Below are 57,671 nucleotides of genomic sequence, written 5' to 3' on the forward strand. Positions count from 1 at the left end.
CGTCCATGCGATGTTTTTCAACACGGTCGAAATGTCATATCCCGCCGCGCTAAAAATATCCTCCGCGTAATTGAATATGACATTGATGCCGCACCATTGCTGAAAGACGGCGAGCGTGATGCCCAGGATGAGCACGCCCCGCAAACGCGGGTCGAGCAGTTCGCGGAAGTTTATTTTTTCCCGCGTGGTGGTGATGGTTTGGTTGATCTCGCCAATCGCCGTTTGCGCGTAAGCCGCGCCGCCGATTTTGCCGAGGATTTTTGCGGCGTCATCCACGCGGCCTTTTGTCACGAGCCAGCGCGGACTTTCGGGAACAAAAAACATGCCGATGATAAACAGCACCGATGGCACCGCGGTGAGGCCGAACATCCAGCGCCAGCCTTGCTGGCCGAACCACGAGTTCACGATCCACTCGTTCGTCGCGCCCTCGGGCAGGTTGCGCACGAGAAACCAGTTTATGAATTGCGCCAGCAAAATGCCGATCACGATGGTGAGCTGGTTCACTGAAACGAGACGTCCGCGCAAATGCGCCGGCGCGACCTCGGCGATATACAGCGGCGAGAGATTCGACGCCAGGCCAATGGCCACGCCGCCAAGCATCCGCCAGATGATGAACAGCGTGAAGTTTGGCGCGAGGGCGTTGCCGATCGAGGTGATCGCAAATGTGAGCGCGGCCGTCATCAGCAGCCGTTTGCGTCCGAAGCGGTCGCTGAGCATGCCGGCCACCATGACGCCGACCAGGCAACCGATGAGCGCGCAACTGTTGGCCCAGCCGGAGAGCGCGGGATTATCGAGTTGGAAATAGCGCTCGAAAAAGGGCTTCGCGCCGCCGATCACGACCCAGTCGTATCCGAACAGCAAGCCGCCCAGCGCGACGACAATCGAAATGCACCAGACGTAGGCGAGGTTATAACCGGTTTTCGGCGCGGGGACTGCGGAGCCTGCGGGGACGTTGGCATTCATGGTTTTTTATATGAGGTTTGTGGTGCGATTATTTTTCCAGTTTGTTTTTCAAGTCGGCGGCCCATGCGTCGGCGTTTGTGAAAGCAAGCGTGCGCGCGAGGTGTTCGCTGGCCCGAGCCGCGTCGCCAAGGCCTTCGCAGGCGAGCGCAATCAAGAGATGGTTTTCCGCGTCGCGGCGGGCTTGCAGGTCTTCGTCAAACACAAGGATGTCGGGCAGTGACGTGGCGAAGTAGTCGATTTTCGCGCGCTCGCCCAAGCGGATTTTTGCGAAGCTTTTCATTTCCTCGAACAGCGTTTTCGCCTCTTGCTCGCGCCCGAGTTTTCGCAGCGAAAGTCCGCGATAATAACTGAGCGGGCTGTGGACGGTGACGGCCATCTCGCTGAAATCGCCCTGCTCGGCGGCGCTCATTTCGAAGTGTTTCGCGGCCTCGTCGTTTTGCCCGAGCGCCAGCAGCGCGCAACCGGTCCAGTAGTTCACATTGGCTTTGGCTTGCAGCAGGTGGTATGACTCGCCGAGCGAGTCGGGAGTGTCCATCGCCTGTTGAAATTGCTTCAGCGCCTCGTCCGCAGCCCCGCGTTCCAGCGCGTCGCAGCCAAGCAGCAGCCGCGCCCGCGTGTATTCGCGCAGCACTTTTCCCTCGCCGCCTTCCCACGGGTGAAACCGGCGCGAGAGCACGAGGTCGAGCGCCTTGGCGGGCCGGCCGGTCAGGTTATACAGCGTGGCGAGCTCGACCGATGTGTCGTCGCGCTCGTTGACCAATTCGCGCCGCGCCTCAAGCCAGGCGAGACGTTTTTCGAGCGGCTCGTTGCGCTTTTTGCAGAGCTGGTCGAATTCGTAAATCAGGCGCGGATCGTTCGGGTCGATTTCAAGAGCGCGCTCGTAGGCGGCCTTTGCATTGTCGCCGTCGTTGCGAATATTCCAATACGCGATGCCGAGGTTGCGGTGCGCGGTCGCGCATTTCGCGGAGGAGGCGGCGCAGCGCTCCCACACGGCAATCGCATCCTCGTGACGTTTTTTGTCGTAATAATAATTACCGAGCGCGTAGGCCGCGAGCGGATCGCCGCCGGGTTGCGAGAGCGCCCATTCGAGCACAACTTGCTCGTGCACGCGCGAGGGGAAGAAATATTCGAACGACGCATTGCGCGCCGCTGCGAGTTCGCGCTCGGCGGCGGCGACATCGCCGGCTTGCGCAAGCAGCCATGCGCGCGTGTAGCGGATCGACTGCGAGCGCTCCATCGGGTTCGGCGTGGCGCTGACGCCCACTGGTTGCGCCTCGTGCAAATCAAGCAGCGCGAGCGCTTCCGCAAACAGGCCGGCCTCGGCGTAATCAAACGCAATGTCCAGGATCGTCTGCGCGTCGTTGCGCGACAGCTTGAGAAACTCGGTGTTGTCGTTCATCGCGCGCGCCCGCTCGCAACGCGCCCAATGGTCGAGCGCATCGGTTTTCAGCAAGGCGTCCAGAGCGGCGCCAGCCTTTTGGTTCTCACCGAGACGGCGCAGCACGATGGATTTTAACACGAGGGCCTTGTTGTTTTCTGTGTTGGTTTTCAGGCCGCTCTCCAAGTGTTCGAGCGCGCGTTTCCATTGCCGGTCGCGGCACGATAGCGTGGCGAGTTCGTAGTGCGCGGGCGCGCGCCATTCGTAGTTCCATGCCGCCTTGCCGAAATGGCGCGCGGCCTCGGCATTGCGGCCTTGGAAGCGGCGGGCCAAGCCGAGGTAATAATGCGCCTCGCCCGTCGAGGGATTCGGATGCCGCTCCGTGAGCCGCGCGATGGCGCGTTCGAGATGCGCGGCGGCTTTATCAAAGAGCCCGCGCGAAAGCAGGCGGCGGCCGAGCGCGATATTGCACGCGACATTGTCCGGATCGCGCTTGAGCGCCTCCTCCCAATAGGGTTCGGGAGCGCGCGTGCAATGACGGTATTGCTCGAGATGCTCGGCGACGGAGCGCAGCTCATCAACCATCGTTATGTCGGCGGGGGAGGGCGGTTCGGTCGCGACGTTGCGCGATTGTTTCTGCGCGGCGCGGTCAACGGGACGGTAGTCGAGCACGCGTTCGCCGCGCGCGTCCTCAAGGATCAGCTCAAGCGCGGACGGATTGTCACCGCGCATGATATGCTCGCGGTTTTGCCAGGGCCGGCCCGGACGCAGCTCGACGTGCGTGTCGATGAGCGTGTGCCCGCCCTCGCGCAAAATGACGCGCCCGTCGAGCAACGCGGGCGCGAGCGCCGCCGCGTCGATGCGCCTGTCGTCGCCGACGACGAGGCGGAGCGCGGCGCGTTCGCTGGCGTTTTGCACGGGGCCGGTTTTCTGGATGGGCCACCAGTATTGCGAGAACGTCTTGGTCTCGTAGGGCGCGAGATACGCGAAGTCGGGCTGGTTGTCCGTGTAAACGCCCGCCATCAATTCGATGTAGGGGCCGCCCTCGTCGGTCAGCTCGCGATCCCACGAATAACCGAAAGGGTGGTTGCCCCAGGTCCATTGTTTTTTGCCGGGGGAAATCATGCGGTCGGCCACATGCACAAAACCGCCGTCCGCCTCGAAGTCGAAACCGCCGAAGAAATCGAACGCGGTCTGGCACACCATGTAGCTGGTCGGCACGGGAATGTTTTTATACCAAGTCAGGTCGTTGGCCCCGGGGCGGTCCTGATAACGGACACCGTAATACGGACTCGTCGCAATCGGAAACGATGTCATCGCGCGCACCGCGTGGTCGGCAACGCAGGTGACATCCTCCGGGAAAAAAGACTGGTAGCGATCATGCACCCGCGCCGCGACATTTGCCCACCACAGAAATGTCTGGATGAAGGGCGTGCGATTGAACAAACGCGCGCGCAGCTCCACCAGCGAACTGCCCGGGCGCAGGCGAATGCCGTGCATGCCTTTCATGCGCAACATCGGATCGTGATCCGACATCCAGACCGTGCGCGCGCCGTCCGACTCCTCCTCGATAAACATGTCCGTCGGCATGAAGGTGCCGGGGCGGTGGTGTTGCGGCCAGTTAAACTCCACGCCGCCGGAAATCCACGGCCCCGCAAGCCCGACAAGGGCGGGTTTGATGACGGTTTGCTTGTAGAAAAAATCGTAGTCGTTGTTGGTCTTGTCCTGTCCGAGAAAAATCCTGCCGCCGATTTCCGGCAGCATTTCGAGTCGCACAAATTCGTTCTCCAATTCCGCGACGCTGTATTTCGCGTCGACCGGATCGTCGAACACCTTGTCGATAAACGGAACCGGATAAACGCGTCCCGACGAACCTTGATAAACCCGCCGCTCGAAGAACATGGGGTTGCGCTCGGGTTTTCCGACAGGATACGTTTTTATTGTTTTCTGGATGATGTGTGCGTGGATTGACATGACTATTCGCAAGTGTGCCGAGGACTCGTTTGCCGTTGAATCGTGTGGTTGCGGGATTGAAGGGTGGGGAAGGGTGAAATATGGGAACCCGGTTTTGAAAACAGGATGCCGAAATCGTAACACGCCGCGCCCGTGTTTGAAATGGACATCCCTATGTTTGGTATGGAAGATATTATGGTATTGTGAAAACTCCAGCAACACCGCGCATCGCGGACGGCTTCCCCGGCGAACGGCTTGTCATCCTTCCGCAAAACGTGCTCCGGCAGGCCGGGCGCATTCCTGTGTGCGCCGATCTTTGCGTGACGCACATCGGACGCTTTGACCGCGTGCTCGGGCATTATGTGGACCGGCCGGACGGTTGCGCGCAGCACGTTCTTATCTTTTGCCTCGGAGGGCGCGGCATTGTCCACGCGGGCTCGTCGAAGTGGTTTTTGCACCGCGGGCACGGCATTGTGCTGCCTCCGAATGTCGCGCACCGATACGCAGCGGACGCGCGCGATCCATGGACGGTTTTCTGGTTTCACTTCACGGGCGCCCGCGCCGCCGCCTACGTGAAAATGCTCGGCCTCACCACGCGACAACCGCGGTTTTGGATTCAGAATGTCGATGTGATGATCGAGGCGTTTGAGGAATGTTATCATCACACAATCGGCGGCCACACCGACTCCGACCTCATCGGGCTCTCGACCACGTTCATGCGATTCATGGGATTGTGCCGCACGATGAAACGCTCGCCGAGCACGCGCCGGAGGCACACCGAGGAGCGCATCGTCCGCAGCGTGCGCTTCCTGCGCGAGAACTTGGACCGCACGCTCACGCTCGTTCAAATCGCGAAGGAGGCGGGCATTTCGGTGCCGCATTTCTGCGCCATGTTCAAACGCCAGATCAACTGCGGCCCGCTGGAATTTTTCGCGCGCCTGAAAATGCAGCGCGCCTGCGAACTGTTGATGCAAACCGATCAGGGCATTTCCGAAATCGCCTACGGCCTCGGATTCACCGACCCGTTGTATTTCTCAAAACGCTTCCGCCTGCACGTCGGCACAAGCCCGTCGGAGTATAGGGAACAGGCAGGGCGCTGAATTGGCCCTCAGGACTGACTGGTCAAACCGGAATGAGGAGCATTTCGATTTAATGTAATTAGACATAATGTACATTGTGCGAATTTGATTAATCTTTCCCCATAGCTCCAGTTTCCAGGGGTTTTACTCCTGGAAATCACCTCTCAAAACCCTCTGTTGTAACCGCCTGCTGAAATAAGCGTCCTCAGTCGCATCAAAGTCCCCAAACCCAAACAACACTGACTTTTTCCTCGAAAACCATGTCACTGCAAACTCCCGTTCCATCCGATTTGAAATCCTCGCAATCCCACACCAACAGCTTCGTTCATGAGAAATCACTTGGCGGAAGCATGGTCTCAATCAGCGCACATGCCGGGCCTGACGAATCCATCGTCGCGCTGATTGGCCGGTTGTCCGATGTGGCGCGCGCTCGCGGGCTCGTTCCGATTCAAGGCAATGCGTTTTGTGATCCCGCGCTTGGCAACGCGGGCGCGAACCTGCCCTTCCCGGTGGCATTTCTCGGGCGTCACGACACACCGGCGGGCTGCGTCTTGAGCGCGCGCATCACGGCGCTTCCCAAGGAAATCAAGATTGACCGCGTGCTGGACGAGCGCGGCGCGGTTTGCGGCGCGCAATGGGAAACGCCCGATGCGCGTTATCTGCTGCTCGGCGCGCTCACGCCGCCGGATGTTCGCGCGGCGCGTGATGCCCAGTCCGCGGATGTGTGGCAGTTGTTGAAGGCGCGGCTCGAACACGCGGGTTTCACGCTCGGCAACCTGGTTCGCACTTGGTTTTTCAACGACCATATTCTGGACTGGTATGCGGACTTCAATCGCGTGCGAAATACGTTTTTCACGGAGCACAATATCTTCGGCACGCTGGTGCCCGCGAGCACGGGCGTTGGCGCAAGCAATTCCGCGGGCGCGGCGCTTTCACTCGATGCGCTCGCGGTCGCGCCAAAATCCGCCGAGGCTCCTCGCGTGAGCGCGGTGACTTCGCCGCTCCAGTGCGCCGCCTACGATTACAAGAGCGCGTTTAGCCGCGCCGTGGAATGCGCGGACGCGGACGGTTCGCGCCATTTGCTCGTGTCGGGCACGGCGAGCATCGAGCCCGGTGGCAAGACCATCCATCTCGGTGATCTCGACGCGCAAATCGACCTGAGTCTGCGCGTGGTCGAGGCAATTCTCAAATCGCGCGACATGGACTGGCGCGACACTTCGCGCGCGATTTTGTATTTCCCGCACATCGAATGGATGCCCCGTTGGGAGGCGCGCCGAACGGCGCTCGGGATTCCGCCATTGCCCGCGATTTTTGCGCACTGCGACATCTGCCGCGACGATTTGCTTTTTGAAATCGAACTGGACGCGTGGAAAAAGGAAAGCGAGGCGCGTGCATGAAAACGCAACACACCCGGGCACTGCGAACGGCTCTTTGTGCATTTGTGTTTTGCCTGATCTGTCCGGTTTTTGCGCAGGCCGCGGCGCTGAAGATTCGTCCCGAGTCTGTGGTCATTGAACCGGGCAAAACGAAGCGCATCAAAATCCCGTCCGGCACGAGCGTTCACTCAAACGATTCGAGCGTCGCCCGAATCAAAAGCGACGGCACGCTGGAGGCGGTTTCGCCGGGGCGCGCCGTGCTCAGTTTTCGCTCCAAAAATGATTACGCGACGGTTTTTGTGACGGTGAAACAAACACCGCCTTCCGGCGCGAAATTCTTCACGACTGCCGATGCCGTCGACGCGCATCCGATTGACATGCTGGTTAACAAAAATCTGCGCCAGCTCGGCGTTCTCCCCTCCCCTCTTTGCTCGGATTCGGAATTCCTGCGGCGCGCCTGTCTCGACCTGACGGGTGCGCTTCCCCCGCTCGAAAAAACACGCGAGTTTCTTGCCGACGCTGATCCGCAAAAGCGCGAGAAATTGATCGACTGGATTTTTTCGCGTCCCGAATACGCGGATTATTGGGCGATGAAATGGAGCGACGTGCTGCGCGTGAAAAGCGAGTTCCCCAGCAACCTCTGGCCCAACGCCGTGCAGGCCTACCACAACTGGCTGCGCGGAGCGATGGCCGGCAACATGCGCTACAACGAGATGGCGCGGACGCTTCTCACCACGGCGGGCAGTAATTTCCGCGATCCGCCGTGCAATTTTTATCGCGCCACCCAGCGACGCACGCCCGCGGGGCTCGCGTCGACGTTTGCGCTTATTTTCATGGGCGCGCGTCTCGATTGCGCCGAGTGCAAGGAGCATCCGTATCAGACTTGGCAGTCCGGACAGGCCGCGGGTCTCGCCGCGTTTTTCACCAATGTGAAATACAAAAAAACAGGCGAGTGGAAGGAGGAGATTGTGTATTTCAACCCCTCTTGGTCCCAGCACAGGATCGGCGCGGAAAAAAACACCATCGCAGCCCCCGTTCTCCCCGATGGCACGCCGGTGAAATTCAACCGCGCGGACAATCCGCAAAAGCATCTCGTCAAGTGGCTGACCTCGCCGAAAAATCCCTACTTCGCGCGGCACGTGGCGAATCGTTATTGGTGCGCGCTGTTCGGGCGCGGCATCACAATGCCCGTCGATGACGTGCGCCCCGGCAATCCGCCGGCCAATCCCGAGCTGCTTGATTTGCTGGCGGAAAAGGTGGTCTCGAGCGGTTTCGATTTGCGCGCCCTGCTCCGCTTCATCGTGACATCGCAAACTTACCAGCGCTCGAGCACCACAAACGAAAGCAACGCCCGCGACTCGCAAAACTGGTCGCATTACATTCCGCGCCGCCTCGACGCCGAGGTTCTTGCGGACGCGATCGGCACGGCCACCGGCGCGTATGAATATTTCGAGAGCCGGATTCCCGAGCCGTTCGCAATGTGGCCGGACGATTTCCACAGCGTGGCGAATCCCGATGCGAGTGTGACGAGCGGATTTCTCGAAACCTTCGGGCGCCCCGGACGCGACACTTCCCATGAGGTCGAGCGCGACCGCAAACCCTCGATGGCGCAGGCGCTCTACCTGTTCGACTCGGAGGCGCTCACTAAAAAACTGCGAAAAAAAGACGGCGTCATTTCACAGCTCGCCAAAAAGCACGGAGCCAACACGGGCGCGTTTGCCGAGGAGTGCTACCTCACGTTTCTCACGCGCATGCCGACCAGCGGGGAAACTTCCCTCATCAACAGTTATTTCCAGGAGGCCTCCTCCAAAAACATCGCCGCGCAAGATGTCGTCTGGGCGCTGATCAACACAAAGGAATTTTTATACAATCACTGATACAAAATGCGGAATTCGGAATGCGCGCTGCCATGCAAATTTCGAAATCCCCAGTGGGGCGGAAGCACCACAATTCCTAAATCCGCGTTCTGAAATCCACATTCCCATGAACACTCACGATCCTCTCTTTTCTCCCGATTCCGCCTCGCCGCACGACCCGCTTTGCGCCCACGAAGACCACGCCTCGGACGCGCTTTACCGGCGCGCGTTTGACCTTGTTACGCGGCGCGATTTTTTGCGCATTGGCGCGCTCACCGTCGGCGGACTCGCCATGGCGCCGTATCTGCGCTCCGCACCCGCGTCAAACGCCCGCGCAAAGGCCGTCATTCAACTGTTCCTGTTTGGCGGCCCGTCGCACATCGACACCTTCGATCCCAAACCGCAGGCCTCGACCGACATCACCGGGCCGTGGCGCAAAACCGCCGCGACAAATGTGGACGGCATACAGATTGGCGAACTGCTGCCGCTCTCCGCAAAACACGCCGACAAATACACGCTCCTGCGCGGCCTCTCGCACAAAACCAACGCGCACGAAACCGCCACCTACATGATGCAAACCGGCACAGACCCCAGATCCGGCCTTGTGTATCCGTCGATGGGCGCGGTCATCGCCTACAAAATGGAGGAGGCCGGCCTGCTCAAGGGCCGCGCGCTTCCCGCCTACATGACGGTGCCGGTTGCGATCGGGCGTTTTTCCGAGACCGGGTTTCTCGGCCCCCGCTACCGTTCGTTCATCCCGGGCAACCTTGCCAATCCGATCAGCGGCGAGGAGCGCGCGCATCTCGAAAAACGAGCCGCGCTCTTGGACAACCTCGACACCTTCGGACATTCGCAAAAAGCCGTCTTCGAGGAGGCTGATTATTTCCGCGACCAGGCCCGCGAAATGGTGCTCGGCAAGGCGCGCGACGCCTTCGACATTTCCAAGGAAAGCGCCAAGACCCGCGAACTCTACGGCGACACTGAGTTTGGCCGCTCGTGCCTGCAAGCGCGCCGGCTCGTCGAAAACGGCGTCGCCTACGTCACCGTGAACATGCGCGGCTGGGACACGCACCGCGACCAGGCCGAGCGCTACAAAAAACTCATGCCCGAACTCGACCGCGGATTCTCCGCACTGCTCACCGATCTCACCGAGCGCGGAATGCTCGACTCAACGATTGTCACCTGCGGCGGTGAGTTTGGCCGCACGCCACGATTCATGACCGAGCCGCCGTGGAACGGCGGACGCAACCACTACGGCGCGGCATTTTCGTGGGCGATTGCCGGCGGCGGATTCCGGGGCGGACAGATCGTCGGCGAAACGGACAATCGCGGCGAACGCGTCACCAAGCGCGCCATCGCGCCGTGGGATTTGTCGGCGAGCATCTATAAGCTCCTTGGTATCGATCCCGACGGCACCCTCCCCCACCCCCTCGGTTGCGCCGCCTACGTGACGCCGCGCCAGGACGAAACCGCCCAGCCCGCAAAAAAATCCACCCAATTCACGCCCGGCGAGGGAATGTTAAAGGAGATCATGCCAACATGACCGCTCGCTGCGCTCTCGGTAAATCCCAAATTCCAATGAACAAATTCCAACGAAATTCCAAATTCCGGCATCCAAATTCCAAAACTGAAAAAGCATTCCTCCAGCCAACATTCCGCTGGCTGGTTGGAATCTGGATTTTGATCGTTGGAATTTGCGGCCACGCGGTGGCCGCGCCTTACATCGAATACCTTTACCCCGCGGGCGCGCAGCAAAACCGCACGATGGAAATCACGCTCGGCGGCAGATCGCTTGAGGGCGCGAGCGAGGTTTGGGTCAGCGGCAGCGGAGTCACCGGCAAGGTGCTCGAGGTCAACATGCCCACCGAGGCGCAAATCAGGGAGGCCCGAAAACGCGACGAGGTTGCCGCGCAAACCGCGCGCGTGCGCCTCACGATCTCGCCCGACGCCGAGCCCGGCATTCGCGATTTGCGCGTCATGGCAACGGCGGGATTGTCGAACCGCTTTCGTTTTGAAATCGGCAAGCTGCCCGAGGTTTCCGAAAAGGAGCCGAACGGCCACCTGGCCGACGCGCAGCAACTGCCCGCGCTCCCCGTCGTCGTCAACGGCCAGATAACAAACGCCGACCGCGACTTTTTCCGTTTTAGCGCGCGCGCCGGGCAGCAGATTCTCATCGAGGTCAAGGCCCGCGCCATCAAGTCCTATCTCGCCGATGCCGTGCCCGGATGGTTTCAACCGCGCATCGTGCTCTACAACAGCGAGGGCGACCGGCTGGCCGAGGCGGATGATTTTCGATTCGATCCCGATCCGGTCATGTTCTTCAAGGCGCCCGCCGACGGCGACTACATCGTCGAGATATGGGACGCCGTTTCCCGCGGACGCGACGACCTTGTTTATCGCATGAAAATTGGTGAGCTGCCCTACGTGACGGACATCTTTCCCCTCGGCGCCCCGCGGGGCGTGATGCACCATCGATTCGTCGCGCGAGGCATCAATCTGCCCGGCAAAAAGGCGGATTGGATATGCGATGTGAGCGACCGCCAGCCCGGGATTTCCGAGATCAGCTTCACGCTGGAAAACGGCGAAAAGACAAACGCGCGCCCGATCGAAATCAGCGAGCTGCCCGAGGTCCCGGAATACGAGCCGAACAACGCCCAGCGCCAGGCGCAGCGCGTGTTAACCCCTGTCATCATAAACGGTCGCATCGACAAACCCGGCGATATCGACGTGTTCACCTTTTCCGCCAAGGCCGGCGACAAACTCGTCATCGACGTGATGGCGCGCCGCCTCGGTTCGCCGCTCGACGCGCGGATCGTTCTCGGCCCGCAAAAACTGCTCGGCAAAACCCCGACGGCTGACGACGTGAAGGACGAGCGCTTCGGGCTCATCACCCACCATGCCGATCCGCGCCTCGCGCACACGTTCACGCAGGACGGCGACTACTTCGTCCACCTCAGCGACACCCAGGGCAAGGGCGGCGTCGAATACGCCTACCGCCTGAGCATCGCGCCGCAGCAACCCGACTTCGAACTGCGCGTCATGCCCGACAATCTTAGCGTGCCCGCGGGCGGAAATGTTGTTGTGCAACTCAAGTCCATTCGCATCGACGATTACAACGGCCCCATTCGCCTGAGCACTGAAGGGCTGCCCCCCGGCTTCGAGCTTGCGGGCGCCGAGGTGAAGGCCGGCAAAAACCAAACCATCCTCACCCTCTCCGCGCCTCTCGACGCGAAACCGGGCGTTTACAAACCGCTCTTCCGCGCCGAGGCGGAAATCGACGGCAAGACAGTGACGCACAAGGCCAATGTCGCCGAGGAGCTCATGCAGGCGTTTTTCTACTACCACACTGTGCCCGTCGAGCAGGGTTACCTCGTGGTCACGCCCGCCTCGCCCTTCCGCGTCGAAGTCATGCGCCCCGCAGACGCCGGCCCGCTCGAACTGACGCTTGGCAAGGAATGCGAAATCCCCGTGCGCATCATCCGCGACCCGAACTACCGCCCCCCTGTCGCCGCGCCGCAGCCGCCAAAGGCAAAAACCGGCGCCGGCACAAAGGGCAAGGCAACGGCAAAAAAGAAGACGACTTCAAAAAACAAATCTGCCGGAGCCGGGAAAAACGCCGGGAAAAAGAATGCGAAGAAACCCGCGAAAAAACAGCAGCCGCAATCCGCCGCCAAGGTTCCCATTCGCGTGATGGCCTCGCGCGGGGGCAAGGGCATGATTGTGGAAGTCGCAGTCATTGAAGCCGGCGCGACGGAAGGAGTGGTCAAGGTGCGCTGCACAAACGAAAAAATGGTTGGCGAGGAAGGCGTTTTTATCATCGAGGCCACGCAACGCTTCCGCGGCCAAAAGACCTCCTCGCTCGCGCCCGCCCTCCCCTTCAAGGTATTGCCCGCCGAGGACGGCGAGCCCGTCAATCTCGTGCGCGACCCATCCGAGAAAAAGAACCAGCCAAAGAAATAACCGCCGCAAGGGCGTCGATTACGATACACTTGAGGGACAGGTCGACCGCACCCCAGCTATTTGCTCGTGTGGCATGGGCGGTTTGCGCTTTTTTTTTCAAAAAGAGATGCGCGCGCTTTTTCTTTTTTAATTGCGGCGAGATCGTTACTTATTGCGGGATAACACAATTGAAATTGTGAAATAAATTAGACGCTTACATTGCGTTTTATTTGATGACAAAATTTTTGGTTGTCTGGAGTGCCACACAGCATATTCGTCTCTGTCTGCGATAGAAATATGGATCTAGCGGGTATTTAAACCACCCGATACCCCTCCCCTCCCAATGAAATTCAAGCTCAACGTCTCTGCTGCATTGACCCGCACGCTTTTTGTGTTTGCAGGAATCCTGTCAACTCACGCGTCAAATCCCACCCGTGGCTGCGTTCTGACGAATCATGCCCTCGTCATGACACGGTCGTTTTCTGGAACGCCCCCCCTTGGCGCGGAGCCGAGGCCAGCGGTTATTGGAGAATGGGCGAGATATCAATATGAATACGCTCAAGGATGGCGGAACACTTGGCCGTTGGCCAAACGACGATAAGAGGGGTGACGGCACAGTGAGATGAAAAAATAGGATACTACTATACTTATAGAAGTATTGATGAAATGATCACTCAAGGATCACTATAATGAAAAAATATATATTATTTACAGTTTGTTTCTTCGGGGGTATTGGCCTGGCATTTTGCACAAACTCACTGCCAATGGCAAACGTAAAGCTACGGGTGATTGATGATGCCGGCAGTCCAGTACAGGACGCTTTCGCTCATGTGGCATTCGAGGTGCCTGTCAATGCGCAGAATCGCGACTACCTGAAGCGTAAGGAAGCGAAAACGGATAAGAATGGATACTTTCAAACCTCGGAGATATGCACGGGGATAATCTATTATGGCGCAAGTAAAGAGGGATACTACGAATCGACGGGCAATAGATTCGATTACAAATTTGATGTAGCAAAAATGAGGTGGAATCCCAGTAGTCCAGAGCTAATTGTGCTCATGAAAAGAGTCATCAATCCTGTTCCTATGTATGTAAGGGAGATTGTCTTACGCATACCGGATACTGATAAAGATATCGGATACGATTTGGAAAAAGGCGATTGGGTAATGCCATATGGGCAAGGATTGAGAGCAGATTTTGTGTTTCATGCGAGATGTCGATGGACAAGTTACCAAGACTACTATTCTGTTGTGAAAATAAAATTCAGTAACTTTCGAGATGGAATTCAAGAAATCCCAAAAACAAATGCATCAAAAGGCCAACTTGCATCCCCCCAGCTTGCTCCGGAAGACGGCTATACAGAAGTGTGGATAAACGAACGCGGACAGGGACCGCAGACAAAGCGCACGGGATTAAATGTCATGAATTCGAATTACAAGGATTATATTTTTCGAGTGCGCTCAAATATAAATGATGAAGGTGAAATTACGGCGGCAAATTATGGGAAAATAATAGGTGAAATTCGCGTAGGTGGGGGCGAGGCCGAGGGTAAGCCTATTCTTAAGTTTCTTTATTACTACAACTCCGACCCTCAAAGCCGTAGCTTGGAATTCGACCCGAAGCAAAATCTGGCAAAGGAACAGAAATGCAATTTCCCGCCTTGAACCGCCGGGGACGGCGCAAGGGGGCAATCTGAGGATGCCCCCCGTCCACTCCCTCCTGTTTCTCATGTTACCCGCCCATTATCCCGCCCGTTTAAAAATAGAGGACTATGTTGGCATTGAAGGAGTATTAATATATGAAAACTATAAGCATATTGGCATTTTATTTTTCAGCGCTAGGCTTGGCGCATGGGCAGGCGCCATCTTATGGAAACCGCTCTCTTGGAGAAGTTGTCGATAGCGTTACTGGTTATATTTTGGCACACGAAGCTTATGGAGAAAAATTAGGCAAAGAACAGCAGGAATATTTAAAAGGAATGCGAGTATACCTGAAGGAAAACGCTCGGTATGCCCATGATTATTTATTAAAAGATTTAGATAATGAAGATAATTTCCGTGCTTACAACGAAGGCAGGGGCGACATGAATATCGTGCTTGATATAACAGGTGATGCTGATCCAAAGGGCGCCTACGCAGTGGCGGAAAAACTACATTTAAAACTCAAGGAGTTTGTAACAGCCACTAAAAAAGAATATCAGGACTATATGAATAGCAATGATATGAGCCTCAGCGCAGAGGATAGGGATATTAAGATAAGAAGTCTGATCGTGCCCATCCAATCCCGAACATATAGAATGGAGCGCTTGGAGGCATTCATGCAGAGGCTAAGAGAAAAATATGGAGTGGGAGGAGATAGTGCCGCGGAATTAACTTCTGATGACGGAAAAACAATAGCACCCTCCCTCTCCCCCGTTTCTCAGGAAGCCCCAAAAACAACATCGCAACAATCAGTCAAACCCAAACACCTGACATGGCTGCTGGGAGCCAGCGCGCTGGCGATACTCTTGCTGATCTACATGACCCACAGAAAACATCGAAACCAATAGAGGCCTTCAAAATTTATAAAATATGGCAACCAATAGCAACGAGTGTGCCAAGATTTTGGCCAGAAGCTATTTCATGAGGGCAAAAAAGGGGCGGATGAGTTTTGTTGATTATTGATAATCCCCAGTCTTGATATGGAGATTGTTGAGGATTGACGATTTCATTAATTCGAGCAATACCATTAGGCCTTCCTGAATCAGAACATCACCAACCGCAGTTATGAAACATAAAAAAATTATTTTTACGATTGCGGGTATCTTGCTAGGTGTTGCAATTTTCTTTTTATGTATCACTTTTCCACGTGATCAAGAATCAAAGATTGCGGGAGTGGGGACGCGTAGCAGGGAAACGGGCCTCGCATTGCCGCGTCCCGCAGTTTCATTGGAAGAGGCCAATACCTATAAATGCACCAAAATTGATGGTCGTCTTGTGGAATCAGGAGTTGCACGACATCCAATGAGACCTAACCGCATTCCTCCTGGATATAGAGAATTTGACCTGGATACCAATACATACAGATTGCTGATCGTTGAATCAGGTCTTGAGTATCTAGTTGCTTCGCGCACATTTGGTAAAGGCGGTGCAGCGGAAGGCATTGGCCCCACGTTTCGATTTTGCGATCACTATGTCATGGATAATTGCGTTTATTACATATACAGAACCCCCTTGAGGTATATATAGGAGCATCTGTTAAGAATAAGGACGGCTCCTACAAAATTATAAAGGATGATTTTCACATTAGCGATAATCTATATTGGGCATATCTGAGAGATATCGAATTTATAGAACCATCGGATTCGACACCGCTTCGCGTGCAAATTAAAAGCGCAGGGTATTATAAAATATATGAACTAAGGGAACCTGGAAAATTTGAATTGATCGAAAGCAAGCTGCCTAAGAACCCACTATACCCCGGCCTCGGTCTCGACGTAACCGATTTCGATTTTGATTGACGAACTCCGAATGAAGATAACCCAATCAGTTGGGAAAAAACGGGCAAGACGGAGAAAAGAGAAATGAAATGAAATGAAATACACTAAAATCATTCTAGCAATTGCGATTATTTCGTTGGCCCTCGTGGTCTTCTTTTTAATATCTATACCACAAAATGAGCATAAGTCGAATGGCGTTAAGGAGACGGCATCTACCGAGTTTTCAAATCCCGCGCTGCCACGCCCTGCAATTTCATTAAAAGAAGCCAACACTTACAAATGTGTAATAACCAATGGCCTTGCCATGGAATCAGGAGTCGTGCGACACGCAATGAAATTTGAACGTATTCCTCCAGGATACAGGGAGCTCGATATGGACACTTATACATATCGATTAATTATTGTCGAATCGGGCCTTGAGTATCTCGTTGCATCACGCACAGTTGGAAGAGGTGGTGTGGCTGAAGGCAGCTTTCGCTTTTGTGATTATTATGTCTTGGGTGATTATGTTTATTATATTCACAGAAATTCACATGATGTATACATAGGAGCATCCATGAAAACTACGGACGGTTTTTACAAAGTAGTAAGTGATAATTTTCTCATTAGCGAAGGCCTGTATTGGGAGTTTTTGAATGATATGATGTTTATCGAGCCATCAGGATCAACACCGCTTCGCGCACAGGTAAAATGCGCCGGGTATCATAGAATTTATGAATTAAAGGAACCCGGTAAGTTTGAACTAATCGAAACCAATTTGCCCAAAAACAAGAGGATAATCCCGGGGCTCGGCGTGGAGATTGTTGATGATTGACGATTTCATTAACTCGAACAATACTATCAGACCTTTCTGAATCACCGCATCACCAACCGCAGTTATGAAACATAAAAAAATCATTTTTACGATTGCGGGTATCTTGCTAGGTGTTGCAATTTTCTTATTATGTATCGCTTTTCCACGTGATCAAGAATCAAAGATTGCAGAGGCAGGGACGCTTAGCAGGGAAACAGGCCTCGCATTGCCGCGTCCCGCACTTTCATTGGAAGAGGCCAGCACTTATAAACGTGTCACAACTAATGGTATTATTACTGAGCACTCAGGTGAAGGGAGAAAGACCGCATCTCAGCACGATGTCAATCCACGCCCAAGGGAGCAAGGGGCATTAATAGCCAAGATTCATTGGCTGAGTAGTGATGAAGTCAAAGTCAAATCCCTTGATTTTGAAAAAATAAAGAAAAGTCTGAATTTTCTTTACGGGCCACCCAAGAAGATGAGGATAACCAATCGGGATCAGGCAACCGATCGTTATATGGGCACGGGGGCTTTTGCTGTGGAATATTTGCCTAGTTTAGGTTATGAAGATGCTGATTATTATTTTTTTTTGGTTGAACAAAAACACGGGAGAAATCAAGGCGGATGAAGGTGGCGCGATTAGCAAAAAAACATCAGAGACATTTTATTGGCTCCCTCACTAAGGGGGCGCGACGGCTGAAATAATGGAAAAGGTGAACAAGTTTCAACTTGCCCCCTCGGCCACACAGCTTATGTTTATATTATAATATAAAAATATGAAATGCAATAATTGCATTATAGGTTTGGGGGTTATTTTAATTATTATCCTTACGGTTTTCACGGTTTGCGCACGCAAACCGGAAGAGCAGGCTCCCGCCGCAGAGACACCTCCCGTGGAAGCGCTTCCTGCAGAACCACGCCCCGCAGAGATCGCCCCCGGAGAAGATGCCCTGACACTGATTCCACTATTTAGGCAAGAACGCAAGCCATTTGCCCCCAATAGTGTCACGGGGCCGGGGAAAAACGCCATTCGAACTTCAACGCTATTTGGTAAGTGGCCTGCTATACGCGTATATGACCCAGACACGGGATTATACAGCCTGATTATAATTGAATCTGACAAGGAATATATTGTGGACACATTCATATTGGGCCCCGAGGACGCTCTTTACGGAATGTATCCTCGATTTGCTTTTTATGATTGTTTTATATCGGGCGGCTCTGCGTATTACATTTACTCCCATGAAGCGAATACTTACCTTGGCGTATCGGTAAGGCAGGAAAATGGTTCATTTGCCCGTGATGGAGAGGGAGTGTTGATTAGTGAAGGGCTTAACCCTATGAGGATATTTGTAAGAGTATTTATACCGCCAACTGACAATGCACCACTTCAGCTTATGCTTGGAAATCAAGGGACATATAAAATTTATGAACTCAATTCCTCGGGGAAATTCGTGCTTAAAAAGGCAGAACTTGACTGACGCGAAGCATCAAAACGCAGTGGCCTCCCTGTCACGGGAGGGTCTTTCGCGTCACCCAAGCCGCCAGCGTTTTGTTGCTCGCGGTTTTGCCGCTTGCCCCGGTTTAATACACCACCTTGTTCAGCGGATACTCGATGATGCCCTCGGCGCCCATTGACTTGAGCTGGGGGATGATTTCGCGCGCGACTTTTTCGTCGATGATTGTTTCGAGCGCGACCCATTCGGTCGATGAAAGCGGCGAGATCGTCGGGTTGCGGAGCGAGGGGAGCGATTTGAGAAGCTCGTCGAGTTTTGCCTTCGGCGCGTTGAGCTTGAGTCCGACCTTGCTTCCGGCCTCGAGCGCGGCGGTGAGCATGAGCGCGATGGTTTCGATTTTTTTGCGCTTCTCGGGATTGGCCCAGCTGGCCTTGTTCGCGATGAGCTTGGTGTTCGTGGTGAGGAGCGTGTCGACGATGCGCAGCTTGTTCGCGCGGAGCGAGGAGCCGGTCTCGGTGATGTCCACGATCGCATCGACGAGGTCGGGCACTTTCACCTCGGTCGCGCCCCAGGAAAACTCCACGGTCACGGGAATGTTTCGTTTCTCAAAATAGCGTTTCACCGTGCCGACCATCTCGGTGGCGATGCGTTTGCCGGCGAGGTCCTCGGGCTTCTGAACGGGCGAATTTTCGGGCACACAGAGCACCCAGCGCGACTTTTGGGTGCTCGCGCGACTGTAAATTAAATCACAAACTTCAACTACGTCGGACTGGTTTTCCTGCACCCAATCATACCCCGTGAGGCCGCAATCAAAGAAGCCGTGCTCGACATACCGGCTCACCTCCTGGGCCCGGATAAAACGTCCGTCGAGTTCGGGATCGTTGATGCTTGGCTTGTATGATCTGGAACTGGTCGTAATTACCCAACCTGCTTTGGCAAAAAGACTTTTGGTGGATTCTTCGAGGCTGCCCTTGGGCAGGCCGATCATGAGCAATGGCGTTGGGTTTGACATAGTGGTAAGCAAGGCAAACGCATGTTTTACAGGCTTCAAGTTTTTTTCAAAAAACAGCAAAATCTTTGGCAACTTCACCGCGCCTTAATGCCGCCCGCTTGCAAAAGCGCCTTGTTTGCTCTTTACAATTTAGGCCATTTGTAAAAAATGCGGTTCACTCACTTAAATTCCCATGAGATCCGCACCAAAACCACTGATTGTCATCGTTGAAGACGAGGAAGAGCTCGCCAAGCTCATCGCAGCCCAGCTTGAGGAAGCGGGCATGCAGACGCAGGTTTACACACGTTGTGCGCATGCAATGCGTTTCTTGCAGCGCAACTTCGCCAACCTCCTTTTGCTCGACATCAACCTGCCCGACCAATCGGGTTTTCAACTCCTTGATGAGCTCAAGAAGAGCGACATTTCGGTCCCGACGATTTTCCTCACGGGCAACACGCTCGAGACGAGCAAGGTCCGCGGGCTCGACATGGGCGGCGACGATTACATCACCAAGCCCTTCAGCTATCCGGAATTGATCGCGCGCATTCGCGCCGTGCTTCGTCGCGCCGAATCGGTCAGCGACCTTAATGTCACCAAGAACGCGAAGGTCAGCGACGAGCCGTTCGAGTTTTGCGGCGCAAAAATTGTCCCGGTTCGCCTCGAAGTTGAGTTTCCGAACGGCACCACCGTCAAGCTCGGGCGCAAGGAGCTCGGCATTATTTCCTATCTCAATCAAAACCGCGGCATCGTCATCACCCGCAAGGCGCTCATCCATTCCGTGTGGGGCATCCACGCCGACGTGAAGAGCCGCTCGCTCGACCAATACATCGTGAAAGTCCGCGAGCTGTTTCGCGCAAACGGCCTGAGCCTGGACTCGTTCCGCACCGTGCACAGCATCGGCTACATCTTCGAGCCGGAAAATGCGCAATCGCAACCCGCTGAAAAGCCCGTGAAATAATCGGCGCGTTTAGATTTATCCAAAAAACGCAAACGGCGTCCCGCAAAAACCGGGGCGCCGTTTTTTTCTCCGCCCCGCCCTCCCCCGGCAGCCAATTTTCTTGAGAAGCTGGCCGGCGCGGTAAAACTAGACGCAACGTTTCCATGCCTCCCGCCAATCCCAACGCCAGCCCGCGGCGATCACGCCCCCCGTTTGTCCAGACCCTTTTGCAGCCGCGCAATCTCGCGTTTGGCGCGCTCGGCGTCGCAGTCATCACCCTCGTCGCAATCCTCGGGCATCGCATTCTTTTCTCACCCTCAAAAGCCCCCTCGCCCGCCGCCCTCGAGTCCGCCGCCGCCGCCGAGCTCGGGACGCGCCACGGCGGCCTTTACACGCTCGCACATTTCTCGCCCGGCCCCGCGCTCGACCGCGCGCCCGTATCCACTTCCCCAATACAACCCGCCGGCGGCAGTCCCGTTTCGCCCGTGTCGCCGGTTGCCGCCGCGCCCGCCCCGACGGACGGCTTCATTACAATGCGACGCTCACCACGAAACTTGCCGAGACGCTCTACGCCCCGGTCAACACCATCGACTACATCGAGCGCGAATTAAAACTCGACACCTCACCGGAGCGAAAAATCGATGAAATCCTCCGCGGCCCCGGCGGCCCGCGCATCCGCGAGCTCGCGGGCATCGGCAACGACACCGGCTCGCTCGCCTCCATGCGCCTGATTCGTGAAACCGCGCGCGCGGGAGCGCGCTTCGAGATGGGCGCGCACATCGAGGCCTCTCGCGCCAGCGACGACTGGCGGATACACATCGCATCCCTCGCGCCGAAAACTCCCCTTCCCCAAGGCGAGCCCCTCGGCAAATTCAGCGGGCGCCTCATCGACATCACCCGCGAATCCGACATCGCCGCGCTGCGCCGCGCCGTCGCGCAAACCGGCGAAACCCTCCGCCGCGTCGAGGCCGCCCGCGAACGCCATCGCGCCGAGCTCGCCGCCGGCGCCTCGCGCGTGATCGCCGCCAGACTCGCCCATCTCACCCCCGGCGCGCTCTATTCCGGCAAGGCCACCATTCCCGGACGGCAGGCGATGCCGAACATCTGCCTCGAAATCATTTCAATCGACCGCGACGCCTCCACCCTTCGAGCCAATCTCCGCGCCGACAGCTCGTGGATCGACGCCCGCCCCCTCGAGGGACGTTACGCCTACGACACCGGCAACGACCTCTTCACAATCACACTCTCCGCGCGCGCGGGCCTTCCCGTCGTCAGCGCCGCGGGCCTCGCGGTCGCCGGCGCAAAACCCTTTCGCATCACGCTCCAGTTTTCCGGCACCGAACTCTCCGGCGACGCGGGCGAATGGTCGTGCAAACTTGCGCGTGTTCCCGACGCCAACCGCGCCTCCATGATCGCCACCTTCAGCGCCACCGAGCAAAAACTCCTCGACGCCACGCGCCCCGGCCGCGCCTATCGCGTCCACACCGAGACGGAGGGCGACCTGCTGCTCCGCTTTGAAACACAAAATCCGGCCACCGGCGCGCTCACCGCGACCATTGAAAACATACACGGCCTCTGGAAGCACGAGCTCCAGGGCTCGCTCATCGCCAGCCCCGCCCGCTCGGGCGGTTTCCCCGTCCGCCTCCTCACCACGCTCGACTCGACGCAACCCAATATTCCATCCATCGGTCTCAGCCTCCGCCTCGAAAACGGAAATGTATTCAAAGGTTCAATACGCATGATCGAGGCGCACCCGGTCACGCTGGAACCGGCCGGCGCGGATTTTCTCGCCGAGGTCGATGCGCTCGCCCGGGCGCGCGCCGAGCAAAAACGCGCCGCCAGTCAGGACGCCATCAACATGGCCGCGATTCTGGAAAACGCCGCCCCGCCCACCCGGCCCGTTCCTGTTGCGCCGGTTGTCCCCACAGTGCCCGCAGCCACGCCGCCCGAGGCCGATGGCGCGTATATCTGGGACGAAACCGCATGGCGTCCGCTTCCCTCCAACAACGCCCGGGTCGTGCGCTCGACACTCCAAAAAGTTGGCGGTGTGTGGAGCTCCGCCGTCTCGCTCATCAAGACGCGACCCGAGAAACAGGAGACTGGAACGCTCACATTCGACGGCACGGACATCCCTCCCTCGGTTTCCGGGCGCGATGTGTTGCTCGCGTTTCGAGGCGCCTTTGTCACCTATCCCGGCACACCCGTCGGACTGCCGCCAATCGAAGTCGCCCCATTGGAAATCAAGAGCAAGGGACGCAAGCGTGTCGCCGAACTCGAGCGCCTCGGCGACGCCGCGGCAACCTTCGGCAAGGCAAGCGAGCGCATCATCATAGACCGCTCCGAAACCGAACCGAGCCTGTATATCATCCGCACGCAACGCCCGCTCCCCGCCGGCCGCTACGCCCTCCACGCGCCCGAGCATTCATTCGAATTTGAAGTGCGCGCCCGGGATTGATTACGCGCGCGAGGGTGACGCCTTGGGCTGGATGCACGCGGCACTTTGACGTTGCCGCGTTTCATTTCGGGAAAATTATTTTCATCATGAAACACGCACGCCTGATCAGAAGCACACTTGTGGGAATCGCCGCGTTGCTGGCTTTCGCCGGATGCGGGAAAAGCGAGCGAGCGGAAAAACAAACCGCCGCCGATGTTTTTTCAATTGAGCGCGAGGCGCGGGGCAAACGCGCGTTTCTTGTGGTGAACGCACCGGCAAAGTGGAGCATTTACGCCGGCGATTCGGTTGAGAAAATCGACATGACCGCGCCTCTCCTCGAAGGCACGCAAACAGGACGCGTTGAGCTGCCCTTGAAAAATGCGAACCATGCGTTTTTTCGAGTCAAAAGCACCCTGGGCGAAACGGTGCTGGCGGAGCGGCACCTGCCGATGAGCGGCGGCTACAACTTTCGCGATCTGGGCGGATACAAAACCGTCGATGGAAAACGCGTGCGGTGGGGACGCGTGTTTCGCACGGATGATTTGAACAAACTCACAACGGAGGACCTGGCCTACCTGGCGAGCGTTCCGATAACCTCGATTGTCGATTTCCGCTCGGAGTCAGAGATTAAGGCCGCGCCCGATCTTCCCGCGCCGTCGGTGCGCCATCAATACGCCTACTCGATCACGCCCGGCAACCTGACAAGCGCGGACGACTTGAACCAATTCACAAAAAAACAAACGGAGGAGTTCATGATCGAAATGAACCGTCTTTTTGTGACCGACGAACGCATAATCGAGCTATATCGGAAGTTTTTCAAACTGCTGCAGGACGAGGGCAAGCTGCCGTTGATGTTTCATTGCTCGGCGGGAAAAGACCGCACGGGCATGGGCGCGGCCCTGTTTCTCGCGTCGCTTGGAGTGGATGAAAAAATAATCTTTGAGGATTACCTGCTCTCCAACCGATACCTCGCCGGAAAATACGAGCCCCTGATCAAAAAGAATCCGCAACTCGAACCGCTTTACCGCGTGAGCCCCGAGTTCCTGCGCGCCGGCTTCGAGCAGATGAAAAAAGACCACGGCAGCGTTGAGAATTACCTGCGCAAGGTGCTTCAAGTGGATTTGGAAAAGATGCGTAGCCTGTATCTGGATTAGTTTTTGCCGGTTTAGCCGGCCGCATTTTGAGGCAGGGCGGTTGGCTGACTGTCGCTAACGCTCGAAACGCCGAAACTGCCGAGATCGTCTTCGTTATTTTCGGCGCGTTCGACGGGCGCGCACCGCCCGCAAAATCGAATTTCAAACTGAGTGATGGACAAGGGGCGTGCGCATGGTCTACAAACCAAACCAATCCCCCGCAACCGTCTCCGAAATCCATAAGCGCCCCCGCCCACCCTTCCCCATGCTTTCAGCCACGCCGCCGATCAAATCCTCCAAAAAAACGAAACGCATGTCCGGGCACGGCGGCGAGTTGCTTGAAAAGCTCGACGGCGGCATTCCCCAGCGCCACTCGCTGGCCGGGCAGGTTGTTGAGATAATTCAAGCGGGCATTCAAAAACGCACATGGCAGGAATGGCTGCCCGCCGAGCGCGTGCTCGCGGAAAGCCTGCATGTGAGCCGCAGCACCTTGCGCGCCGCGCTGGCGCAACTGGAAAAAATGGGAATGGTTCGGGCGCAACGCCCCCACGGCACAAAGATTCTCGGGACGCGCAAGGCGGCCAAAAAGACGGCGAAAAAAAGCCACATCGTGGCGCTCCTCACGCCCAATCCCATCACCATGTTGCGCCCCAAAATCGCGCTCATTATCGACGAGCTGCGCGGGCAACTGGCGGAATGCGGATACAGGCTGCACACGTTTCACGGCGGGCAGTATTTTACGCCCGGGGCCAACTCGCGACTCCAGCGCCTTGTGGCCGAGCACCCGCACGATTGCTGGGTGCTCACGCTTGTGCCCGACGAGGTCAAAAAATGGTTTCGCGACCAGAACATTCCTTGCGTGGTGTCGGGCACTTGCGATCCGGACATCGGCCTGCCGTTTGTCGACTTGGATTATTACGCGCTCTGCCGTCACGCGGCGGGGCAGATGACCGGGCTCGGCCACAAGCGGATCGTGTTTATAACAGAAAACTCGACCAAGGCCGGCGACCTGGAAAGCGAGCGCGGATTCGTGGACGGCATCGCCGCCGCCAGCGACTCGCAAGCGCGCGGGCAGATCATGCACCACAATAACACGCGGCGAAGCGTGATGAAAGTGCTGGACAGGCTGCGCGCCAGGGACGACCGCCCCACCGCGATGCTCGTTGCGCACCCACATTTCTATATTCTCGTGCAAACCTACCTGCACGAACTCGGGCTGCGCGTGCCCGGGGACATTTCCTTGATGTGCCGCGACGACGACACGTTTCTCGACTACACAAGACCCGTGCCCACGCGCTACTCGTTCGACTCCGCCGCCTTTGCCCGCCGCCTTTTCAAACTCATCATGCAAACCGTGGACGGCGCGCCCATTTTGAAGCACCGCCTCCGCATCATGCCCGACTATCAAAAAGGCGCCACGCTTGTCGCTCCCAATTCACCGTAAGCAACACAATCCCGCATTAACACAGCATTGAACATGAAAACCAAAATATCCGCCGCGGCCGCAGGGCTGCTTGCGTGCGCCGCCCCTGTTTTTTCGGCGGACGACGCGCGTCCCAACATCGTTTTTATCCTCGTGGATGACCTCGGCATTTCCGACATCGGCGCGTTTGGCGCGAGCTTTTACGAAACGCCCAACATCGACAAACTCATCGCGCGCGGCATGCGCTTCACAAACGCCTACACACCCGTGGCGATCTGCGCGCCCGCCCGCGCCTCCGCCATGACCGGAAAACATCCGCTCAAACTCGGCATGTGGAATCACTATCATCACATGCCCGACAATTCCATAACCGTCGCCAACCGCCTCAAGGACGCCGGCTACGCGACGTGGCACGTCGGCAAATGGCATTGCGGAAGCCCCGCCAACAAAACGCTTCCGCACGATGTCGGTTTCGACGTCAACATCGCCGGCTGGGAAGCGTGGGCGCCCGCGTCGTATTTCTGGCCGTATAAAAAGAACCGCAACCGTCCCATCGAAAAAGTGCCCACGCGCTCCCGCGTGCCGGGCCTGGAGGAAGGCGGACGCGAAGGCGAATACCTCACCGACAGACTCACCGACGAGGCGCTCCGGCTCATCGACAAGCATGATACAAGCACCCCGTTTTTCCTCAACCTGTGGCATTTCGCCGTGCACACCCCCCATCAGGCAAAGCCGGAGAAAATCGAGAAATACAGGCAAAAGGCCAAACGCCTCGCCGGCATGAACGAAGAATATTTTTACGACGCCAAGGGCACGCGGTATTTTGAAAACCCGGCCATGGACGACCGCTGCGCCATTTACGCCGCCATGATTGAGAGTGTCGATGAAAGCGTGGGGCGCGTCGTCGCCGCGCTCAAAAAGAAGGGCGTGTATGAAAACACGCTGATCATTTTTTACTCGGACAACGGACCGCTGACAAACTGGCTCATCAAGACCCCCTATCGCGGCGGAAAAAACTCGACCTACCAAGGCGGCATACGAATGCCCGCGTCGCTGACATGGGAGGCGAAAATCAAGCCCGGCGCGGAAAACCACAGCGAGATCAACATCTACGACCTGCCCCACACCATGCTCGCCGCCGCCGGAACCGCGTTCCCCGCCAATCACGGCGGCGACGGCCTTTCGCTGCTCCCGCTCGCCTTGGGAACACAGGAAAAACTCCCCGCGCGAACCTTCACTTGGTATTTCCCCAGCACCCGCATGCACTGGGGCCAATACGCAAGCGCGGCCATGAAGGACGAGGACAATTGGAAATATCAAATGCTCTTCAACGGCGATGGCGACGAGCTCTACAACCTCAACATCGACCCGCGCGAATCAAACAACCTGATCAAAAAATATCCCGAGAAAGCTGCGCAGATGGAGCAAAAATTACGCGATGAACTGAACCGGTATTATGCCGGCATGCCCAAGCCCGACGAGATCTACATCGAAAACGTGGAGCGCCGTCTCAGAGGCGAACCCGCCGTGAGGGTTCAGGACAAAAACTACTGAGCCAAAAATTCGTTCGCAGGGGCGCGTCGTTTGCGACGGCCGTATTTTCGATGCGGCCGTCGTAGCGCGGACTGCCAAGTCTGCCTGTATTTTCTGTTATCAAGGCAAGTAGACTCGACAGTCCGCGCTACGTCGTTGAACGGAGATTTGCGACGCGCGCTACGGGCGCACGATTTTTATGCCAGCGGGGGCGTCGATGGTGGTGGTGATTTTTCCGGAGGCGTCTTTTTCGTGTCTCACTTTCAACACACCGAGCGGGGTGGGATATGTGCCCTCGGCCCAGTCGAGGTCGCCGAGGTGCGGGGCGATTTTTATCGTTTTGCAGCCGGGCTCCAGCACTTGAATTCCGAGTATGTGCGCGCTCATCCACGCGGTCGGGCCGGACGCCCAGCCGTGACAAAAACTGTGCCGGTATCCGGGATAACAATAGGCGCCAAAATCACCGTGAATGTCCTTCTTGCCGGGAGGCGTGAGTTCGTCGAGACGCGCGGCGTTTTTTGTCCATTCGAGATCAAAATCCTCCCAGAAGGTCGTGGCGCCCATGTCGAGCATGCCGCCCCAATAGGAGCGAATGGTGTCGATCGCCTGCCGGTGCTGTCCCGCGAGCGCCTGGGCTTCGAGCATGTAATAGCCGTAGAAGGTGGAGAAGTTTTTCGGGCCGCCGACAGACACGACCTCGTCGCACGCCTTTTCCGGAGGCAGGATGCCCGCGAGCGCCATGAGCGCGGCGGCTTGCTTGAGATTGTTGTGGTCCTTGATTGAGCGATTCAGCCGGGTGGTGATGGCTTCTGTTTTCTTGATGTATTCCGGTTCGTCGAGCCAGGTGCAGAGTTTGGCGGCGTGCTGCATGGCCCAAACCATGAGGGCGCGGCAGCCGGCCTTGACACCCTCCGCGTTGGGGCTGGAAGGCCAGTCGAGAAACTCGCGGGTCTTGGTTTTTTCGAGGCCGTTTTCGTCAATGTATTGGTCTATCTGGTCGATCAGTCCGAGGATGTAGCTCCTGTGTTTTTGCATGAAGGCGAGATCGCCGTTTTGCAGATACCAGTCGTGATGGATGATGAGATACCAGAGCGAATAGGTGGGGATTTTGTTCATCCAACCGGGAAGGGGAAATTGCGCGCACGCGAGGTCGAGACTGTTGGGGACGGTTTCGTTGTCGCCAAAAACGGCGCGAATGGAGGAGACCTCGGGGTGCATGTCGCCGAGCCAGACGAGCCGGTCGCGCTTGATGCCATCCCAGAGGTATTCCTGCATGTTCAGGTGCACGGTGTAGGCACCGGTGAGCCAGATTTGGTCGAGGCGCGGGTCGCTGCTTTTGAAGGAGCCTAGGTAGGGAATGTCGCGATAGCGGAGAATGGCGCGCGCCTCCTTGAGGTAGATGCTGGTGTTTTTTTGCAGGAGGTCGATGCGCACAAAACGAAACCCCGTGTTGCCGATTTCGATCATGCCGTCGCGGGGGATTTCCATCACGATGTCGCGCTTGGCGTGGTCGTCGGTGGAGCGGCCGACCATCCATTCGCTGTTGTTGGTCTCGCTGTTGCACTCGCCGACCGACTCGCCGAAGCGGATGCGCACGAGCGAGGGTTCGCGACGCGTGGAGCTACCCATGACGAGTTGCAGTCCGCCGTGGATTTCCTTGCCGTAGTCGAGGAGGATGGACGCGGTTTTGGCGCCGGTGCTTTTCATCACGCACATGTTGCGGCGGCCCAGCATGGACTGGCTGTCGCCCTGCCGCAGGAGGACGGCTTCGTTTGCGACGAGTTTTTCGCCGCCGTCGTTTTTCCACACGATGCGTTGCGGCGAGATGAGTGCGCGGGCGAGCGTGTCCTTTTGGGCTTTGCCATCGTATTCGGGGCCGAAAACAGGCGGGAGCGCGACGGCGGTGCTTTGCACCGCGGCGGCAAACGCAAGCAGCAGAATAGCCGCCGCGAATTTAGGAAAAGTTTTCATATTCATTCGTATTTTTGAAACGCTAGAAAATATACGCGAGTTTTATGAGGTTCGGCGCTGCCGGAGGCTTCGCCCTGCCAGAAGCAGTAGCATGGCGGGGAGAAGGAATAGCGAAGGCGCGCCACCTCCGCCTCCACCGCCGCCGGAGCTCGCGTCGTTGACCGTGAGCGTGGCGGGGTTGCTGGTTTTGGAACCGGCGGGATTGGTAACGACAACGGTGTAGCTGCCGGCGTCGGATTTTTGGGCGTTGGTTACCACCAGGTTTGCATTGGTCGCGCCGGGAATATCCGTTCCGTTTTTCTTCCACTGGTAGGTCAAGCTGTCGCCTGTTGCCGCGACCGTGAATGTCGTGCTGTCGCCCACTTTGATTGTTTTTGACGCGGGTTGCGTCGTGATGACTGGCGCGGCGAGTTCGCCCACCGTCACCGTGAACGCGCCGGAGGTCACGATTTCGCCCGTGGTGGCCGTCAATGCCACTGCATACGTTCCGGCGTGCGTTCCCTTATCCGCGTTGGTCACGGCGTAGGTCTCAGAGGTCGCGCCTGCGATGGCAAAGTTGTCGAGATACCATTGCCACGAGTTAGGGGCGAAGCCGGTTGCGTTCGCCGTGAGCGTGAAAGCTCCTAGTGCGGGAACATGGGCGCTGCTTGCGGTCGTGCCCGAACCGGCGCCGGTCACGGTTGCGCTGATGCTGGCGGTGCCGTTGGTTTGCGCGGGCGGGACGGAGTTTTTGCCATCGGTGTTGCCCGCGTTTGCCGTGATGGAGGCGACCAATGCGGCGTCGGCGGGGCTGATGGTGTGCGAATACGAGGGGACAAACACCTCGTCGTCGCCTGGCGCTGTCGTGCCCGTGGTCGAGATCATGTCATTGCCCGACGTATGCAGCTTGCCGGTGGATTGCGTGGTGAGCGGATTGTTGGTGCCCTTGTAGACGTTGTTGACCGAGAGGATTTGCGCGTCTTCGCCCGCGACGGTCGCGGTGGTGTTGCCCGGGGCAGTGAAGTAATTGTTATACATGTAAACCTGCGCGTTGGTCACGCTCGGCATGTCGGACTTCAGTCCGTCGCCCCACAGGTTGTTGTGCAGGAGGACGCCGGTGTCCTTGCCTGCGTTGGAGATGGTCATCGCCGAGCCGCTGCCGCCCGTTGCGGTGAATTCATTCCACGAGAAGGTGACGTTGTCGGCGTTGCCGGTAATGGCGACAGGCGTGTTGGTGAACGCGCAATGGGAAACGTCCACGTCGTTCGCGCCGGTGATGGTGAGCGCGCCATCGATGAAGTTGACACCGAGGATGACGGTGCCGCTCGCCGTCTCGGGAATGGTGAGATTGCCGGTGATGGTGGAGGAGGAGTCCGCGCCGACAATGGTGTTGCCCGGCGCGAGGGTTGCGCCGCCGACCAAGGAGAGGTCAACCGTGCCGCTCACCGTGATGGTTCCCACGCTAGGCGCTTCGAGTTGAGTTTTGAGGGCTTGCGCATCGGCGACCGCCTGGCTGGTGACGGTGAGGACGGCAACATCGCTGGTGGCGTCCGGACTAATGCCATTGGATGCGACGCAGCGATATTGCGTGCCGTTCATTGCGGTGGTGGCCGCGGGGCGGGAGAGTGTTGATAAGGTCGCACCGGAGATGTTCGTCCAAGTGTTGCTTCCTGCGGCCGCGGATTGCCATTGGAGGGACGGTTCCGGGTTTCCGGTAACGGTGACACTGAAGGTGGCGTTTGCGCCCTCAATGATACTTTGGTTTGCCGGCTGCGTGGTGAACACCGGCGCTTGGTTAACAGTGAGGCTGGCGGCGGCGCTGTTCACGAAAGCTTGGGAGTTTGTGACGACGCAGCGGTATTGCATGCCGTTTTGCGCAAGGGTGACGGAGGAAAGTGTCAGCGTGGCGGAAGTCGCGTTGTCAATGGCCGTCCATGTGTCGGTGCCGACGGGCGCGGATTGCCATTGGTAGGTTGGCGCGGGGTTGCCGGTGGCGGCGACGGTGAAGGTGGCGGTGCCACCAGCGGTGACCGTTTGGGCGGCGGGCTGCGTGGTTATCGTTGGCGCCTCAAGCGGGATGATGCCTGCGAGTGCGGTGGGAGCGCTGATGATCGTGCCGGCGGCGTTGGTGATGATGACGCGGTAGTGTTTGCCATTGTCCGCGGAACCGAGGCCGGTGAGCGCAAGGCTTGCGGAGTTCGCACCGGAGACATCGGCCCAGTTTGCGCCGGAGTCGGTCGAGACTTGCCATTGGTAGGCGAAGGGAGGTTCGCCAGTCGTGGTGACGGAGAGCGTGGTGGCGTCGCCGTTCACGTTGGTGGTTGCGGGCAGGTCATTGCCGGACGGAATCGCGGGAGTGTTGGTAGTGAGAATGAGGTGGACGCCGTCAGCGCGAATTTCCGGAGTGTAGGTGATCGGGCCGAGCAGGATGGGCGCTAGGTTGGTGAAAGTTGCCGCCGTGGTGCGGCCGGTGGCGTCGTAAATAACGTGAATGTCCGCCTGTCCGACCGCATCCGGGGAAATGGATTCAATGACGAGGTTTACCGGCCCCGTGATGCCCGAACTGTTCATTACGCCCGCATCACCGAGAAGGGTCATGCTTTGAGTGGTGGCTTCGGCAATGACAAGGGTGGCGGCGGGGTTGGTGACGGACAGTGAGCACGCGAACCTAGCCTTGCCCCGGAGCCGAAGGGCGGCTCCGGCGAGGGTGAGCCTGCCATTAATGCTGGCGGTGGAATCAGCGGAATTGATTTCCAGCGTGGCGTTGCCGTTGATGGTGAGGTCGCCCGCAAGAGTGTCGCCGCCACCACTGGAAATCGCGAGCCGGGCGTTTTCGCTGAGCGTGATGCCTCCGCCGACGGAGGAGACTTCATCAAGGGTGATGGTGGCGGATGCGTTGCCAGCAAGGGTAATCCCGCCAAGGATTGAGGAGCCCTCGACGAGGGTGATGCCGGCAGTGGCGTTGTCGGCGAGGTTGAGCGCGCCGGCGACCGTGGAGCGGGTGTGGCGGGCGAGGAGCTCGGAATCGCCGGTAAGAATGTAGTGCCCGTTGACGGAGCTGTCGGTGAACATAACATCCATGAAACCGCGACTCATGATGGCGATGTTGCCACTTATGGTGGAGCCATTGAGCATTATGATGGCGTCGTGGGGATGGAGCGCGGCGGGAGTGCCGTCGATGTGGACGCCGCCGCTGAGCGTGGCGCCGGAACCGGTGAGTTCGAGGGTGGCGCCGGTGGTGGATGGGAACGCGCCGCCGGGAAGACCGGCGGTCATTTTCACGGGGCCGTCGAGCGTGGTGTCCCGGAGGTGAATGCGAATGTTTTCAGCGTAGGGAGTATTGAGGGCGCCGGCGGCGGCGATGCGGATGGAGCCGAGCGCGCCGGAGACGCGGGAGTTGGCGAGGTGAATCTCGTAGGTGCCGCCCGCGCCATCGGGTTTTGGCATCACGGCTTGGCTGTCCGGCATTCCGACGATGGAATAGTTTTCCTGAAAATTCCAGTCGATGCCCGCGCTGTAGGCGGCGTTGATGGTGACATTCTCAATGAATGCATTGATGTCAGTCCGGCCGTTATTGGCATTGCCTGTGAGGAAAAGAATGCCGGGCGAGAACAGTCCGGCAGTGGTGATGGAGCCGCCGGAGTAAGCGAGAGTGGCAAGGCTGCCGTGGATTTGCAGGGCGGGCGCACAGCTTTCGGACGTGGTTGCGATGGCAACGTCTTCGAGTGTGATGGCGCGATTGACGGAGCCGCTGTTAACAAGAAACGCAGGCACGCCGATGCCATCGAAGGTGGTGTTTTCGGAGAGGATTTCGCCGCGTTTGAGTGTGAAGGATGCCTGACCATCGCCAATCGTGACAGCCTTGGAGCGGGAGTCGCGGACGAAAATGGAAAGGTCTTCGCCGTGGAACAATGCGGGGGCTCCCGTGGCGCTGCCGTTGAGGCGGATGGTTTCGGACGCGCCGCCGCCGGTGCGCGAGAGGGCGCCACCGTAGAGATAAATGCTGGCGTCATTGCCCGCGGCGACGGCTTGGCGGGAATCCTGATTGCCGGTAAGCGCAATGTTGGAATTCACATTTTTGCCGATAAAGGTAACGGGATGCGAACCGGCTGCGGATTCGCCAAGGGCGAAGATGCCCGCGCCATCGGCGGTGAGGGGTGCGCCCGGGGCGATGATGAAATTGGTGTCGGCGTAGGACCAAACACCCGAACGGGCCGCGGCGGCGGCAAGCGCGGGATCGGCGCTGGTGTTGTGGAATTGATAGGCAACCGTGGTGCCGTCGGAGATAATCTGGCGGATTCCACGCTCGGGATAAAACGTGCCACTGGTGGCAACCGTTTCGGTGGCACCGGTGTGCGCGGCGCCAAACGGGGTCCATTTGGCGTAAAGCGTGTGATTGTCGGCCGCGGGGTCGACGGGTGTGGTTACTGTGACTTGGTCGCCAGTGCCGGCGGCGGTGGCAAACCAGCCGGCAAAAAGATGCCCGGCACGCGATGCGACCGGCAACGAGCCATAGGCCGCGCCTTGCGTGACAGTCTTGCTCTCCGCGGAAACTTCGCCGTCCTGCGGATCAAACATCACGGTGATGGTTTTGGCGGAACCACCGCCGCCAGTCGAACCGTCTTCGGTCCACTTGGCGTGGAGTGTTTGGCTGTTGGCCGCTGATGGGACGATGGTCGCGGCGGAGACTTGCGCGCCGGTGCCGTCCGCGCCCGTCCACCATCCGGCAAAGGCGTATCCGTCGCGCGAAGGCACGGGCCATAAGCCGTCCGCGCCGTAAGCGGAGCCTTTTGCCGCGGTTTTGGTCGAGGGTGACACGGTGCCGCCGCCGGCGTTGAATGTGATGGTGATTGTCTGCGCGACAGTGCCAACGGGGGCGGTGGAGCCGGAGAGGATTTGGCTGGCGATGGAGCCGATGCGCGCGCTGGTTCCGGTGGTGGTCACCGCGCCGGTGGCGAGGTTGATTTTGCGAACGACGGCGTTGCCCGTGTCGGCCACGTAGAGGGTGCCGCTGGCGAGGACTAGGGCGGTGGGCGAGTTGAAGCGGGCAGTCGTGCCGGTGCCATCGGCCGCGTAGAGCTTGGGCGTGGCGGGAACGACATACGTGTTCGCGCCGGCGATTGTGGAGGATGTGTAGGTGATCGCCCGCGTGTCGGGATTTCCCGCGACGAGCGTCAGGGAACCGGTGGCAAGGGCGAGCGCGCGAATGGCATCGCATCCCGTGTCCGCGATGTAGAGCGTGCCGGAGCCAAGGGCGAGGCCGGCGGGCGCGGTGAGGGGCGCGGCGCCGGCGGCGGGATAGATCGTGGTCACCGCGCCGGTGTCGAGGACCAGTTTGCGAATGGCGTTGTTGCCGGTGTCGGCGATGTAGAGGGCGCCGGCGGTGTCGTAGGCAAGCGCGCCGGGTGCGTTGAAGCGAGCCGCGGCGCCGGCGGCGTCAACGAGGCCGGAGTCACCCGGATTGCCGGCGAGCGTGGTCACGGCGCCGGCGGGGGTGATTTTGTAGATGGCGTGGGTGTCGGCGTCGGCGACATAGGTGTTGCCCTCGGTGTCGGTGGCAATGCCGGAGGGAGCTACGCCAACCGTGGCAAGCGTGGATGCGACAGCGCCGGAGGAGACTTTGCGAATGGCGGCGTTGGCGGAATCGGCGACGTGGAGCGTGCCGCTTGCGAAGGCGAGGCCGATCGGGGTGTTGAATCGGGCGGCGGCGCCAGTGCCATCGGTCAGGCCGGAGGCGGAACCGGTGCTGCCCGCGAAAACAGCGGCGGTGGCGTTGGATGAGAGGGCGGCGGCGCGGATGTTATGGTTTTCAGAATCAGAGATGAACAAGGTGCCGCTGTTGATGGCGAGGCCGGAGGGCGCGGCAAAAGGCGTCTCGTCGATGGCCACGAGATTTGAGGGAGGGGGCGAGGTTTCTCCCGCAAAGGATATGTCAGCGGAAACGAAGTAGTGGTCGCTGGGATAGCGCTTGACCCCGTTGACGGTTTTGTAATCGCGAATAATTTCGGAGGAGTGGGTGACGACAGCGCCCCGGGCAAAGATGAAGTCGATTTTTGTGTTGCTGGAGGTGTTGTAATCGTAGCCGGAAAAACCGTGATGTGTGTTGCCCGGGTTGGCCTCGGAGTTGACCCGCGCAAAGGTGTCATACCACCCGGCTTGGTGGATGTGGGTGATAGAGATGTCGGTGTAGCCGACATTAAAGTCGCCGAAGAGGAGCTGGGGCGTGTCGGGGTGATGGAGCGCGGCGGCTTGGAGCACGAGACGGATTTCGTGGAGGCGGGCCTCGTCGTTTCCGGTGGGGCCGTATTCGGCGGGGTTGTGCTGAAGGTGGGTGTTCCAAACCACAAACTCGCGTCCGGTTTTTTTATCGCGAAGCTTGACCCAACTGGCGTCACGATGTGATCCGATGGTCGGATAAGTGCCCGGCGTTCTGGGGTGCGCGTTCGACCAGAAATGATCCTTGTCAAGAAGCTCAAATTTCTCGGTGGAGTAAAGAATGCCGTTGCCCTGGGTGGAGGTGCTGGGAGTGGTGTTGTTTATGGGATACTTGAAGGCGGCGTAGCCGGGCATGACGGCGAGCATGTCCTCAAGCTGAGCCCACGTGACTTCCTGACAGCAGACGATGTCGGCGTTTAGGGCGAGGATGGTTTCGCGGAGAACGGCACGGCGGGGGAGAAGGTTTCTTGTGTAGGGAGTGCTTTCGCCGTAATAGGTGGAGGCCGCGCCAGTCCACCAGGCGTCATAGGTTTTGCTCGGCTCGGCGTCGCCTCCGGCGTTGCCGCGCAGGTTGGCGCTGACGACGCGGTAAACGCCGGGAGTGCCGGGCGCGGGGCGAACGCGGATTTCGACCTCGGGGGACGGCGTGACGGGCGTGGTTGCCCAGCGCGCGTAAAGAATGTGGTCCGCGGAGTCAGCCGGGACATTGGTGGCGGCGGTGACTTGCGTGCCGCCACTGGGCGCGGTGAACCAGCCGGAGAAGGTGACTCCGGCGCGGGTCGGCGCGGGCAGGTCGCCGTAGGCGGTGTTTTGGTGAACGGTTTTCGCGAGCGGGGAAACAGAACCGCCTTGCGGACTGAAAGTGACGGTGAGGGCGGCGGTGGTGGGTTGTGAGTCGGAAGACACCCAGCGCGCGTAGAGAGTGTGCGCAGTGGAGTTGGCGACAATGGTGTCAGGCGAAACGAGTGTGCCGGTGCCACCGGACGCCGTCCACCAACCGGAGAAAATGTATCCGGCGCGCGTTGGGGCGGGGAGCGGACCGTAGGGTTGGCTCGGAAGGACGGCCTTGGAGGCTGGCTGGCCGTTGAGCGTGCCGCCTTGCGCATCGAAAGTCACGGGGATGGTGGCGTTGGAGGAGGAGATGTCGCCATTGGGCTGTTGGGTGAAGGAATGGGCGTTGCCATTGTAGGTGAAATTGCCGGTAAAAATAGCGCCGTTGACGCCTTGAACCGTGATGAGGTTTGCGAGCAACGCGGGGTCTAGTGGGCCGGTTTGCGAGCCGTCGATGGTGATGTGGATGCGTTGCACGCCGGAGGCATTGCCCCGGATGATGAGTCGGTCACCCGTGCCCGTGGCGGGATTGATGGCGAGGTGGATGGCGCCGGTTCCGGCGAGTGTGGCCGCCTCGACGGTGCGGTAGCCGTCGCTGGCGGAGCCACCGAGGTCAAGGGTTGCGTTGTTGACGAGGTTGCCGAGGGCAACGGCCGGCGTGGCGACTCGCAGCGTGCCGGACTCAATGGCGGTGTCACCAGTGCGGGTGCCGGGCTCGGCGAGGACTAGGGTGCCGGGGCCTTTTTTGGCGAGGGATTTGCCGTCCCAGCCCGTGGCGAGGGCGGCGGCATCGGCGCGGTTGGCAAGCGGCGTGTCGATTGTGAAAGTTTTGCCGGAGGCGATGGTGAAAGTGCCGTGGGCGTTGGCGGCGGGAGCGCGCCATGCGAGGAGGTGGCCGATGTGGTATTCGGTGGCGTTGAGGATGTTTTTCCCGTGGAAAATGTAGTCAGGCAGGCTGTTGGTGCCCGTGAGCGCGGTGGCGGTCGTGACGCTGGCGAAGTTTCCCTTGATGCCACCGGTGGCGCGCAGGATAACGGCGGAAGGCAAATCGGTGGCCTTGGCAGCGGAGGCCGCCGTTGCGTAGCCGGTCATGTTTTCGAGACCGTCGACACGGAGCGCGCCGTCGAGCGCGGCGGCGGATAAAACGGTGACACAGGGAGTATCGCGCGAGCCGTCCAGCGTGACAGCGAGCGAGGATTGGCCGTTTTGCGAGTAGTCACCGCCAACAATGACGGAGCCGGTGGGGGCGACATGGATGTGCGCGTCGCCAAGCTGCCCGAGAATAAGTTTTCCGGTGACATTAAGGAGCCCCGCAACGCTGGCGGTGCCGGTGGAAGTGACGCCCTCGGCGGTGGTTTTGCCAGCATTCGCATCGGCGGCGGCGATGAAATTTCCCCCCACTGTGACAATGCCGGCGGGGAGGATATTGAGGATGCCGGTTCCGCTGGAGGTGACGTTGACAGTGGGGTTTCGGCCAAGATAGAAGTGCGTTGTGTTTGCCCAGATGCCGGCAACATTGGCAGTGCCGAGACTGTTGTTTGTGCTGCCGAGCGCGGAATAGGTTTTCACAATGACTGCTCCGGTTTCGGAAATATCGAGCGTTCCCTTCCCTCCATAGCCCGTCTGGAATGACCCGCGAAGGTCGAAGAGACCATCGACTTTCATGGTGCCGCTGCCTGCGGCATTTCTCCCGAGGTGGACATAGCCGTTGGATCCGTTGAGCCCGGTGACGATGGTGCCTGTTTGCGCGATGTGGACGTTGGCTGTGCCGACGCCCATGTAGAAATGGTCGCCAATACCCATGTAACCGCGAATGATCGCCGTGCCGCTGCTTTTGGTGCCTTGGGCGATGCTGATGTAAGTGCCGGCGAGGAGTGTGCCGCTTTCGAGCACCTCAACATAGCCGTTGGCGCTGTTGCCGATATTTATGTGGGTGGATCCCGACCAAAGGCCGGCAAGTCGGAGTGTGCCGCGTCCAGTGGGCTGATTGTAGGTGGGCGAAGCAGTGCCGGAGTCCAACTGGTCGCCGATCTGGCTGTAGGTTCCAACATGGACGGCGGCGCCGGGGGCGACAGTCATTTCAGCGGAGCCCTGCCGTCCAAGAAGAAAATAGGAGCCGGTGACGAAGAGCGCGCCGGGCTCCATGTTGACGGTGGCGTTTGCACCGGCGACATAGGCAAGGTAGGTGCGCCGCGCGCCAACGGTGTTGTTGAGAAGGGTGCCGGAGATTTTAAGCGTTCCATTTGCGGCGTTGGCGTTGGAGACGCGGATATCGCCCGAGACCGACATGAAACCTTCGACGTTGAGTGTGCCTGTGGATTGGGCGACATGGGCGATGGAGGTTGTCGCCGCGGAATTAGTGCCGATGAATGTGCCGGTGGGCTGGATGTTGAAGACGCCCGTGCCGCTGGCACCGACACGCAAGATGTCCCCGGCGCTTTCCCAGTATCCGCCGAGGTTGGCGGTGCCGCTGGCGCCACCGTGGTCGCCAACGTAGATGTTGTTATTTTTTATGGTGCCGGTGGTGGTTACATCCATGCGCCCCTTGCCGTCAAAACCGACGGCGATGGTGCGACTGAGTCCGGAGACCATGCCCTCTATGCGAGCAATGCCATTGCCGGCGCCCTTGATAAAATTAGGATTGGGGTTGGGGTCGGAAGTGGCGGAATTGTAACCGCCCACACGAAACGACGACTGGAGATAAAGCGTGCCAGTTTGCCCGACAATGAGCGTGCCGTCACCGACACCACCAACATAGAGCATGCCAACACGATTGTTGAGATAGCCGTCAACAATGACCGTGCCCGACGAGGTGGTATCCTTCGCGGCAATTTGCAGGTAGTTAGTGTTTGCCACGCCACCTTGGTCGATTTTAAGCACGCCCGTGCCTTCGTAACCAACGTAGGTATTATTACTGGTGGTATTCGTCCATACGCCGCCACCGGCAATGGCGAGCGTGCCGGACGCCCCTGCGCCGTAACCGATGAAGGATGAACCACTGACAGCGGTAATGCCGTTACTGATGGCAATGTTGCCATCGGTAACGAAGGCGGCGTCGTTCTCAGTGGGAGCATTTTGCGCGGCCCCAGAAGGCGAACCAGTGCGCCAGCCATTAGGCGTAAACCAAGAACCACTAACGCCGGTATCCCAATAGACATCGGTGGCGCGGATCGCGGGCGCGAAGGAGATCGCGAGGATGAAGGCAATGAGCAGTGTTAGGGTGGATTTCATTGACAGTATATTTTTTAAATTCTCGCAGGAAGAGGAGGAAATCGATCAGAGGTGATGCGAAAGATCGTTTCTTTTCGTGGTGCGGCGGAAGGCGGCGGGTTATTGTTTTCGGCGCTGCCGGAGGCTTCGCTCTGCCAGAAGCAGTAGCATGGCGGGGAGAAGGAATAGCGAAGGCGCGCCACCTCCGCCTCCACCGCCGCCGGAGCTCGCGTCGTTGACCGTGAGCGTGGCGGGGTTGCTGGTTTTGGAACCGGCGGGATTGGTAACGACAACGGTGTAGCTGCCGGCGTCGGATTTTTGGGCGTTGGTTACCACCAGGTTTGCATTGGTCGCGCCGGGAATATCCGTTCCGTTTTTCTTCCACTGGTAGGTCAAGCTGTCGCCTGTTGCCGCGACCGTGAATGTCGTGCTGTCGCCCACTTTGATTGTTTTTGACGCGGGTTGCGTCGTGATGACTGGCGCGGCGAGTTCGCCCACCGTCACCGTGAACGCGCCGGAGGTCACGATTTCGCCCGTGGTGGCCGTCAATGCCACTGCATACGTTCCGGCGTGCGTTCCCTTATCCGCGTTGGTCACGGCGTAGGTCTCAGAGGTCGCGCCTGCGATGGCAAAGTTGTCGAGATACCATTGCCACGAGTTAGGGGCGAAGCCGGTTGCGTTCGCCGTGAGCGTGAAAGCTCCTAGTGCGGGAACATGGGCGCTGCTTGCGGTCGTGCCCGAACCGGCGCCGGTCACGGTTGCGCTGATGCTGGCGGTGCCGTTGGTTTGCGCGGGCGGAACGGAGTTTTTGCCTGCGGTGTTGCCCGCGTTTGCCGTGATGGAGGCGACCAATGCGGCGTCGGCGGGGCTGATGGTGTGCGAATACGCAGGGACAAACACCTCGTCGTCGCCAGTCGCGGTCGTGCCGGTGGTCGTGGTCGTGTCATTGCCCGACGCATGCAGCTTGCCGGTGGATTGTGTGGTGAGCGGATTGTTGGTGCCCTCGTAGAGGTTGTTGACCGAGAGGATTTGCGCGCCTTCGCCAGCAACGGTCGCAGTGGTGTTACCCGTCGCAGTGAAGTAATTGTTATACATGTTAACCTGCGCGTTGGTCACGCTCGGCATGTCTGACTTCAGTCCGTCGCCCCACAGGTTGTCGTGCAGGAGGATGCCGGTGGAAGCGCCCGCGTTGGAGATGGTCATCGCCGAGCCGCTGCCGCCCGTTGCGGTGAATTCATTCCACGAGAAGGCGATGTTGTCGGCATTGCCGGTGATGGAGACGGGGGCGTCGGCGAAGGTGCAATGGGAAACGTCCACGTCGTTCGCACCGTCGATGGTCAGCGTGCCGCCGGTGAAGTTGACGCCCATGATGACAATGCCGCTCGCGCTCGCCGGGATGGTGAGGTTGCCGGTGATTGTGGAGTTGCCGTCCGCGCCGACGATGGTTTTGCCGTGGCCGACGGTTGCGCCGCCGACCAGTGAAAGATCAATCGTGCCGGTCACAGTGATTATTGCGGGGGCGGGTGCTTCGAGTTCATACATGAATTCCAGCGCGTCATTTAACGCCTTGCTGACAACGGTAAGGACGGCGACATCGCTGGTGGCGTTCGGACTGATGCCATTCGAAGCAACGCAGCGGTATTGCGTGCCTCGTTGCGCAAGAGTGATGGTGGTGAGTGTGAGCGAGGTGGCAGTTTCACCAGCGATATCCGCCCATGTGCTGCCGCCAGAAGGCGCGAACTGCCATTGATAGGTTGGCGCGGGGTTTCCGGTGGCGGCGACGGTGAAGGTGGCGCTTTCCCCTTCAGCAGCCATTTGGCTTGCTGGCGGCTTGGTGATGACGGGTGCATGGTTGACTGTGAGCGCAGCAACGTCGCTGGTGGCGCTGCCTCGCACGTTGGTTGCAACAAAGCGATATTGCATGCCGTCCATCGAGGCGGCGGTGGTGAGTGTGAGCGTGGCGGCGCTGGCGGCGGGGACATCAGTCCAGGTGGCGCCATTGACGGAGGATTGCCATTTGAACCAGGGGGCCGGGGTGCCGGCTGCTGTTGCGGTGAGAGTGACTGACTGGCCGGCATTCGCAGTGGCGTTCGCCGGTTGCACGGTGATTTCGGGCGAGGTGTAGTTGGCAGGGAACTCGTCGAGGTCGGTGGTAAAGTCGGACAGGGTGTAGGTTTTTCCGAAGCGGTCCGTGGCGCGGATCTCGACGCTGGCCGCTGTGTTTTTCATGGTGTAGGCATACAAATGATTATTTTTGTTGCCGCTGTAACTGTCCGTGGAGCGTCCGAGGACGCCCTTGTGATAGCCGCTGGCATAGGCGTCGGGCCTTGCGCTGAGTTTTGTCAATGTGCCGGCCTTGACGCCATTTTCGTAGGCGACGATTTCCCATTGGGGATCGGAGTTCCAGGCGTCAACGACAACGACATTCGCAGCTTGGTTGTAGGTGAAGGTATTGGTGCCGCTGCCAAAGGCGGTGTTGCCGCGATACATGCGCATTTGGTAGGTGTCGCTGTAGCCGGTGGGCTTGGAATACCAGTCGGCGAGCTTGTTGCCGGAGACGGTGTAGACGCCGTAGCCGTTGGGAGCGCCGTCAAGATTGACCAAGGAATTCCACCATGCGCCGCAGGCGCCACCGTGAATGTGTTCGTAGGCCGTGATGTCTTTGGTGGAGCCGCTGATGGTAAAGGTGAGGTTTTGCTGGTAGTGGGTGTGGCCGGCGAAGAAGTGGACGTCGGCGTAGTCCTTGAGCAGATCGTAGAGTTTTTTGTGGGCGGTGTTGCCACGCAGCGGGATGTGGTAAGCGACGATAATGGTTTTTGTCTTGGGGACAAAACTGAGATCCTGGCGTATCCATTCAATAATATCGTTGGTGATGCCGGTGCCGTAGGCACTTTGGGAAGTGTAGAGGATGTCGTCTATGCCGATGACGTGGACGTCGCCGCGATTGAAGGAGTAGTTAACCGGGCCGTAGACGTTTTCATAGGCTTCGCTGGCCTCGTAGTCGTGGCTGCCATCGCCAAGGGCCTTGTCGTGGTCGTGGTTTCCGATGACGGCAAAGTAGGGGATGCCCGCGAGGTTGGTGGTGTCGCGTATGGGGATGTGCATGTTCAGGGTGTCGTTGCAGACATCGCCGAGGAGGATGGCGTAGGTTGGCAGGGTGGCGGTCTTGGCGAATTGGGCCATGTCGGCGATGGTTTCATTTCTGTAGCGAGCAAGCTGAGTGCTGTTGGACACCTGGGGGTCGCCGACTGCGAGGAGGATGAAGTCTTTTTCGGGCGCGGGGAGCCGGACGATGTTGAAATCGTAGCGCTGCTGCTCGTCGGTGAGTTTTGTATAAAATTGCGCCTGCCCGGGCTTGGCGGGGGTGCCGAGCGTGTTGATGGCGTAGTTTTCCGGCGTGGAGTAATAGACCATGCGCGCCTTGGTGGTGCCACCCTTGTTCGTGCGTTTCATCTGGTAGATGCCGTTGGCGTTGGTTTTGACGCATTGGAATCCGTCGCTGACAACGACACCTGCGACGGGCGCGCCGGTGTCGTCAACGATGGAGCCGTAGAGGTCCATGCCGGCGTCGGGGGTGATGGCCGGGGGGACGATTGTCCAGCGGGCGTAAAGGATGTGGCTGGCGGCGACGATGGTGGCGGCGGTGACTTGTGTGCCGCCGTTGGGCGCGGTCCACCAGCCGGCGAAGGTGGCGTTGGTGTTGGTGTGAGTGGGTGTCGGGAGCGCCCCGTAGGCGACGCCGACGGAAACCGTTTTTTGCGAGGGCGTGACAGAGCCGCCTTGCGCGGAAAACGCGACTATCATGCCCGCGGGCGTGGCCGCGTCGGTGAAGGTTGCGGTGTTTGAGCCCCCGACGGAGATCAAATTGGTCTTAATGTTTTCGAGCTGTGCGGGAGTGGGCGTGGTTGGCTCGCCGTTTATCGAGACGCGGATGGTGTATGCGCCGGTGGCATTGCCGGTGATGACGAGGCGGTCGCCAGTGCTGGTGTCGGGGTTGATGGCGAGAACGATGGTGCCGGATCCGGCAAGGGTGGTGGCGGTGGCGGTGTGGAAACCTCCGGAAATGGAGCCCCCGAGATCAAGGGTGGCATTGTTGACGAGGTTGCCAAGGGAAACGGCAGGCGTGGCGACGCGGAGCGTGCCTGACTCGATGGCGGTGTCGCCTGTGCGCGTGCCGGCGTCGGCGAGGACCAGGGTGCCTGCGCCTTTTTTGGCGAGTGATTTTCCGTCCCAACCGGAGGCGAGGGCGCCGAAACGGTCGGCGAGAGGGGTGTCGATGGTGAAGGCCTTGCCCTCGTCAACGGTGAAAACACCGTGGGCGTTGGCGGCGGGGGCATTCCATGCGAGGAAGCGGCCGATACGGTATTCGCTTAAGTTAAGAATATTTTTCCCGAGAAATATATAATCGGGGAGACCGGTGGCGCCGGAGAGGGCAGGCGTGATGGTGGCGAAGTCACCCGTGATGCCGCCGCCGGCGAGCAGGACGAAGGCTGAACGGAGGTCGCCGGACTTGTCGGCCGGCGTGGCAAAATCCCCAACGCCTTCGAGTCGGAGCGCGCCGCCGAGCGTGGCGCCTCCGGCGATGGTGACGCGGGGGGTGGTTCGCGCGCTGTCGGGCGTGACGGCAAGCGAGGACTGGGCGTTTTGGGAGTAGTTGCCACCAACGAGGACGGCGCCGTCGGAGACGATGTGAAGATGGGCGTCGCCAAGCTCGCCGAGGGCGAGGTTGCCGCTGATGTCGAGGAGTCCGGCGACGCTGGCGGTGCCGGAGGAATAGACGCCGGCGTTGTTGCTCTGCCCGGAATTTGCGCTGGCGGCGGCGCGAAAATCGCCGCCAACAGTGACCGTGCCGGTGGGAAGAATAGTGAGAATCCCGGTGCCGACGTTGCCAGCGGCGGGGGACACGGTGGGGTTGCGTCCAAGGTAAAAGTGGGTCTTGTTGGTCCAGAGTCCCGCGACGGTGGCGGTGCCATGACCGCTATTTTGGCCGCCGAGGGATGAGTAGGTGCCGACAGTGACGGTGCCGGTTTCGGTGATGTTGAGCGTGCCGGATCCCTGATAGCCGACTTGGAAGGAGGTGCCGACTGCCCATCGCCCGGAGACATCGACATTGCCGAGCGAGTTGGCACTGGAAGCGACGTGAACGTAGGTGCCGGTGCTAAAATAACCGTCTACAATAAGCGTGCCGCCACTGGGGCCGTCGGCGGGGCTGCCGACGGGGTGCTTGGCGTTAAAAATCTTATACTGGCCGATGATGGTGTGTCGTCCGGCGCTGACAGTGCCCGTTTGTCCAATATGAAGATGCCCCGCGCCGGAGCGCCCGACAATGAGAGTAGCGTTGTTCTGCAACCAAACGCCGTCAACAATGGCGGTGCCGGAGGCATTGCTATAGTAGTCATCGGTGGATCCCCGTCCGAAATGGCCGAGGGTGGTCTCGGTGCCGCTGAAGACGACGGTGCCTGTCTGGGGTATTCTTAGCACGCCAATGGATGCGGCGCCGGCGACGGTGGTCTGTCCCGCGTAGGCAATTCTAAAGGTGCCGGTGGCGCCAGTAATGTTAAGCAGGCCGTTGACCGTGACATCGCTGGTGTGGTTGACGGCATTGCCGAGATTAAAGGATCCGCCAACGTTCCATGTGCCGTCGATGGTGGCTTTGTTGTAGGCGGGGGCGGGGGCGGCGTTGCGGCCGAACCAAGCGTTGGCGGTGTTGGTGAGCTCGGCGCCTTTGGCGAGGTGGAATGTGCCCGAGCCGTAACTGCCAACGTAAAAGGTGTAGGCACGAACGGAACCGGAGCCGAGGATGGTGAGCGCGCCGGCGCCACCGGTCGGGGCGGGGAAAAGCACGCTGGTGCCGCTAACGCCGCCGATGGAGATTTCGAGGTTGGTGTTGGTCCACGTGCCGGAAACGATGACGGCGGCATTGTCGCCAGCGGCGAGACCAATGTTGCTGTCGTAAACGGTGGCGTTGTCGGTGATGCGAAGCGTGCCGCTGGCGAGGTTGATGGTGTGGTTGTTGGCGCGAGTAGCGGGGGTCGTGAGAGCGACGTCGGAATACCAGTTATCGTCGGTGATGGCACCGTTGCCGCCGCCCCAAAAGATGTCGGCGGCGCGGGTCGCGGGCGCGAGGGCGAGGATTGCGGCGAGCGCGGGGAGGGCGAGGAGGGGGAGTTTTAATTTCATGGGAAATATAAAGGGATGTGTCGTGTTTTTAACCGCGTCCACGATGCCGGCGAGCGACCCTGCATGAATACTGGAGGGACGTGAATAAAATTTAGACAGAATGCAACCGGGGTGTGCTGTGTGGGGGGGCGGGAGGGGGTGATAAGGATAAAATCGAATTTAGGCCTTTTTTTGCAGGGAACCCCGCGCTTAAGCAAGCGTGTTAATTATTCGCACCGCCACGTGGGTGTGACCAGAAGTTGCGTCAGCAAATCGGCGGCGAGAGCGATTTGTCCCGGGGGGCGCACGCATCTCGCGTGCGAAGTTCGGTGTCTCGCCGGACTTCTCTGAGGGAAGGGCGTCGACGGGACGTCGCTGCCAACACGCGGGACGTGTGTGCTCCACGGAATTGCTCTCATGCGTCCCGGAATTCGCCCTTTTGACACAACTTCCGGGCGCATCCCAAAATTTTCGATGCGCGAGGAACCGACTCAGGACGAAGCAGCGATCCCCGGGCCTCCTGACGAGGTGCGACGCGCCTCGTCCGCCTTGGTTTTTTTCGCCCCCCAAAAAAACAAAGGCGTTTCGGTTTAAATTATCGCATGAAAATGCCCTTGGTGAGGCGAACGTGCACTAATACTTCACTTTGAGCCAGGGCGTCTTTTCAGCGGCCCATTTTTTGACCTCAAGCGGAATGTCGGTGCACATGTAATCGCAGCCCAAATAGGCTCCCAGCATAAAATCGTCCACCGTAAGTCCCGGCCACAAACTGACGGTCAATCCTTCCTTGTGCGCTTTTTTGACACTGCTCCGGCTTGTTCCGTTCATGGTCGCCCCCAGCCGTTTGATGCCGAGTGCCTTGCATAGTGCGATTGTCTCGTCGTTGCAGGGTTTGCCCGTGATCAAAAGCAAATCCACACCCGGATATTTCGATTGCAGGTAACGCAATCCCCGATAATCGCTGGAAGTGAATAGGTATTGGGCGTCGGCCGGCTTGTTCGCCATGACTGCCTTGTAAAGCTTGTCGCAATACTCGGCCAAACGCGCTTCCGGATAAAGCGCCACGGGCTTCGTTTTCAACTCGAATTCCACGTATAAACCCGGCTTGTCCTTCAGAAAATCGAGAAACTCATCCAGAAAAAGGAAGTCGTTTCCTTTCTTTGTTTTCAGTTGTCGGATTTCCTGCGCGGTTTTCTCTTCGACGGCTCCTTTTCCGTTGCTTGTGCGTTCAAGGGTGCTGTCGTGCAGAATCACCAATTCGCCGTCTTTGGTCATGCGAATATCCGTTTCGAAACCACGATAGCCGGCATCATAGCTCGCCTTGAAGGCCATCATCGTGTTTTCATCATGCTCTAGGCGTCCGCCACGATGGGAAAAGACGCGTATTTCCTGATCCTGCGCAAAGAGCTGCAAACTGAAGGACAAGACAAACGAGGTTAAAAGAAGATAACGTGGTTTCATTTTGTTAGTAGGATAAGTGGATTAAAGGATGACGAACGGGGTTTGTTGATTTTCCATTGAAGGGAATTGTTTTTGGCATGATGGCGCGAGATTCGCCAAGACATATTTTCTGACCGCCTCGCGCAAAGCGCGCGCATGCGATTATTCTTTTAAGACCCGCTTGAGCACGGGCAGGAGGATTTCGGCCTGGCGATACATACCGAGGTCGGAGGGGTGGGAGCTGTCAACGGTGCCTTCGTCGTCGTCGCCGAACAACTGGCCGCCGGTGACGTAGGTGACGCCTTTCACGCCTTCGGCGGCGAGGGTTTCGTAAGCGACGCGCAGCGCCGCGCGGGCGGTTTCGTTTTTCTTGAACTGCCGGGGCAGTATCCACGCGTTCGCGTAGCTGCGATCCTCCATCAATATGATCGGGGTCGCCGGGTGCTTTTTGCGGATGGCGCGGATGCAGTTTTCCGTGCGCTTGGTAATCTCGTCCGCGGCGAGCGAGCTCATGTTGGGCAGGCAATCGAGCACGAAGACAGAAGCGTCGATTTCCGCGACGAGGCCGGCCATCGCCGGTTCCATTTTGCCGTTGCCGGAGAAACCGAGGTTGATGACGGGCGTGTCGAGCTTGCGTCCGAGTATTGCCGGCGTGGTCATGCCGGGACGCGACGCGGAGCACCCATGCGCGATGGAGGTGCCGTAATAAACGATCGGCTTGGCCTGGGGCGGCGCGACGGGCTCGAATCCGCTGCCCTCGGGGACGCCGATTTCGACCGAGGTGGTGTTGTTATAGAGCGGCAGGTAGAGCATGTAGTCGCGCCACTCGGGAGTCGCGCCGTTCAGGATTTTTTCCTCGTGGATTTTGTTCTTGGGTTTCGACGAGCCCGCCCAGCGCCACTGGCCGTTCGGAGCGCGCGCATACAGGTCGAGACCGCTGACGCCGGTTGCGGTCATGTGCGGTTTCGCCAACTCGCCCGAGACTTCGTGGCGCGTGTGGATCACCGGCGCGTTGGTTCTGAAATAGACAACGAGGCCCGCCGAGTTGCGAGAGAGTCGCCAGACTGCCTTGGTGACCTTGCCCTCTGCGCGTTGAGGGAGGCGCGAGTAGTGCGAGGGCGTGTCGTCCCAAGCGCGGCCTGCGGGTTTCCATTGCGAGGCATCGTGCCACACGATTTCTTTTTGTGGCGCTTTTTTGGACGCGTCCGCAGCGGAAAGTCCGGCGGAAAGCAGCAGCAATGCCAAAAATGCGGGCAGCGCGTGCATGGAATGGAATAAGCGAGGCGTGTGTCTAGGGTTTTGCATAGGGCGGGTAAAAGGGGGAGAGGGTGCTTTGATAGAAATCCAAATCCCAAGACTCAAGAAGGAAAGCTCATTTTATTTTTACATCCGCATGATTTGGCGGCATTCTGGACGAAACATTCTCTTGTGCGAATGGCCTTGATCGGCGCTTAACGGAGCCAACACGCAACCATCCAAAAAATCCCTTGTCTCTACGGCTGTTCTGCGGCCATGTAACAGGCTGCGTTTTTTCGCCTCTCAAATTTATCTCACCATGTCCTCGGCGGCCTACTTTCCCATCCTCGTTCAAATCTGCCTCGCAATCGCGCTCACCGCGGGCGTGATTCTCACCTCGCAACTGCTGGGTCAGCGCGCGCGCAGAAACGCCATCAAGGACTCGCCCTACGAGTGCGGCGTCAAGTCGGACGGCAACCCGCACACGCGTTTTTCGGTGAAGTTTTATGTCACCGTGATGCTGTTCATTCTTTTCGACATCGAGGTCGTTTTTCTAATCCCCTGGGCTTTCATCTATCGCGACTTCCTCGCCAACAACATTGAAATTGTCGCGCCGATCCTGGTTTTCATCGGCGTGATCGTGCTCGGCCTTTTCTACGAGGTGAAAAAAGGCGCGCTTAAATGGGAAAAGTAACACGACCCGTCCGCCCTCCCCTTCCCCCACTAGATTCCTTCCATGCGGCTAGAAAAAATCATCGCCCGGAGCAGAATTGTTGAACTCGGCAGCCCCGACATCACCAGCGCGCTGGAGGAATTGCTCGAGGTTTCCATCAACCGGTTTCCCAACCTGAAGCAGGACGTTCTGCTCAAGGGCCTGCTCCAGCGCGAGAGCACGATGACCACCTATCTCGGCAACGGTGTCGCGCTCCCGCACGTGCGTGTGAAACTCGGAGGCGAGCGCCGCTACATCCTCGCCGTGGGCCGCAGCGTCGCGGGCATACGCCACGACGGCACGAAGGCCGACGAGGCGATCAACCTGATTTTCATGCTCCTGGCGGACGACCGCGCGCGCGATTACCTGCAAGTGCTCGCCGCCCTGGCGCGCATCATTGACGACGCGGATTTCGTAAAAACGCTGCTCACCGCGCCCAAGCTCGATGACGTTTACGAACGCCTCTACTCGGCCTTCGGCGGTATGACCGCGCGCCCCGTGCAAGTGCAGCAAAACAGCATGAACCGCACGATGATCGCCGAGGCGGAGCGCGTTGCGAAGGGCACGGCTTGCGGCATGATCATGGTGTTCGGCGACACGTTCAACAGCGGCGTCGAGCTCGGCCATTGGTCCTCCAAGATCAAATCGCTGCTTGTGACTCGCAACTTGGTCGACTCCTCGCAAGCGCAGGGAAAATTCGCCGAGGTCATACAAGTGCGCTCCTTTTCGAGCCAGCGGCTCGCGCAACTGCGCAGCGCGATCGTCGTCGGCCTGACTCGCGGCATCATTTCATTCGACGACCGCATCTGCTGCCTCGCCGGGCTGACCGGCAACAACCAGTTCGACACCATCGTGGTTGTCGATGTGGGACGCGAATTCCAAACGCTGCTCACACAAAACACCGACCTGCTGCCCGATGACGTGAAACCCGAGGTGTTTGAGCGCGTGATCGCCGTCGCAAGCGAGCTCGCCATCGAAGGGCGCGAGGGCAAGCCCGTGGGCAGCCTCTTCGTCCTCGGTGACAACGCGCACGTGGAAAAACTCACCAAGCCGCTCGTGTTGAATCCATTCTATGGATACAAGGAGGAGGATCGCAACATCCTCAATCCGTTCATGGACGAAACCATCAAGGAGTTTTCGTCGATCGACGGCGCGTTCGTGATCCGCGGCGACGGCGTGGTGATTTCCGCCGGAAGCCTGATTCAGGCGGCGGACAGCCATGCGCTCCCCGGCGGACTAGGCGCGCGCCATTCGGCAGCCGCGGCGATTTCGGTCGCCACCAACTGCATTTCAATCGCGATTTCGTCGAGCACCGGCCAGGTGACACTCTTTCGCCGCGGCGTCATGCTCACGCTGATGGAAAAGGGCAAGATGGCCAAGGTCTAAGGGCTTCCGACGAACCGCGCGGCAAGGGCCGGGTCGCCGGCAGGCGGACGTCAGGGCGGTTGGCAGACTGTCGTTAACGCTCGAAACGTCGAAACCGCCGAGCACGGCCCTCGGGAAAAAATTATTGTGTGAATATTCACCCACTGGATGGCGGCTGGTTTTTTGTGCGCATCCCATTGTGGTTTCGCAACTTTGTGCTTTGTCAAAAATCTGTGTTTTTCACACCCCTCAAAAAACAAAACCTTGAAATCCTCGCGCCACCCCCATAACCGCTCGCCTCTTAAAACATCATGAAGTCACTCATCATCGCGGAAAAGCCCTCCGTCGCCGCCGACCTCGCGCGCGCCCTCGGCAAGGTGCCCAAAAAGGGCGACCATTACGAAAACGACCAATACGTCATCTCTTCCGCGGTGGGCCATCTCGTCGAACTCCTCATGCCCGAGGACATTGATAAAAAGAAATACGGCTTCTGGCGCCTCGAAACCCTTCCCATCATCCCGAGCCGCTTCGAACTCAAACCCATCGACAAAACCAAGGACCGTTTCGCCTCGCTCAAAAAACTCCTCGCCCGCAAGGACATCGACGAGGTCATCAACGCCTGCGACGCCGGTCGCGAAGGCGAGCTCATCTTCACTTATATATACCAGCTCGCGAAATCAAAACTCCCCGTCCGCCGCGCATGGATGCAAACCATGACGCCAGCGGGCATCCGCGCCGCCTTCGAGGAAACCCGCCTGCGCACCGCCGGGCAAATGTCCGGCCTCGCCGACGCCGCCCGCTGCCGCTCCGAGGCCGACTGGCTCATCGGCATCAACGGCACCCGCGCCCTCACCAAGCGCATGTTCGGCAAACGCGCCGGCAACGTCGCCAGCGTCGGCCGCGTGCAAACCCCCACCCTCGCCCTCGTCGTCGCCCGCGAGCTCGAAATCCGCAACTTCATCTCGCGCGACTACTGGCGCATCACCGCGCAATTCGGCATCGCCAACGGCTCCTACGAAGGCGTTTACCAGCGCCCCAATTACAAGAAAAACGACGCCGACCCGCACGATCGCATCGACCGCCTCTGGGACAAGGCCGCCGCCGAGGCCGTCCTCGCCGACTGCCAGGGCAACCCGCCCGCCGCCGTCACCGAGGAGAAAAAAGCCGCCACGCAAATCGCCCCGCGCCTCTACGATCTCACCACACTCCAGCGCGAGGCCAACAACCGCCTCGGCCTCTCCGCCCGCCGCACCCTCCAAATCGCGCAGGCGCTCTACGAGAAGCACAAGATGATCACCTACCCCCGCACCGATTCGCGCGCGCTCCCCGAGGACTACATCCCCACCTGCAAAACCACGCTCCAGGCCCTCGAGGGCAACCTCGCCCCGCACGCCCAAAAAGCACTCGCCGAGGGTTACGTGCGTCCGAACAAACGCATCTTCAACAACGCGCAAATCTCGGATCACTTTGCCATCATCCCCACCGGCTCCGAATACAAGAACCTCGACGACATGGAGGCCAAGGTGTTCGACATGATCGCCCGCCGCTTCGTCGCCGCCTTCTATCCTGTCGCCGAATACGACGTCACCACGCGCATCAGCACCATCGCGCAAAAGCACAACTTCAAAACCGAGGGCAAAGTCCTCACCAACCCCGGCTGGCTCGCCGTTTACGGCCGCACCAGCATCGACGAGGATTCCGCCAACAACAGCAACGCGGCGCAGACCGCAAAGTCTGCCTCCGCCGCCCTCCCCGCGCTCACGCCCGCGGACAGCAACAGCGCCAAAACCCTCGACACCAAACTCCACGCCGAAGCCACCAAGCCGCCCCCGCGCTACACCGAGGCCACGCTCCTCTCCGCGATGGAAAGCGCCGGCAAACTCGTTGACGACGAGGACATGGCCGACGCCATGAAAGAACGCGGCCTCGGCACCCCCGCCACCCGCGCCGACACGATCGACGGCCTCATTTACCAAAAATACATGGAGCGCAACGGCCGCGAACTCTCCCCCACTCCGAAAGCCGAGGGCCTCCTTGAGTTTCTCTCCGTCGTCGGCGCCGAGGCGCTCACCAAACCCGACATGACCGGCGAGTGGGAATACAAGCTCCGCCTCATGGAGCACAACAATTACACGCGCGACAAGTTCATGCACGAAATCGTCGATGTCACCAAGGGCATCGTTGACCGCACAAAAAACTTCGAGGAGGACGAAACCACCGCGCGCGTCACCGACATCATCTCCCCGACCGACAGCCAGCCGATGAAAGAGACGCTCCGCGCCTACAAATCGCAGGACGGCGCGCTCGTCATCTACAAAGTCATCACCGGCCGCAAAATCGAGGAGGACGAAATCCGCCAGCTCGTCGCCGCCGGCGAAATCGGCCCGCTCGACGGCTTTGTCTCGCCCCGCACCGGCAACCGCTTCCCGTCGAAACTCCGCATCATCGACGACCCGAAAAACGAAGGCCAAAAAAAGGTCGAACTCGATTTCGGCAACAAAGTCGATCTCTCCGCGCTCACGCCCGTCTGGACCGACCCGAAAACCGGCGAAGAACTCTGCGAAGCGCCCACCAACTACATCCTCCGACGCCGCAACGAAAAAGCCGACGGCGGCTGGGAGCAGACCTTCTCGGTCGGACGCCTCATGTGCCAAAAGCCCATCGAACTCGACCAGGCCATCAAGCTCGTCACCGAAGGCAAAACCGACCTCATCCAAGCCTTCATATCGAAACGCGGACGCCCCTTCGACGCGTATCTCCTGCGCAAAGGCGCGCGCATTGCATGGGAGTTCCCGCCCCGCGCCCCGAAAGTAGGCAAGGACGGCAAACCCGTGGCCCGCAAAACCAAGGCCGCGCCCGACCTCACCAAGGCGACCAAAATCGGCGACAGCAAGGCGCACGAAGGCGGCACGCTCTACGAAACGACGGACAGTTACATCGTGGCCAAACCTGGCGCGAACGACGAGCCCCGCATCGTGTTTGAGTGCAAAAAGAGCATCTGCCAAAAAGACATCGCCCTGACCGACGTTCAGCAAATGCTCGCCGACGGCAAAAGCCCGCTTATCGAAGGTTTCGTGAGCAAGCGCGGCAGCCAATTCAACGCCTATCTGGTATTGTCCAAGGACAAGAAAAAAGCCGATTTCGAGTTCCCGCCGCGGTAATGCGTAAATCGCAAAGCCGGGCAAAAAAGATTCGGTGGCTTTTTAAAGAAACACCGCGAGTCATAGGTGTGGAGAAATCTTCAAGATTTCGCGCACCCATGCGCACGCAGTCATCCGTCCTCTTTTGGGGCAGACGATGTTTTTTTTAAGGTGAAAGAGCACTGCACTTTTGCACGGCCCTCTTGTTTTGCGGACAGCCCTTTAAACCAGTGCAAAAACCCCATTGGAAAAGCCATAAACCGGGAGTGCATCGAAACAGGGCAAAAAAAGAACTCCTTGTTACCAAGGAGTTTAAATGGCGGGATGGACGGGACTCGAACCCGCGGCCTTCTGCGTGACAGGCAGACGCTCTAACCAACTGAGCTACCACCCCAAAAAGTGGGAAAGGTCGCAAAAGCTACGATGCGCGGCAGTCATGTCAAGCGTCTGTTTTTACCCTTGTCGAAAAAAGTTTTCCGCGCATATCAATCTTCCGTTCCACGCGGTGGTAGCTCAGCTGGATAGAGCATCGGTTTTCTAAACCGACGGTCGTGGGTTCGAGTCCCGCCCACCGTGCCATTTTTTATTTCTCCGCACTTCAGCCAATTTTTTATCATGGTCAAAATCACCGGCGAATACCAAGGCGAGCTTCATTGCGTCGCAAAACATGAACAGTCGGGCAACACGCTCGTCACCGACGCGCCGCGCGACAACAATGGCCGCGGTGAGGCGTTCTCGCCCACGGATCTCGCGGCCACCGCGCTGGGCACCTGTATGCTCACCATCATGGCCATGGCCGCGCGCAAGCATGGCGTCGAATTGAAGGGCACGCGCTTCGAGGTCGTGAAGGAAATGTCCACGAACCTGCCCCGCCGCATCGCCTCCGTGGACACAAAATTCTGGGTGCCGTTCCGCAAGGACGCACTGCCCGTGGGCACGCTTGAGCGCGCCGCGGAAAGCTGCCCCGTTCATCAGAGTTTGCATCCTGATATCGAAAAACGAATCACGTTTTATTGGGCGGAATAACATCCGGCGGAAAAACGAACCTCATGACGCGCTGCCTGATCACCGCCGGCCCCACCCGGGAGCACATCGATCCGGTGCGCTACCTGAGCAACGGCTCCAGCGGGCGCATGGGTTATGAAATCGCGGCCGCGGCCGCGGCGCTCGGCTGGGACGTCGATCTGGTTAGCGGCCCCGTTTCGCTCGACACTCCCAAGGGCGTGCGCGTGACGCGCGTCGTGTCGGCAGCGGAGATGTTTGCCGCATGCGAACCGCTTTTCACCGGGTGCGATGTGTTCATCGCGGTCGCGGCGGTCTGCGATTACAAACCGCGCGTGGTTTCCGCCGAGAAGACAAAAAAAACGGCGGACGAAAGCGCGGGCATGACGCTCGAATTGGTGCGCACCGTTGATATTTTGAAAACGCTCGCGGCGCGAAAAACAGCGAGCCAATGCGTGGTCGGGTTTGCGGCGGAGACGCGCGATGTCGAAATTTATGCGCGAAAAAAACTCGCCGAAAAAAATCTCGACTGGATTGTCGCCAACGACGTCGGAAAACCCGGCATCGGCATGGATGCGGCGAATAACGCGGTCGTTATGATTTCACGTGATGGCGCGCGGTTTGAGTTTGGCCCCGCGCCAAAACGCGATGTGGCCGAGTTTATTTTGACGCGGCTTGAACATTAAAAGCCGCGCTCCCTTGCGGGGTTGGCGCGGCTGGTATGGAGAAAAAATGTTTGCGACTTTGCCCGGGCTCACCCCGCGTTTGATTTGCGAGCGATGAGCGAGTCGGCTGAAAAGGCGCCTCCACCGCTGATCACCAACGCAAACGAGGCGAGCATAAGCACGAGGGCGTATTCCATTCCGTTGTTCGCGAGAAAGAACGCGCTGTTGTGCACCGTGTAAATGGCGGTCGCCATGATGATGGTCGTCACAAGGCCGAAGAAACGCGTGGCAAGGCCGAGCAGGATGGCGACGCCGCCAAAAAACTCGCCGCCCGCCGCAAGCGAGGCCCACAAAATCCCGGGCTTCATGTGAAGCGTGCCCTCAAAAAAGCCCGCCGTGCCCTGCAATCCGTGCCCTCCCCAGGCGCCGAAGAGCTTTTGGGCGCCGTGCGCAAGAAACACGCCGCCCGCGGCGAGACGAATGGGCAGGGCCGCCCAGTTTGACGAATTGGTCGAGAAGACTTTTCGAATGAGTTTGTTCATGATGTGGTGTTTGGATGAAATAATTAATTTAATATTAAAGTATTATCAAAGCCGGTATCTCCTCTTGCGGAGATTCGAGCTTCTCAGTCCGTCGTATTTTGGAGGCCGATTTTTTTGCAGATTTCCGCGAGCATGGCTTGCTCGCCGGGAGTGAGGATCGAGAATTCCCTGCCGACCGAGGCGGCGATTTTCGGGAAAAGGCCGGCGATGTATTTGGAGCCCTGGGGCGTGAGGCTGACGCGGATGCGCCGCCGGTCAGTGGCCTCGCGCGTGCGCCTCACATGCCCATCCCGCTCCAGATTGTCGACCACCATGGTGAGATTTCCCGCGCTCTTGAGAACCTTGGCGGCGATTTTGGACTGGATCATCGGCCCCTTGTGGTGAAGCGCCTCAAGAACGCCGAACTGCGCAATGGTCAAACCGGCGGGCAAAACCGTGTGGACGCGCGCGGTCACGGTCTCGGCGGCGCGCACGAGCTTCACATAGGCTCGGAGTGCGTTTTTTTCCGCGTTGGCTGTTTTGCGTCGGGTGGTCATGGCTCGTCGGTTGTTTTTTATTGTTCAACATCAAAGCACTTATTATTTTAATGTCGAATTAGTTTCGGGCTTCCGGGCCATTTTAACAGGGTTGTTACAAGCAATGCGAACCGGCGCGCGGCCGCCACTCTGGATTTGCCAAACGGGCGGCATGTCTGTGATTTGGGCGCAAATCAAAACACCAACTTCAACCCACACGACTCCAAGCCATGCAACGCACTCTCGTCAAAGACGCCCACAATTCAACCGAACCTCGCGACTCGATCCTGCTCCAGGGATGGGTGCGCACGAGGCGGGATTCGAAAACATTTTCGTTCGTGGAGCTCAACGATGGCTCGTGCCTCAAGGGCATGCAGATTATCGTGCAAAACACGCTACCGGATTATGAGGCGCTCATGCACAAGGCGGGCACCGGCGCATCGATTTCCGTGGGCGGCAAACTCGTCGCCTCGCAAGGCGCGGGGCAAAAGTGGGAGGTGCAGGCGGACACATTCGAAATCATCGGCGAGGCGGATGCCTCGTATCCGCTGCAGAAGAAGGGGCACACACTTGAGTTTTTGCGGGAGATCGCGCACCTGCGCCCGCGCTCGAATCTTTTCGGCGCGGTGTTTCGCGTGCGCAGCCGGCTCGCCTATGCGATTCATCAATTCTTTCAGGAGCGCGGCTATTTTTACGTGCACACACCGATCATCACGGCGAGCGATTGCGAGGGCGCGGGCGAGATGTTTCGAGTCTCAACACTCGACACGGACAAACCGCCGCGCGCGGAGGACGGAAGCGTTGATTTCGCGAGTGATTTTTTTGCAAGGCAGAGTTTTCTGACCGTGTCGGGGCAACTGGAGGCGGAGACATTTGCGTGCGCGCTGTCGAATGTCTACACGTTCGGGCCGACGTTTCGCGCGGAGAACTCGAACACCTCGCGGCACGCGGCGGAGTTTTGGATGATCGAGCCGGAGTCGGCGTTTCTCGATCTTTTCGGCAACATGGACCTGGCGGAATCGTTCGTGAAATACCTCGTGGCCGACGTTCGCGAGCATTGCGCGGCGGACCTGGAGTTTTTCGGCAAGTTCGTGGACAAGGAACTGAACGCGCGGCTCGACTTCGTGCTGCAGCGGCCGTTCCAGCGGTGCAGCTACACGGAGGCGATTGAAATTTTGGAAAAGAGCGGCCGCAAGTGGGAGCATCCCGTGAAATGGGGCGACAACATGCAATCGGAGCACGAGCGTTTTCTCGCCGAGGAGCATTTCAAGTGCCCGGTGACGGTTTACGACTACCCGAAAACACTGAAGCCATTTTACATGCGCGTGAACGACGATGGCAAAACGGTGCGCGCGATGGATGTGCTCGTGCCGGGCATCGGCGAAATCATCGGCGGCAGCCAGCGTGAGGAACGGCTCGATGTGCTTCGCGAAAACATGGCCGCGCACGGACTCGCCGAGAAGGATTACTGGTGGTATCTCGACCTGCGCAAATACGGCACGGTGCCGCACAGCGGTTTCGGAATGGGCTTCGAACGCATGCTGATGTTCGTGACGGGCGTCGCCAACATTCGCGACGTGATCCCGTTCGCGCGCACGCCGGGCAGCGCTGATTTTTAAACCTTTTTCAGCCGTGCCAGCGTCGCGCCCCAGCCGCCGCTGGTTTCATCGCCGAGGCGAAAACTTTCCACGCACGGATGTTTGCGCAAATGCGCGTGCACCGTTTCGCGCAACGCGCCCGTGCCTTTGCCGTGTATAATGCGCACGGTGCGAATGTCGCGCTCAAGGCAGGCGTCTATGTAGGCGTCGATCACCCGCGCGGTTTCGCGCGGCAGAAATGTGTGCAGGTCAAGTTCGCCATTAATCGGGATTTGCACCGGCTCGTCCCCGGCGGATTCGTGCGTGGCTGAACCGTCGCGCGTGTCGCGTTTGTCGCTCACGATTAGATTCCGCCGCCGTCCGCGGC

General features: G+C 58.8%; 35 protein-coding genes and 2 tRNA genes (2 of these 37 running past the window's edge). 24 read left to right on the forward strand and 13 right to left on the reverse strand.

Translation table 11 applies throughout. From position 1 onward, the window contains the following. Together CKA38_RS13310 and CKA38_RS13315 are read right to left on the reverse strand one after the other, a co-directional pair. Positions 1-963: the 5' portion of a sugar porter family MFS transporter gene (locus CKA38_RS13310; protein ID WP_108825937.1), read on the reverse strand. Its footprint begins 462 nt before the window's first position; 963 of the gene's 1,425 nt are visible here — the first part of the coding sequence; it begins with the start codon at positions 961-963; the stop codon falls past the left edge of the window. Between the two features lie 28 nt (positions 964-991). Beyond that, positions 992-4,315 (reverse strand): DUF5107 domain-containing protein, encoded by a 3,324-nt coding sequence (locus tag CKA38_RS13315; protein ID WP_108825939.1) that lies wholly within the window; start codon positions 4,313-4,315, stop codon positions 992-994. 182 nt (positions 4,316-4,497) lie between these two features. Between CKA38_RS13315 and CKA38_RS13320 the strand changes: the two genes are divergently transcribed. The 11 genes from CKA38_RS13320 (at position 4,498) to CKA38_RS13365 (ending at position 18,296) form a co-directional block, all read left to right on the forward strand. Then, entirely contained in the window at positions 4,498-5,394 is an 897-nt protein-coding gene (locus CKA38_RS13320) for an AraC family transcriptional regulator (RefSeq protein ID WP_108825941.1), read from the forward strand. A gap of 239 nt (positions 5,395-5,633) precedes the next feature. Continuing rightward, positions 5,634-6,770, forward strand: coding sequence for a RidA family protein (locus CKA38_RS13325; protein ID WP_236919041.1), 1,137 nt, complete (start codon positions 5,634-5,636; stop codon positions 6,768-6,770). A gap of 44 nt (positions 6,771-6,814) precedes the next feature. After that, on the forward strand, positions 6,815-8,626 hold the full coding sequence (locus tag CKA38_RS13330; RefSeq protein WP_236919042.1) for a DUF1553 domain-containing protein: 1,812 nt from the start codon (positions 6,815-6,817) through the stop codon (positions 8,624-8,626). A 106-nt stretch (positions 8,627-8,732) separates the two neighbouring features. Then, positions 8,733-10,148: a DUF1501 domain-containing protein gene (locus CKA38_RS13335; RefSeq protein WP_108825942.1), complete on the forward strand. Its 1,416-nt coding sequence runs from the start codon at positions 8,733-8,735 to the stop codon at positions 10,146-10,148. A gap of 35 nt (positions 10,149-10,183) precedes the next feature. After that, positions 10,184-12,565, forward strand: a complete 2,382-nt coding sequence (locus CKA38_RS13340) for a COG1470 family protein (RefSeq protein ID WP_108825944.1) — start codon at positions 10,184-10,186, stop codon at positions 12,563-12,565. Positions 12,566-13,233: 668 nt separating this feature from the next. Beyond that, positions 13,234-14,208, forward strand: a complete 975-nt coding sequence (locus tag CKA38_RS13345; protein ID WP_152032871.1) for a hypothetical protein — start codon at positions 13,234-13,236, stop codon at positions 14,206-14,208. Positions 14,209-14,342: 134 nt separating this feature from the next. Continuing rightward, positions 14,343-15,092: a hypothetical protein gene (locus tag CKA38_RS13350; protein ID WP_152032872.1), complete on the forward strand. Its 750-nt coding sequence runs from the start codon at positions 14,343-14,345 to the stop codon at positions 15,090-15,092. 217 nt (positions 15,093-15,309) lie between these two features. Next, positions 15,310-15,771 carry a hypothetical protein gene (locus CKA38_RS15550; RefSeq protein ID WP_152032873.1) on the forward strand — a complete coding sequence of 154 codons (462 nt, stop codon included), beginning with the start codon at positions 15,310-15,312 and terminating at the stop codon, positions 15,769-15,771. Positions 15,772-16,116: 345 nt separating this feature from the next. Next, a complete protein-coding gene (locus tag CKA38_RS15555) occupies positions 16,117-16,836 on the forward strand; it encodes a hypothetical protein (RefSeq protein ID WP_152032874.1) in 720 nt (239 codons plus the stop codon). A 64-nt stretch (positions 16,837-16,900) separates the two neighbouring features. Beyond that, on the forward strand, positions 16,901-17,443 hold the full coding sequence (locus tag CKA38_RS15560; protein ID WP_152032875.1) for a hypothetical protein: 543 nt from the start codon (positions 16,901-16,903) through the stop codon (positions 17,441-17,443). Between the two features lie 148 nt (positions 17,444-17,591). After that, entirely contained in the window at positions 17,592-18,296 is a 705-nt protein-coding gene (locus CKA38_RS13365; RefSeq protein ID WP_108825954.1) for a hypothetical protein, read from the forward strand. Between the two features lie 103 nt (positions 18,297-18,399). Here CKA38_RS13365 and hisG read toward each other — a convergent pair whose 3' ends face one another. After that, positions 18,400-19,284, reverse strand: a complete 885-nt coding sequence (gene hisG, locus CKA38_RS13370; protein ID WP_236919043.1) for an ATP phosphoribosyltransferase — start codon at positions 19,282-19,284, stop codon at positions 18,400-18,402. Between the two features lie 172 nt (positions 19,285-19,456). Here hisG and CKA38_RS13375 point away from each other — a divergent pair, with 172 nt between their 5' ends. From CKA38_RS13375 to CKA38_RS13400, 6 genes are all read left to right on the forward strand, one after another. Next, positions 19,457-20,221 carry a response regulator transcription factor gene (locus CKA38_RS13375; RefSeq protein WP_108825958.1) on the forward strand — a complete coding sequence of 255 codons (765 nt, stop codon included), beginning with the start codon at positions 19,457-19,459 and terminating at the stop codon, positions 20,219-20,221. A gap of 143 nt (positions 20,222-20,364) precedes the next feature. Further along, positions 20,365-20,811, forward strand: a complete 447-nt coding sequence (locus CKA38_RS13380) for a hypothetical protein (protein WP_108825959.1) — start codon at positions 20,365-20,367, stop codon at positions 20,809-20,811. Positions 20,812-20,921: 110 nt separating this feature from the next. Beyond that, positions 20,922-22,655: a hypothetical protein gene (locus CKA38_RS13385; RefSeq protein ID WP_108825961.1), complete on the forward strand. Its 1,734-nt coding sequence runs from the start codon at positions 20,922-20,924 to the stop codon at positions 22,653-22,655. An 86-nt stretch (positions 22,656-22,741) separates the two neighbouring features. Next, positions 22,742-23,788, forward strand: coding sequence for a tyrosine-protein phosphatase (locus CKA38_RS13390; protein WP_152032876.1), 1,047 nt, complete (start codon positions 22,742-22,744; stop codon positions 23,786-23,788). Positions 23,789-24,032: 244 nt separating this feature from the next. Continuing rightward, positions 24,033-25,211 (forward strand): substrate-binding domain-containing protein, encoded by a 1,179-nt coding sequence (locus tag CKA38_RS13395; RefSeq protein ID WP_161554913.1) that lies wholly within the window; start codon positions 24,033-24,035, stop codon positions 25,209-25,211. Positions 25,212-25,244: 33 nt separating this feature from the next. Continuing rightward, complete coding sequence (locus CKA38_RS13400; protein ID WP_108825966.1) at positions 25,245-26,744, forward strand: sulfatase; 1,500 nt, start codon at positions 25,245-25,247, stop codon at positions 26,742-26,744. Positions 26,745-26,903: 159 nt separating this feature from the next. Here CKA38_RS13400 and CKA38_RS13405 read toward each other — a convergent pair whose 3' ends face one another. From CKA38_RS13405 to CKA38_RS13425, 5 genes are all read right to left on the reverse strand, one after another. Next, a complete protein-coding gene (locus tag CKA38_RS13405) occupies positions 26,904-28,694 on the reverse strand; it encodes an alpha-L-rhamnosidase-related protein (protein ID WP_108826593.1) in 1,791 nt (596 codons plus the stop codon). Positions 28,695-28,736: 42 nt separating this feature from the next. Then, positions 28,737-38,951, reverse strand: a complete 10,215-nt coding sequence (locus tag CKA38_RS16790) for an InlB B-repeat-containing protein (RefSeq protein WP_108825968.1) — start codon at positions 38,949-38,951, stop codon at positions 28,737-28,739. Between the two features lie 99 nt (positions 38,952-39,050). Continuing rightward, entirely contained in the window at positions 39,051-45,110 is a 6,060-nt protein-coding gene (locus CKA38_RS16765) for an immunoglobulin domain-containing protein (protein WP_108825970.1), read from the reverse strand. A gap of 612 nt (positions 45,111-45,722) precedes the next feature. Further along, positions 45,723-46,550, reverse strand: a complete 828-nt coding sequence (locus CKA38_RS13420) for a glycerophosphodiester phosphodiesterase (RefSeq protein ID WP_108825972.1) — start codon at positions 46,548-46,550, stop codon at positions 45,723-45,725. Between the two features lie 141 nt (positions 46,551-46,691). Beyond that, complete coding sequence (locus CKA38_RS13425; RefSeq protein WP_108825974.1) at positions 46,692-47,795, reverse strand: SGNH/GDSL hydrolase family protein; 1,104 nt, start codon at positions 47,793-47,795, stop codon at positions 46,692-46,694. Positions 47,796-48,084: 289 nt separating this feature from the next. Here CKA38_RS13425 and CKA38_RS13430 point away from each other — a divergent pair, with 289 nt between their 5' ends. From CKA38_RS13430 to CKA38_RS13440, 3 genes are all read left to right on the forward strand, one after another. Next, complete coding sequence (locus CKA38_RS13430) at positions 48,085-48,459, forward strand: NADH-quinone oxidoreductase subunit A (RefSeq protein WP_108825976.1); 375 nt, start codon at positions 48,085-48,087, stop codon at positions 48,457-48,459. 42 nt (positions 48,460-48,501) lie between these two features. Further along, the gene (locus tag CKA38_RS13435) at positions 48,502-49,863 is read left to right on the forward strand and encodes a PTS sugar transporter subunit IIA (protein ID WP_108825977.1); all 1,362 of its coding nucleotides are present in this window, start codon (positions 48,502-48,504) and stop codon (positions 49,861-49,863) included. Positions 49,864-50,153: 290 nt separating this feature from the next. Further along, on the forward strand, positions 50,154-53,003 hold the full coding sequence (locus CKA38_RS13440) for a type IA DNA topoisomerase (RefSeq protein ID WP_108825979.1): 2,850 nt from the start codon (positions 50,154-50,156) through the stop codon (positions 53,001-53,003). A gap of 296 nt (positions 53,004-53,299) precedes the next feature. On the opposite strand, the gene CKA38_RS13445 is transcribed toward CKA38_RS13440, so the two are convergent. Beyond that, positions 53,300-53,376, reverse strand: a tRNA-Asp gene (locus tag CKA38_RS13445). Between the two features lie 108 nt (positions 53,377-53,484). On the opposite strand from CKA38_RS13445, the gene CKA38_RS13450 reads away from it, so the two are divergent. The 3 genes from CKA38_RS13450 to CKA38_RS15800 all read left to right on the forward strand — a co-directional run bounded on the left by CKA38_RS13450 (position 53,485) and on the right by CKA38_RS15800 (position 54,670). Next, positions 53,485-53,561 (forward strand) — tRNA-Arg (locus CKA38_RS13450). A 36-nt stretch (positions 53,562-53,597) separates the two neighbouring features. Further along, positions 53,598-54,008, forward strand: coding sequence for an OsmC family protein (locus CKA38_RS13455; protein WP_108825981.1), 411 nt, complete (start codon positions 53,598-53,600; stop codon positions 54,006-54,008). 23 nt (positions 54,009-54,031) lie between these two features. Further along, positions 54,032-54,670: a phosphopantothenoylcysteine decarboxylase domain-containing protein gene (locus CKA38_RS15800; protein ID WP_161554914.1), complete on the forward strand. Its 639-nt coding sequence runs from the start codon at positions 54,032-54,034 to the stop codon at positions 54,668-54,670. A 68-nt stretch (positions 54,671-54,738) separates the two neighbouring features. On the opposite strand, the gene CKA38_RS13465 is transcribed toward CKA38_RS15800, so the two are convergent. Both CKA38_RS13465 and CKA38_RS13470 read right to left on the reverse strand, forming a co-directional pair. Continuing rightward, positions 54,739-55,191: a DoxX family protein gene (locus CKA38_RS13465; RefSeq protein ID WP_108825983.1), complete on the reverse strand. Its 453-nt coding sequence runs from the start codon at positions 55,189-55,191 to the stop codon at positions 54,739-54,741. 83 nt (positions 55,192-55,274) lie between these two features. Next, positions 55,275-55,727 (reverse strand): MarR family winged helix-turn-helix transcriptional regulator, encoded by a 453-nt coding sequence (locus CKA38_RS13470; RefSeq protein ID WP_108825984.1) that lies wholly within the window; start codon positions 55,725-55,727, stop codon positions 55,275-55,277. A 209-nt stretch (positions 55,728-55,936) separates the two neighbouring features. Between CKA38_RS13470 and asnS the strand changes: the two genes are divergently transcribed. After that, positions 55,937-57,325 carry an asparagine--tRNA ligase gene (gene asnS / locus CKA38_RS13475; protein ID WP_108825986.1) on the forward strand — a complete coding sequence of 463 codons (1,389 nt, stop codon included), beginning with the start codon at positions 55,937-55,939 and terminating at the stop codon, positions 57,323-57,325. Here asnS and CKA38_RS13480 read toward each other — a convergent pair. Together CKA38_RS13480 and CKA38_RS13485 are read right to left on the reverse strand one after the other, a co-directional pair. Then, positions 57,322-57,645, reverse strand: a complete 324-nt coding sequence (locus CKA38_RS13480) for a Smr/MutS family protein (protein ID WP_108825988.1) — start codon at positions 57,643-57,645, stop codon at positions 57,322-57,324. The genes asnS and CKA38_RS13480 overlap by 4 nt on opposite strands. A gap of 2 nt (positions 57,646-57,647) precedes the next feature. Then, positions 57,648-57,671 carry the 3' end of a twin-arginine translocase TatA/TatE family subunit gene (locus CKA38_RS13485; protein ID WP_108826594.1) on the reverse strand. The gene runs 579 nt beyond the window's last position, so 24 of the gene's 603 nt are visible here — the last part of the coding sequence; the start codon falls outside the window, past its right edge — the gene reads right to left on this strand; the stop codon is at positions 57,648-57,650.

It is taken from the genome of Ereboglobus luteus, from assembly GCF_003096195.1.
GTDB classification, from domain to species: domain Bacteria; phylum Verrucomicrobiota; class Verrucomicrobiia; order Opitutales; family Opitutaceae; genus Ereboglobus; species Ereboglobus luteus.

Coding starts and splice junctions, on each gene's coding strand:
- CKA38_RS13315 (WP_108825939.1), bottom strand. CDS start 4,315: ATGTCAATCCACGCACACATCATCCAGAAAACAATAAAAACGTATCCT.
- CKA38_RS13325 (WP_236919041.1), top strand. CDS start 5,634: ATGTCACTGCAAACTCCCGTTCCATCCGATTTGAAATCCTCGCAATCC.
- CKA38_RS13335 (WP_108825942.1), top strand. CDS start 8,733: ATGAACACTCACGATCCTCTCTTTTCTCCCGATTCCGCCTCGCCGCAC.
- CKA38_RS13340 (WP_108825944.1), top strand. CDS start 10,184: ATGAACAAATTCCAACGAAATTCCAAATTCCGGCATCCAAATTCCAAA.
- CKA38_RS13345 (WP_152032871.1), top strand. CDS start 13,234: ATGAAAAAATATATATTATTTACAGTTTGTTTCTTCGGGGGTATTGGC.
- CKA38_RS13350 (WP_152032872.1), top strand. CDS start 14,343: ATGAAAACTATAAGCATATTGGCATTTTATTTTTCAGCGCTAGGCTTG.
- CKA38_RS15550 (WP_152032873.1), top strand. CDS start 15,310: ATGAAACATAAAAAAATTATTTTTACGATTGCGGGTATCTTGCTAGGT.
- CKA38_RS15555 (WP_152032874.1), top strand. CDS start 16,117: ATGAAATACACTAAAATCATTCTAGCAATTGCGATTATTTCGTTGGCC.
- CKA38_RS15560 (WP_152032875.1), top strand. CDS start 16,901: ATGAAACATAAAAAAATCATTTTTACGATTGCGGGTATCTTGCTAGGT.
- CKA38_RS13365 (WP_108825954.1), top strand. CDS start 17,592: ATGAAATGCAATAATTGCATTATAGGTTTGGGGGTTATTTTAATTATT.
- hisG (WP_236919043.1), bottom strand. CDS start 19,284: ATGTCAAACCCAACGCCATTGCTCATGATCGGCCTGCCCAAGGGCAGC.
- CKA38_RS13375 (WP_108825958.1), top strand. CDS start 19,457: ATGAGATCCGCACCAAAACCACTGATTGTCATCGTTGAAGACGAGGAA.
- CKA38_RS13380 (WP_108825959.1), top strand. CDS start 20,365: ATGCCTCCCGCCAATCCCAACGCCAGCCCGCGGCGATCACGCCCCCCG.
- CKA38_RS13385 (WP_108825961.1), top strand. CDS start 20,922: ATGCGCCTGATTCGTGAAACCGCGCGCGCGGGAGCGCGCTTCGAGATG.
- CKA38_RS13390 (WP_152032876.1), top strand. CDS start 22,742: ATGAAACACGCACGCCTGATCAGAAGCACACTTGTGGGAATCGCCGCG.
- CKA38_RS13395 (WP_161554913.1), top strand. CDS start 24,033: ATGCTTTCAGCCACGCCGCCGATCAAATCCTCCAAAAAAACGAAACGC.
- CKA38_RS13400 (WP_108825966.1), top strand. CDS start 25,245: ATGAAAACCAAAATATCCGCCGCGGCCGCAGGGCTGCTTGCGTGCGCC.
- CKA38_RS13405 (WP_108826593.1), bottom strand. CDS start 28,694: ATGAAAACTTTTCCTAAATTCGCGGCGGCTATTCTGCTGCTTGCGTTT.
- CKA38_RS16790 (WP_108825968.1), bottom strand. CDS start 38,951: ATGAAATCCACCCTAACACTGCTCATTGCCTTCATCCTCGCGATCTCC.
- CKA38_RS16765 (WP_108825970.1), bottom strand. CDS start 45,110: ATGAAATTAAAACTCCCCCTCCTCGCCCTCCCCGCGCTCGCCGCAATC.
- CKA38_RS13420 (WP_108825972.1), bottom strand. CDS start 46,550: ATGAAACCACGTTATCTTCTTTTAACCTCGTTTGTCTTGTCCTTCAGT.
- CKA38_RS13425 (WP_108825974.1), bottom strand. CDS start 47,795: ATGCACGCGCTGCCCGCATTTTTGGCATTGCTGCTGCTTTCCGCCGGA.
- CKA38_RS13430 (WP_108825976.1), top strand. CDS start 48,085: ATGTCCTCGGCGGCCTACTTTCCCATCCTCGTTCAAATCTGCCTCGCA.
- CKA38_RS13435 (WP_108825977.1), top strand. CDS start 48,502: ATGCGGCTAGAAAAAATCATCGCCCGGAGCAGAATTGTTGAACTCGGC.
- CKA38_RS13440 (WP_108825979.1), top strand. CDS start 50,154: ATGAAGTCACTCATCATCGCGGAAAAGCCCTCCGTCGCCGCCGACCTC.
- CKA38_RS13455 (WP_108825981.1), top strand. CDS start 53,598: ATGGTCAAAATCACCGGCGAATACCAAGGCGAGCTTCATTGCGTCGCA.
- CKA38_RS15800 (WP_161554914.1), top strand. CDS start 54,032: ATGACGCGCTGCCTGATCACCGCCGGCCCCACCCGGGAGCACATCGAT.
- CKA38_RS13465 (WP_108825983.1), bottom strand. CDS start 55,191: ATGAACAAACTCATTCGAAAAGTCTTCTCGACCAATTCGTCAAACTGG.
- CKA38_RS13470 (WP_108825984.1), bottom strand. CDS start 55,727: ATGACCACCCGACGCAAAACAGCCAACGCGGAAAAAAACGCACTCCGA.
- asnS (WP_108825986.1), top strand. CDS start 55,937: ATGCAACGCACTCTCGTCAAAGACGCCCACAATTCAACCGAACCTCGC.